This is a genomic window from Aeromonas schubertii (assembly GCF_000820105.1).
Classification (GTDB): Bacteria; Pseudomonadota; Gammaproteobacteria; order Enterobacterales; family Aeromonadaceae; genus Aeromonas; species Aeromonas schubertii.
Genome location: NZ_CDDB01000080.1, coordinates 1 through 56,101 on the forward strand (window position 1 = coordinate 1; position 56,101 = coordinate 56,101).

The 56,101-nt window shown below is 60.6% G+C and carries 53 protein-coding genes and 5 tRNA genes; 27 read left to right on the forward strand and 31 right to left on the reverse strand.

What is annotated here, in order from left to right:
- Positions 1-37: 37 nt before the first annotated feature.
- The 4 genes from BN1133_RS15965 to potA form a co-directional block, all read right to left on the reverse strand.
- Positions 38-1,105 carry an extracellular solute-binding protein gene (locus BN1133_RS15965; RefSeq protein WP_050667470.1) on the reverse strand — a complete coding sequence of 356 codons (1,068 nt, stop codon included), beginning with the start codon at positions 1,103-1,105 and terminating at the stop codon, positions 38-40.
- A gap of 71 nt (positions 1,106-1,176) precedes the next feature.
- The gene (gene potC / locus BN1133_RS15970) at positions 1,177-1,941 is read right to left on the reverse strand and encodes a spermidine/putrescine ABC transporter permease PotC (RefSeq protein WP_050667471.1); all 765 of its coding nucleotides are present in this window, start codon (positions 1,939-1,941) and stop codon (positions 1,177-1,179) included.
- On the reverse strand, positions 1,938-2,822 hold the full coding sequence (potB, locus tag BN1133_RS15975; RefSeq protein WP_050667472.1) for a spermidine/putrescine ABC transporter permease PotB: 885 nt from the start codon (positions 2,820-2,822) through the stop codon (positions 1,938-1,940). Before potB ends, potC begins: the two co-directional genes overlap by 4 nt.
- The gene (gene potA, locus BN1133_RS15980) at positions 2,809-3,909 is read right to left on the reverse strand and encodes a spermidine/putrescine ABC transporter ATP-binding protein PotA (RefSeq protein WP_050667473.1); all 1,101 of its coding nucleotides are present in this window, start codon (positions 3,907-3,909) and stop codon (positions 2,809-2,811) included. Before potA ends, potB begins: the two co-directional genes overlap by 14 nt.
- A gap of 214 nt (positions 3,910-4,123) precedes the next feature.
- On the opposite strand from potA, the gene BN1133_RS15985 reads away from it, so the two are divergent.
- Together BN1133_RS15985 and BN1133_RS15990 are read left to right on the forward strand one after the other, a co-directional pair.
- A complete protein-coding gene (locus tag BN1133_RS15985; RefSeq protein WP_050667545.1) occupies positions 4,124-4,861 on the forward strand; it encodes a DUF2189 domain-containing protein in 738 nt (245 codons plus the stop codon).
- A 9-nt stretch (positions 4,862-4,870) separates the two neighbouring features.
- The gene (locus tag BN1133_RS15990) at positions 4,871-5,512 is read left to right on the forward strand and encodes a DUF2987 domain-containing protein (protein WP_050667474.1); all 642 of its coding nucleotides are present in this window, start codon (positions 4,871-4,873) and stop codon (positions 5,510-5,512) included.
- 49 nt (positions 5,513-5,561) lie between these two features.
- Here the strand turns inward: BN1133_RS15990 and ttcA are convergent, their stop codons facing one another.
- The 11 genes from ttcA to ccoN all read right to left on the reverse strand — a co-directional run bounded on the left by ttcA (position 5,562) and on the right by ccoN (position 15,464).
- Positions 5,562-6,470 carry a tRNA 2-thiocytidine(32) synthetase TtcA gene (ttcA, locus tag BN1133_RS15995; RefSeq protein ID WP_050667475.1) on the reverse strand — a complete coding sequence of 303 codons (909 nt, stop codon included), beginning with the start codon at positions 6,468-6,470 and terminating at the stop codon, positions 5,562-5,564.
- 62 nt (positions 6,471-6,532) lie between these two features.
- Entirely contained in the window at positions 6,533-7,477 is a 945-nt protein-coding gene (gene uspE / locus BN1133_RS16000; RefSeq protein ID WP_050667476.1) for a universal stress protein UspE, read from the reverse strand.
- 130 nt (positions 7,478-7,607) lie between these two features.
- A complete protein-coding gene (locus BN1133_RS16005) occupies positions 7,608-8,363 on the reverse strand; it encodes an FNR family transcription factor (protein ID WP_050667477.1) in 756 nt (251 codons plus the stop codon).
- A 68-nt stretch (positions 8,364-8,431) separates the two neighbouring features.
- Positions 8,432-9,118: a sulfite exporter TauE/SafE family protein gene (locus BN1133_RS16010; protein ID WP_050667478.1), complete on the reverse strand. Its 687-nt coding sequence runs from the start codon at positions 9,116-9,118 to the stop codon at positions 8,432-8,434.
- On the reverse strand, positions 9,102-9,278 hold the full coding sequence (ccoS, locus tag BN1133_RS16015; RefSeq protein WP_050667479.1) for a cbb3-type cytochrome oxidase assembly protein CcoS: 177 nt from the start codon (positions 9,276-9,278) through the stop codon (positions 9,102-9,104). Before ccoS ends, BN1133_RS16010 begins: the two co-directional genes overlap by 17 nt.
- Positions 9,275-11,641, reverse strand: a complete 2,367-nt coding sequence (locus BN1133_RS16020; RefSeq protein WP_050667480.1) for a heavy metal translocating P-type ATPase — start codon at positions 11,639-11,641, stop codon at positions 9,275-9,277. The genes ccoS and BN1133_RS16020 overlap by 4 nt, the downstream gene beginning before the upstream one ends.
- Position 11,642: 1 nt before the next feature.
- A complete protein-coding gene (locus BN1133_RS16025; protein ID WP_050667481.1) occupies positions 11,643-12,128 on the reverse strand; it encodes a FixH family protein in 486 nt (161 codons plus the stop codon).
- A 117-nt stretch (positions 12,129-12,245) separates the two neighbouring features.
- Positions 12,246-13,220, reverse strand: coding sequence for a cytochrome-c oxidase, cbb3-type subunit III (gene ccoP / locus BN1133_RS16030; protein ID WP_050667482.1), 975 nt, complete (start codon positions 13,218-13,220; stop codon positions 12,246-12,248).
- Complete coding sequence (locus BN1133_RS16035; protein WP_050667483.1) at positions 13,220-13,396, reverse strand: CcoQ/FixQ family Cbb3-type cytochrome c oxidase assembly chaperone; 177 nt, start codon at positions 13,394-13,396, stop codon at positions 13,220-13,222. The genes ccoP and BN1133_RS16035 overlap by 1 nt, the downstream gene beginning before the upstream one ends.
- A gap of 12 nt (positions 13,397-13,408) precedes the next feature.
- Positions 13,409-14,023, reverse strand: coding sequence for a cytochrome-c oxidase, cbb3-type subunit II (gene ccoO, locus BN1133_RS16040; protein ID WP_050667484.1), 615 nt, complete (start codon positions 14,021-14,023; stop codon positions 13,409-13,411).
- 16 nt (positions 14,024-14,039) lie between these two features.
- The gene (gene ccoN / locus BN1133_RS16045; protein WP_050667485.1) at positions 14,040-15,464 is read right to left on the reverse strand and encodes a cytochrome-c oxidase, cbb3-type subunit I; all 1,425 of its coding nucleotides are present in this window, start codon (positions 15,462-15,464) and stop codon (positions 14,040-14,042) included.
- A gap of 479 nt (positions 15,465-15,943) precedes the next feature.
- Here ccoN and BN1133_RS16050 point away from each other — a divergent pair, with 479 nt between their 5' ends.
- The 5 genes from BN1133_RS16050 (at position 15,944) to BN1133_RS16070 (ending at position 20,646) form a co-directional block, all read left to right on the forward strand.
- Positions 15,944-16,216 (forward strand): hypothetical protein, encoded by a 273-nt coding sequence (locus BN1133_RS16050; protein ID WP_050667486.1) that lies wholly within the window; start codon positions 15,944-15,946, stop codon positions 16,214-16,216.
- Between the two features lie 72 nt (positions 16,217-16,288).
- Positions 16,289-16,765, forward strand: coding sequence for a GAF domain-containing protein (locus BN1133_RS16055; protein WP_050667487.1), 477 nt, complete (start codon positions 16,289-16,291; stop codon positions 16,763-16,765).
- Between the two features lie 91 nt (positions 16,766-16,856).
- On the forward strand, positions 16,857-17,414 hold the full coding sequence (proQ, locus tag BN1133_RS16060; protein ID WP_050667488.1) for an RNA chaperone ProQ: 558 nt from the start codon (positions 16,857-16,859) through the stop codon (positions 17,412-17,414).
- 10 nt (positions 17,415-17,424) lie between these two features.
- On the forward strand, positions 17,425-19,437 hold the full coding sequence (gene prc, locus BN1133_RS16065; RefSeq protein ID WP_050667489.1) for a carboxy terminal-processing peptidase: 2,013 nt from the start codon (positions 17,425-17,427) through the stop codon (positions 19,435-19,437).
- Between the two features lie 264 nt (positions 19,438-19,701).
- Positions 19,702-20,646, forward strand: coding sequence for a hypothetical protein (locus BN1133_RS16070; RefSeq protein ID WP_050667490.1), 945 nt, complete (start codon positions 19,702-19,704; stop codon positions 20,644-20,646).
- Between the two features lie 50 nt (positions 20,647-20,696).
- On the opposite strand, the gene yfaE is transcribed toward BN1133_RS16070, so the two are convergent.
- The 4 genes from yfaE to BN1133_RS16090 form a co-directional block, all read right to left on the reverse strand.
- A complete protein-coding gene (yfaE, locus tag BN1133_RS16075; RefSeq protein WP_082178037.1) occupies positions 20,697-20,987 on the reverse strand; it encodes a class I ribonucleotide reductase maintenance protein YfaE in 291 nt (96 codons plus the stop codon).
- A complete protein-coding gene (nrdB, locus tag BN1133_RS16080; protein ID WP_050667491.1) occupies positions 20,987-22,117 on the reverse strand; it encodes a class Ia ribonucleoside-diphosphate reductase subunit beta in 1,131 nt (376 codons plus the stop codon). The genes yfaE and nrdB overlap by 1 nt, the downstream gene beginning before the upstream one ends.
- A 92-nt stretch (positions 22,118-22,209) precedes the next feature.
- Positions 22,210-24,477 carry a class 1a ribonucleoside-diphosphate reductase subunit alpha gene (gene nrdA / locus BN1133_RS16085; RefSeq protein ID WP_050667492.1) on the reverse strand — a complete coding sequence of 756 codons (2,268 nt, stop codon included), beginning with the start codon at positions 24,475-24,477 and terminating at the stop codon, positions 22,210-22,212.
- 360 nt (positions 24,478-24,837) lie between these two features.
- Positions 24,838-25,428 carry a winged helix-turn-helix domain-containing protein gene (locus tag BN1133_RS16090; RefSeq protein WP_050667493.1) on the reverse strand — a complete coding sequence of 197 codons (591 nt, stop codon included), beginning with the start codon at positions 25,426-25,428 and terminating at the stop codon, positions 24,838-24,840.
- Between the two features lie 204 nt (positions 25,429-25,632).
- Between BN1133_RS16090 and BN1133_RS16095 the strand changes: the two genes are divergently transcribed.
- Entirely contained in the window at positions 25,633-26,358 is a 726-nt protein-coding gene (locus BN1133_RS16095; RefSeq protein ID WP_050667547.1) for a tRNA-uridine aminocarboxypropyltransferase, read from the forward strand.
- A gap of 97 nt (positions 26,359-26,455) precedes the next feature.
- Positions 26,456-27,229 (forward strand): TSUP family transporter, encoded by a 774-nt coding sequence (locus BN1133_RS16100; protein ID WP_050667494.1) that lies wholly within the window; start codon positions 26,456-26,458, stop codon positions 27,227-27,229.
- On the opposite strand, the gene BN1133_RS16105 is transcribed toward BN1133_RS16100, so the two are convergent.
- Both BN1133_RS16105 and BN1133_RS16110 read right to left on the reverse strand, forming a co-directional pair.
- A complete protein-coding gene (locus tag BN1133_RS16105; RefSeq protein ID WP_050667495.1) occupies positions 27,211-28,059 on the reverse strand; it encodes a LysR family transcriptional regulator in 849 nt (282 codons plus the stop codon). The genes BN1133_RS16100 and BN1133_RS16105 overlap by 19 nt on opposite strands.
- 41 nt (positions 28,060-28,100) lie before the next feature.
- Positions 28,101-28,982, reverse strand: coding sequence for a DMT family transporter (locus BN1133_RS16110; RefSeq protein ID WP_050667496.1), 882 nt, complete (start codon positions 28,980-28,982; stop codon positions 28,101-28,103).
- A gap of 163 nt (positions 28,983-29,145) precedes the next feature.
- Here BN1133_RS16110 and BN1133_RS16115 point away from each other — a divergent pair, with 163 nt between their 5' ends.
- The 3 genes from BN1133_RS16115 (at position 29,146) to BN1133_RS16125 (ending at position 32,662) form a co-directional block, all read left to right on the forward strand.
- Positions 29,146-30,033, forward strand: coding sequence for a helix-turn-helix domain-containing protein (locus BN1133_RS16115; protein ID WP_050667497.1), 888 nt, complete (start codon positions 29,146-29,148; stop codon positions 30,031-30,033).
- Positions 30,034-30,264: 231 nt separating this feature from the next.
- Positions 30,265-31,887, forward strand: coding sequence for a DUF2813 domain-containing protein (locus BN1133_RS16120; protein ID WP_050667498.1), 1,623 nt, complete (start codon positions 30,265-30,267; stop codon positions 31,885-31,887).
- A 61-nt stretch (positions 31,888-31,948) separates the two neighbouring features.
- Entirely contained in the window at positions 31,949-32,662 is a 714-nt protein-coding gene (locus BN1133_RS16125; RefSeq protein WP_050667499.1) for a hypothetical protein, read from the forward strand.
- A gap of 7 nt (positions 32,663-32,669) precedes the next feature.
- Here the strand turns inward: BN1133_RS16125 and glgX are convergent, their stop codons facing one another.
- Positions 32,670-34,739 (reverse strand): glycogen debranching protein GlgX, encoded by a 2,070-nt coding sequence (gene glgX / locus BN1133_RS16130; protein WP_050667500.1) that lies wholly within the window; start codon positions 34,737-34,739, stop codon positions 32,670-32,672.
- Between the two features lie 197 nt (positions 34,740-34,936).
- Between glgX and BN1133_RS16135 the strand changes: the two genes are divergently transcribed.
- The 7 genes from BN1133_RS16135 to yjjG all read left to right on the forward strand — a co-directional run bounded on the left by BN1133_RS16135 (position 34,937) and on the right by yjjG (position 37,853).
- A tRNA-Met gene (locus tag BN1133_RS16135) sits at positions 34,937-35,013 on the forward strand.
- A 58-nt stretch (positions 35,014-35,071) separates the two neighbouring features.
- Positions 35,072-35,148 (forward strand) — tRNA-Met (locus tag BN1133_RS16140).
- A gap of 58 nt (positions 35,149-35,206) precedes the next feature.
- Positions 35,207-35,283, forward strand: a tRNA-Met gene (locus BN1133_RS16145).
- A gap of 58 nt (positions 35,284-35,341) precedes the next feature.
- Positions 35,342-35,418 (forward strand) — tRNA-Met (locus tag BN1133_RS16150).
- A 58-nt stretch (positions 35,419-35,476) separates the two neighbouring features.
- Positions 35,477-35,553: transfer RNA gene (locus tag BN1133_RS16155), tRNA-Met, on the forward strand.
- 124 nt (positions 35,554-35,677) lie between these two features.
- Positions 35,678-37,168, forward strand: coding sequence for a M17 family metallopeptidase (locus BN1133_RS16160; RefSeq protein WP_050667501.1), 1,491 nt, complete (start codon positions 35,678-35,680; stop codon positions 37,166-37,168).
- Between the two features lies 1 nt (position 37,169).
- The gene (gene yjjG, locus BN1133_RS16165; protein ID WP_050667502.1) at positions 37,170-37,853 is read left to right on the forward strand and encodes a pyrimidine 5'-nucleotidase; all 684 of its coding nucleotides are present in this window, start codon (positions 37,170-37,172) and stop codon (positions 37,851-37,853) included.
- Between the two features lie 26 nt (positions 37,854-37,879).
- Here yjjG and BN1133_RS16170 read toward each other — a convergent pair whose 3' ends face one another.
- A complete protein-coding gene (locus BN1133_RS16170; RefSeq protein WP_050667503.1) occupies positions 37,880-39,133 on the reverse strand; it encodes an amidohydrolase in 1,254 nt (417 codons plus the stop codon).
- Positions 39,134-39,224: 91 nt separating this feature from the next.
- Between BN1133_RS16170 and BN1133_RS20180 the strand changes: the two genes are divergently transcribed.
- The 6 genes from BN1133_RS20180 to rplY all read left to right on the forward strand — a co-directional run bounded on the left by BN1133_RS20180 (position 39,225) and on the right by rplY (position 46,838).
- A complete protein-coding gene (locus tag BN1133_RS20180) occupies positions 39,225-39,569 on the forward strand; it encodes a hypothetical protein (protein WP_153006760.1) in 345 nt (114 codons plus the stop codon).
- A gap of 502 nt (positions 39,570-40,071) precedes the next feature.
- Positions 40,072-41,142, forward strand: coding sequence for a helix-turn-helix transcriptional regulator (locus BN1133_RS16175; protein ID WP_224160153.1), 1,071 nt, complete (start codon positions 40,072-40,074; stop codon positions 41,140-41,142).
- 58 nt (positions 41,143-41,200) lie between these two features.
- A complete protein-coding gene (locus tag BN1133_RS16180; protein WP_050667505.1) occupies positions 41,201-41,620 on the forward strand; it encodes a CBS domain-containing protein in 420 nt (139 codons plus the stop codon).
- Positions 41,621-41,787: 167 nt separating this feature from the next.
- A complete protein-coding gene (hrpA, locus tag BN1133_RS16185; protein ID WP_050667506.1) occupies positions 41,788-45,672 on the forward strand; it encodes an ATP-dependent RNA helicase HrpA in 3,885 nt (1,294 codons plus the stop codon).
- A 42-nt stretch (positions 45,673-45,714) separates the two neighbouring features.
- Positions 45,715-46,443 (forward strand): type IV pilus assembly protein FimV, encoded by a 729-nt coding sequence (locus BN1133_RS16190; protein ID WP_050667507.1) that lies wholly within the window; start codon positions 45,715-45,717, stop codon positions 46,441-46,443.
- Between the two features lie 107 nt (positions 46,444-46,550).
- A complete protein-coding gene (gene rplY, locus BN1133_RS16195; RefSeq protein ID WP_050667508.1) occupies positions 46,551-46,838 on the forward strand; it encodes a 50S ribosomal protein L25 in 288 nt (95 codons plus the stop codon).
- Between the two features lie 108 nt (positions 46,839-46,946).
- Here rplY and BN1133_RS16200 read toward each other — a convergent pair whose 3' ends face one another.
- The 4 genes from BN1133_RS16200 to BN1133_RS16215 all read right to left on the reverse strand — a co-directional run bounded on the left by BN1133_RS16200 (position 46,947) and on the right by BN1133_RS16215 (position 50,272).
- Positions 46,947-47,591: an MBL fold metallo-hydrolase gene (locus BN1133_RS16200; RefSeq protein WP_050667509.1), complete on the reverse strand. Its 645-nt coding sequence runs from the start codon at positions 47,589-47,591 to the stop codon at positions 46,947-46,949.
- An 11-nt stretch (positions 47,592-47,602) separates the two neighbouring features.
- On the reverse strand, positions 47,603-48,712 hold the full coding sequence (gene mnmH / locus BN1133_RS16205; RefSeq protein WP_050667510.1) for a tRNA 2-selenouridine(34) synthase MnmH: 1,110 nt from the start codon (positions 48,710-48,712) through the stop codon (positions 47,603-47,605).
- On the reverse strand, positions 48,702-49,742 hold the full coding sequence (gene selD / locus BN1133_RS16210; protein WP_050667511.1) for a selenide, water dikinase SelD: 1,041 nt from the start codon (positions 49,740-49,742) through the stop codon (positions 48,702-48,704). The genes mnmH and selD overlap by 11 nt, the downstream gene beginning before the upstream one ends.
- A gap of 155 nt (positions 49,743-49,897) precedes the next feature.
- Positions 49,898-50,272 (reverse strand): helix-turn-helix domain-containing protein, encoded by a 375-nt coding sequence (locus tag BN1133_RS16215; RefSeq protein ID WP_050667512.1) that lies wholly within the window; start codon positions 50,270-50,272, stop codon positions 49,898-49,900.
- 178 nt (positions 50,273-50,450) lie between these two features.
- On the opposite strand from BN1133_RS16215, the gene BN1133_RS16220 reads away from it, so the two are divergent.
- Both BN1133_RS16220 and BN1133_RS16225 read left to right on the forward strand, forming a co-directional pair.
- Positions 50,451-50,684, forward strand: coding sequence for a hypothetical protein (locus tag BN1133_RS16220; protein WP_050667513.1), 234 nt, complete (start codon positions 50,451-50,453; stop codon positions 50,682-50,684).
- Positions 50,685-50,752: 68 nt separating this feature from the next.
- Positions 50,753-51,001, forward strand: a complete 249-nt coding sequence (locus tag BN1133_RS16225; RefSeq protein WP_050667514.1) for a DinI-like family protein — start codon at positions 50,753-50,755, stop codon at positions 50,999-51,001.
- 86 nt (positions 51,002-51,087) lie between these two features.
- Here BN1133_RS16225 and BN1133_RS16230 read toward each other — a convergent pair whose 3' ends face one another.
- The 4 genes from BN1133_RS16230 to pabB form a co-directional block, all read right to left on the reverse strand.
- The gene (locus tag BN1133_RS16230; RefSeq protein ID WP_050667515.1) at positions 51,088-52,470 is read right to left on the reverse strand and encodes an L-serine ammonia-lyase; all 1,383 of its coding nucleotides are present in this window, start codon (positions 52,468-52,470) and stop codon (positions 51,088-51,090) included.
- A gap of 136 nt (positions 52,471-52,606) precedes the next feature.
- Entirely contained in the window at positions 52,607-53,905 is a 1,299-nt protein-coding gene (locus BN1133_RS16235; RefSeq protein WP_050667516.1) for a serine/threonine transporter, read from the reverse strand.
- A 187-nt stretch (positions 53,906-54,092) separates the two neighbouring features.
- Entirely contained in the window at positions 54,093-54,689 is a 597-nt protein-coding gene (locus BN1133_RS16240) for a CoA pyrophosphatase (RefSeq protein WP_050667517.1), read from the reverse strand.
- Positions 54,686-56,053: an aminodeoxychorismate synthase component I gene (gene pabB / locus BN1133_RS16245; RefSeq protein WP_082178039.1), complete on the reverse strand. Its 1,368-nt coding sequence runs from the start codon at positions 56,051-56,053 to the stop codon at positions 54,686-54,688. Before pabB ends, BN1133_RS16240 begins: the two co-directional genes overlap by 4 nt.
- Positions 56,054-56,101 lie beyond the last annotated feature (48 nt).

Here is a 56,101-nt window from a genome sequence, read left to right on the forward strand (position 1 = left end):
TTAACTGATCGGCATTACGCCGATGGCGCCCTTTTTGTTAACCCGCGTTGGCCACCATGGCCTTGAGCTGCTGGAAGTACTGCTCGTAGAGCACCGAGGCTTCGCCCACATCGGACTGGAAGTGCCCCTTCTGCTTGATCTCGTCGCCGGGGAAGATCATGGGGTTGTCCCTGAACTCGGGCTTGAGCAGGGGCAGGGCATCCTTGACCGGGGTGGGATAGCCGATCGCCTCGGCCACCTTGGCGGCCACATCCGGGCGCATCAGGAAGTTGATGAGCGCATGGGCCTCGCTTACGTGCTTGGCCTTGGCGGTGATGGCCAGGTTATCCATCCAGAGGATGGCGCCCTCGCTCGGCCAGGTATAGGTGATGCCGGGGTACTCCTTCTGGGCACCATAGGCAGAGCCGTTCCAGAGCATGCCGAGGTTCACCTCACCGGCGATGTAGGGATCGGCCGGGTTGTCGGAGTTGAATGCCTTGACGTTGGGCATCAGCTGCTTCAGGTAGTCGAAGGCCTCCTTGATCTGGGCCGGATCCCGGGTATTGGGATTGTGGCCAAGCTGCACCAGGGCGATGTGGAACACCTCGCGCGCATCGTCCATCAGCAGCAGGCTCTCCTTCCACTCGGGGGCCCACAACTGTTTCCAGCTGGTCACTGGCTTAAGGATAACGTCGCTGTTGCGACCGATACCGGTGGCGCCCCAGATGTAGGGGACCGAGTAGCGATTCTCGGGATCGTACTCATGGTTGAGCAGGGTCGGATCCAGGTGCTTGATATTGGGCAACAGCCCCTTGTCCAGAGGCTGGAGCATCCCCTCCTTGGCCATCTTGGCCACAAAGTAGGTGCTGGGCACCACCACATCATACCCTTGCGGGTGGGTCTTGAGCTTGGCGTAGAGGGTCTCGTTAGACTCATAGGTGGAGTAAATCACCTTGATCCCGGTCTCTTTCTGGAACTGCTCGAGCAGACCGTCGGGCACATACTCGGACCAGTTATAGAAGTAGACCACCTTCTCTTCGGCCAGCACCGGCTGGCTCACCAGGGTGGCCCCCAGTGCCAGGGTGGCGGCGAGGGTGGTCGCTTTTTTGAAAGCGCTGTGCGTCATCGCAAAACTCCTTGCGGGGTTTGGGGCCATGCAGGCCCGCTGTCAAAAAAGTCGCCCGTCCGGGCGACGGCTTATTTGCGGCGTAGCAGCCACTGGGCGAGCAGCACCAGGGCCAGGGAGAAACCGAGCATCAGGGTCGCCAGGGCGTTCACCTCGGGGGAGACCCCTACCTTGACCATGGAGTAGATCTTGAGGGGCAGGATCTCGTAGGCGGGTCCGGTGACAAAGGAGCTGATCACCACATCGTCGAGGGACAGGGTAAACGCCAACAGCCAGCCGGCGGCAATGGCGGGCATGGCCAGTGGCAGCAGAATGCGCCGAAAGATCACCCACTCGCCGGCGCCCAGATCCCGGGCCGCCTCGAGCATGCGTACATCGAACCCCACCAGACGTGCATAGACGGTCACCACCACAAACGGCAGGCTGAAGGTGATATGGGCGATGAGCAGGGTCCAGAAGCCGAGCTTGACCCCGAGCAGCACGAACAGGGTGAGCAGGGAGATGGCCATGACGATGTCGGGGGACATCATCACCACAAACAGCAGGCCGCCCACATAGGGCTTGCCGCGAAAGCGGTAGCGAAACAGGGCCACGGCGGTGAGGGTGCCGATGATCACTGCCGCGCTGGCCGAGAAGGCTGCGATGGCCATGGAGTGGCGGGCCGCCTGCATCAGGCTGGCGTTGGCGATCAGCTTCTCGTACCACTGCCAGGTGAAACCGCGCCAGTCGATCCCGTATTTGGAGAGGTTAAAGGAGTTGCCGATCAGCACCAGGATCGGAATATAGAGATAGGCAAAGATGAGGGTGAGGTAACCCCCCTTGAGCAGACGCATCATGCCAGCACCTCCTGTTTGCTAAGCAACTTGCCGGCTCGCCAGTAACACCAGAGCAGCAGCCCCATCAAGAGGGTGAGGGTGACGCTGGTGGCGGCGCCGAAGGGCCAGTCACGGGTGTTGAGAAACGCCGTCTTGATAACATTGCCGATCAGCAAATGCTTGGCACCGCCGAGTAGATCGGAGACATAGAACATCCCCATGGCGGGCAGGAATACCAGCAGGCAGCCGGCGACTATGCCGGGCAGGGTCAGGGGCAGCACCACGTGCCGGAAGCGCTGCCAGCCGTTGGCGCCCAGATCCCTGGCCGCCTCGAGCAGACGCAGATCCAGCTTCTCCATGGCCGAATAGAGAGGCAGGATCATGAAGGGGAGCAGCACATAGACCAGACCGACGATGACGGCGAACTCGGTGTACATCATCTGTATCGGTCGTTCGATGAGGCCCAGATCGAGCAGCACTCCGTTGATGAGTCCCCGGGTACCCATCAACACCTTGAGAGAATAAGTACGGATGAGGGAGTTGGTCCAAAACGGCACTACCACCAGAAACAGCAGCAGGGGCCGCCAGCGCGCCGGCAGACGCGACACTATCCAGGCAAACGGATAGCCCAGCAGCAGGCAACAGAGGGTGGCGACCATGGCCAACCAGAGGGAGTGAAGGATCACCTGCCAGTAGAGGGGATCGAGCAGCCGCAGGTAGTTGCCCAAGGTAAAGAGAGGGGCAATCATCTGACTCTCGTCCCGGGTAAGCAGGCTCACCGCCAGGATCATCAGGTTGGGAAAGAGCACGAACAGGGTAAGCCAGCCCAGGATGAGGGCGATCGCCACGTTACGAAAGCCGTGGTGGGCAAAGCTTCTGTGCGGGTGATCAGTGCGGCTCATAGGGCAGTACCACCTCCCAGCTATCGACCCAGTGGATGGCGACATCCTGGCCGAGGCGATAGTCAAAGTCGGGGTCATCCTCGTCGAAGAACTCAGAGACCAGTATGCGCTTGCCCGAGTCGAGCTCGACCACAGAGTCCAGGGTGGCTCCCTTGTAGTTGCGATCCAGGATCTTGCCGGGCAGGCCGTCGGCACGCTCGCCGGAGTCATCCATGCGCAGATCTTCCGGTCGCAGCAGTACCAGCACCCGCTGACCCGGTGTGAAGGGGAGGGCGGAGTGGATGCGGCATTCGCGTCCTTCGACCCGGGCCAGCCAGATATCCCCCTCCTGGTGGGCGATGAGCTCCCCCTCCATCACGTTGATCTCGCCGATAAAGCGGGCGACGAAGAGGTTGGCGGGGGTCTCGTAGATGTCGCGCGGGGTACCGCTCTGGACTATGCGTCCGCCGTCCATCACCACGATGCGATCGGACATGGAGAGGGCCTCCTCCTGATCGTGGGTCACGAAGACGAAGGTGATACCGAGGCGCCGCTGCAGCGCCTTGAGCTCGCTCTGCATCTGTTTGCGCAGCTTGTAGTCGAGGGCCGAGAGGGACTCGTCAAGCAGCAATACCCGCGGGCGGTTGACCACGGCCCGGGCAATGGCCACCCGCTGTTGCTGCCCGCCGGAGAGCTGATCCGGTTTGCGGTCGGCCAGGGCCTCGAGCTGAACCATGGTGAGGGCTTCGTGAACCCGGTGTTGCACCTCGCCCTTTTCAATCCCCTGCATCTGCAGGCCGAAGGCGACGTTGTCGAACACCGTCATGTGCGGGAAGAGTGCATAGCTCTGGAAGACGGTGTTGATGTGTCTATGCTCGGCCGGGATCTCCGTGATGTCATCATCACCCAGCAGGATGCGCCCTTCATCGACCGATTCGAGTCCGGCGAGCATCCTGAGCACTGTCGTTTTACCGCATCCGGAGGGACCGAGCAGCGTGAGAAACTCGCCGTCCATGATCGCCAGATCCAAGCCTTCAATGACGGGTTTTCCGCCATACCCCTTGCTGATCCCCGTCAGCGAAACGATAGTCCTGGTGTTGTTTGTCATCTACGCAGTCTCACCCCAGCCGGTGGCCATCAATGGAAAAGAAGCGCGCATTTTAGGGCCCCCCCCCTTGAAATTAAAGCCTTTTCCCCTACGGGGGGCATATTCTGCCACCGTTTAGCGGGGAAAAGGCTGACCCCGTCGACATTCAGGCTATAATGCGGCGCTTGAGCCATGTCGTCATGCAAGTCAGTTGGACCATCACGTGAGTAACAGAATTCGTATCGGGGGTGACATGGAGCGCTCCCTGACCCAGGGTTATCGCCTGGATATCAGAGGGATCCTGCAGGAGGGGTGGACCCAGACCCGGGTCCACGGCTTTGGGCTCCTGCTGGCCATCGCCGGCGTCGTCGCCATCTGGTTGTTGTTGACCCAGGTCATGGTGGCGCCCCACCTGGCAGGGGATGAGGAGCAGGACCTGACCCTGCTGCTGAGCCTGCTTATCACTGTGCTGATCTCCCCCATGACCTCCGCCCTCGACATGTTGGGTCTGCAGCAGTCTCTCGGGGTCCGCGCCCGGGCCGGACAGGTGTTTGATTTCTTCCGCCACTTTGTGCGCCTCGGCTCTCTCTCCCTGCTCTCGACCCTGTGTACCAGCCTGTTCGGCCCCCTCTTCGCCGTCCTGGGGTTACCCGTTACCCTGGCCCTGGTCCCCTCTGTTTTACTCGGCATGGGACTGATCTTCAGCGTTCCCCTGGTGCTGGAGCGGGGCGTATCGCCCCTGCAGGCCATCTTGCTCTCCCTGCGTCTCTTCATTCGCGGGTTGCCGACCCTGCTGCTGCTTCACGGGATCATGTTTGTGCTCTTCTTCCTGGCCCTGATCCCTATGGGTCTGGGGCTTATCTGGGTGGCACCGCTCTATTACAACATCAAGGGGATCCTCTATCGGGATCTCTGCGGGATTGGGGTCGAAGTGACCGAGAAACCCGCATCCCCGGACCATTTCAACGCATAAGGAGAGACGATGAAGGCACCATGGATGGGGTTATTGCTGCTGGCGGGCAGTGTCGGCGCCGTACCCCTGGAGCTTGGCTACAGCGAGTTTTATAGCCAGATGAAGACCTTTGCCAAGGGCGAGTTTGGTTTGGCGCGCCTGGGCTTCTATCTGACCGAGTCACAAAGTGGCCAACGCTGCCTCATTCGCAGCGCCAGCGTCGAGACCCTGGATCGGCATGAGCCGGCCACCGTCACCCCTGACGGGGAGCTGCGTCTTCCCTTCGATCCGGATCTTAATCTCGACAAGGCCAAGGTCGTGCTGGAGATGGAGAAAGAGGGCCAAGATTGCAGCATGTCGGTACAGGTGATGGCCGATCTGCCCCCCGGAGTGGTGACATTAGGCACGCTTGAGATCGCTCGCCTGGATATGCAGCGCCTGCTCGACAAGATGGCCGGCATGATAGGCAAGCACTTCCTGCCCCCCATGCGCGGGGTGCACCTGGAGATGGCAGAGCCCAGGGGTCAGGTCGCCCTCGACGGAAAAGAGGGAGAGCGTCTGCTCCTCTGGCAGCAGGGACGCCTGGCCATCGATGACGAGACCCTCAAGGGGGAGGGCCACCTCGCCTTCGCGACGCCCCCGATCAGGGTGACTCCCTGGCTTGGCCAGTGAGGTTGACGGATACGAAAAAGGAGCCATGGCGGCTCCTTTTTCATTGGACTTAACGCACCTCGATGACGTCCAGCATCTCCATCCCCTCGATGTCGAGCAGGGGAGAGGCGGGCAGCTCGGGCGGATCGAAGGCCTTGTCCCCCCCGTCTATGATACCGGAGTCACGGTTGATGCTCTTGAAATCAAACAGCTTGTGATCGAGCAGATGGCTCGGGATCACATCCTGAATGGCGGTGAACATGGTTTCGAGGCGACCCGGGAAGCGGCGATCCCACTCCTGCATCATCTGCTTGATGGCCTTGCGTTGCAGGTTCTCCTGGGAGCCGCACAGGTTGCAGGGAATGATGGGGAAGGCCTTGATCTCGGCGTAGCGAACCAGGTCCTTCTCCTTGCAGTAGGCCAGGGGGCGGATCACCACGTTCTTGCCATCATCGCTGACCAGCTTGGGCGGCATGGATTTGAGCTTGCCGCCGTAGAACATGTTGAGGAACAGGGTCTCGAGGATGTCGTCGCGGTGGTGGCCCAACGCGATTTTGGTGCAGCCGAGCTCCTGGGCGGTACGATAGAGGATACCGCGGCGCAGACGGGAGCAGAGGGAGCAGGTGGTCTTGCCCTCGGGGATCTTCTCCTTGACGATGGAGTAGGTGTCTTCCTGAACGATCTTGTACTCGATGCCGAGGGTATTGAGGTACTCGGGCAGCACATGCTCGGGGAAGCCGGGCTGCTTCTGATCCAGGTTGACTGCCACCAGATCGAAATGGATGGGGGCGCTTTGCTGCAGGTTCATCAGGATGTCGAGCATGCCGAAGCTGTCCTTACCACCGGAGAGGCACACCATGACCCGATCGCCCTCTTCAATCATGTTGAAGTCGGCGATGGCCTGGCCCACGTTGCGGCGCAGGCGTTTTTGCAGCTTGTTAAAGTTGTACTTCTCTTTGGCGTTAAGCTCTTCTTGCATGACATCGAAAACCCGGGACAAAAACAGGCGGGTATTATAGCCGTGTCCCGGGTCAGGGCAAGTTAACCCTTGCGCCGCGCATCCACCGGGCAGACATAGCCCTCGGGCTTGAGGATCAGCATGTCACAATCGAGTTGATCGACCACCTGCTCGGCCGTGTTGCCGAGCAGGGCCGCCGAGAGCCCGGTGCGTCCGACGCACCCCATGATCATCAGGGTGGCGTCGAGTCGGTTGGCCATCTCGGGCAGCACCTCTTCCGGCAGCCCCTCCTCGACCCGGGTCCAGGCCTCGTTGATGCCATAACGCTCGGCATGCTGGCGCAGCAGCTTCTCGTGATGCTGGCGAATGGCGTCGTTGTAGGCCTTGGGATCGAACTCGGGAAGCTCGATGGCGATATTGACCGGAGTGCCCGGATAGGTGTTGACCAGATAGAGGCTGGCATCGAGCAGCTCGGCGACCTCGAGGGCCTCAGCGGTGATGCGATCGTTGAGTTTTTGCTGATCCTGATCGTCACTCGAGCAGTTGATGGCGGCGATGATGTTGCCGCCTCGCACCCATTGCCCCTCCTTTACCAGCAGGATGGGGCAAGGGCATTTGCGTAGCAGATGCCAGTCGGTCGGGGTAAAGATAAAGGTCTGCAGAAAGCTGTGCCTGTGAGTGGCTTTGACCACCAGATCATGGGCGCCGGTCAACACCTCTTGCAGGATGCTCTCGAAGGGGCGGCTGTGCCAGACCACCTTGACCGCAATGTTGAGCCCTTCGGCGCGATAGGGCTCGAGCAGCTTGTCGAGCCAGTCACTGCGCTGGGCAATGACCCCCTCCTGCATCTCTTTGCGCTCATCGGCCGAGAGCATGGAGGTCATCTCGTAGGAAAAGTCGTAGATGGGAAGCAGCAGAGTCAGCTCGGCCTCTTTCTCGAGGCGGGCGACCCGCACGGCGCGCTCCAGGGCTACCTGCTGCTCCAGCTCCGGATTGATGACCACCAGGATCTTGCGGTACTTGTCCATTTTTCCTCCCCGGCCCATCCAGTTGGGGCCATAAGAATCATTACCTTGCTACCTACAAGGTTAGATCAGACGGGAGGGAAAGGCCGTGGGCCGGATCACCCTTTGGGATGCATTCCGGCCCAGGTTTTGATTAACCGCAGCTGGGTTTGGTGTTGCCGGCCATGACGGCGAGGGCCGCCTGATCCAGCACAGTGATGTACTTGCCTTTGACACTGATGAGGCCGGTCTTCTGGAAACGACCGAGCAGACGGCTGATGGTCTCGACGGTGAGACCGAGATAGTTGCCGATATCGCCCCGGGTCATGGAGAGACGGAACTCCTTGGCGGAGAAGCCGCGCTCGGAGAAACGCTCGGAGAGGCTATAGAGGAAGGCGGCGAGGCGCTCCTCGGCATTTTTCTTGGAGAGCAGCAGGATCATCTCTTGATCGCCCATGATCTCGGTGCTCATCAGACGCATGATCTGCTGGCGCAGCTTGGGCATCTTGCCGGAGAGCTCGTCGAGTACGTCGTAGGGGATCTCGCACACCATGGAGGTCTCCAGCGCCTGGGCGAAGGAGGGATGGTTCTGCCTGCTGATGGCGTCGAAGCCGACCAGATCACCGGCCAGATGGAAGGCGGTGATCTGCTCATCACCCTGTTCAGTGATGGTATAGGACTTGATGGTACCGGAGCGGATGGCGTAGAGAGACTTGAGTTCATCACCTGCCTTGAACAGCTCTTCGCCCTTCTGGATGGGCTTTTTGCGTTCGATGATGCTGTCGAGCAGATCCAGCTCACTCTCGTTGAGGGAGAAGGGGATACAGAGCTGACTGATGCTGCAATCCTGGCAGTGAATGGCACAACCGCCACTCTGTATGCGTCTACCCGTTTTCTTTTCCGGAATCATAAGGCGCTTCGAAAGAATTGATTTATGTCAAAGAGTTTACCATCAACTACCGCCAGTTGGATAGAGTCTCAAAGTAGCCTGATGGCGATCCAGAGGGTGTGAGTACCGAGCAGCAGCAGCAGTAACCCCCCCGCCAGACGCAGCTCCCGTCGGGTCAACCAGTAACGTAGGCGATCTGCCAATCCCCCCAGGGCAAACAGGGTTGGCAGGGTACCCAGGCCAAAGCTGAGCATCAGCAAGGCCCCGGCGCCGGCACTGCCGGAGGCGGCACTCCAGGTCAGCATGGAGTAGACCATGCCGCAGGGGAGCCAACCCCAGATCATGCCGAAGGGGAGGGCGGCCAGCGGTCGTTGCAGGGGGAGGCAGCGATTGGCGAGGGGACGGATATGGGGCCACAGCCGGGCACCCAACTGCTCGATGCGCAGCACCCCTTGCCACCAGCCTGCCAGATAGAGTCCGACCGCGATCATCATGAGGGCGGCAAACAGCTGCAGCCAGGCCAGGGCGTGTTTTCCCTGGCCGAGCCCCGCCACCGAGGCGAACAGTCCCCCCACCAGGGCACCGGCCAGCATGTAGCTGAGGATGCGACCCAGGTTGTAACAGATAAGGTAGGTGAGGCGGCCGAGGGGGCGTTGATGGGCGGGGGGAATGGCCATGGAGAGGGCGGCAGAGACGCCGCCACACATGGCAAAGCAGTGGCTGCTGCCCGCCAGGCCCATCAGCAGGGCTCCCAGCAGATCAAGGTTGGCGCTCATGTTCGCCCTTCTGATCCGGGGTCTGCTCGTCAAAGAGGATGCTGGAGCCCTGCCGGTCGAGATCCTCGAACTGCTCCGAGCGGATGGCCCAGAAGAAGACCAGGGCGGCGATGACGACAAACAGGATGGCGATCGGGATCAGGACGAAGACGATATTCATAGCTTGTTGAGCCTCATGGAGTTGCTCACCACGATGAGGGAGCTCAGTGACATGCCGGCTGCGGCCAGATAGGGGGGCAGCCAGCCACTGGCTGCCAGCGGCAGCACCAGCAGATTGTACCCCAGGGACCAGGCAAAGTTCTGCCTGATGATGCGCCGGGTATGGCGTGCCAGGCGACGAGCCTCCAGCAGCTTGCACAGGTCATCGCCAAGCAGGATGGCATCGGCGCTGTTTTTGGCCAGATCCGTGCCGCCGGCCATGGCAAAGGAGGCATGGGCACCGGCCAACACAGGGGCATCGTTGACCCCGTCACCGACCATGATGCTGACATCCCCTTTGCGCTCGCGTGCCTTGAGGTAGTCCAGCTTGCCATCCGGGGTGACCCCCTTGATCAGTTCATCGATGCCGAGCTCGGCCGCGACGCGCTCGGCCTGGACGGAGCTGTCGCCGGTCAGCATCGTAACGGCGAGGCCGGCCTGTTGCAGGGCGAGGATGAGAGCAGGGGCATCGGGACGCAGGGTATCTTCGAGCTCGAAGCGGGCCACCAGTAGTCCCTCCTCCTCGAGCCATATGCTCAGACCCTGCTCAAAGTCGGTGGGGGCCTTGAGCCATTGGGCGCTGCCGAGGCGATATGCTTTGCCATCTATGTTTCCTGCGACGCCACAACCTATCTCGAGGCGATAGTCGCTGACCGGGAGCAGCACCTCCCCGAGTCGGAAGGCCCGGGCGATGGGGTGTTCGGAGCGGGACTCCAGGGCGGCGGCGATCCGCTGCAGGTAGTGTCCATCTTGCCCCTCCATGGCCTGAATCCGCTTGAGGCGGATTTCCCCCGTGGTGAGGGTGCCTGTCTTGTCGAGTACCACCCGGTTGGCCTGGGTCAGCACATCGAGCACATGGCCGCGGCGCAACAAGATCCCGCTTCGGGTGAGCCGCGCCGTGGCGGTGGTGAGGGCGGTGGGGGTGGCCAGCGAGAGGGCGCAGGGGCAGGTGGCCACCAGCACCGAGAGGGTGACCCAGAAGGCCTTTTCGGGGGCATGGAAGTGCCAGAAGAGCCAAACGGCGGTGGCGATCAGCAGCAGCACCAGAATGAAGTAGCGGGAGATGACATCCGCCATCAGGGCCAGGGCGGGCTTTTCGTCCAGTGCGCTGTCTTGCAGGCGCATGATCTGGGCGATGCGCGACTCGCTCATCGGGTGGGAGACCCGAAGCAGCAATGGGCTGTCGCTGTTGATGGTCCCCGCGAAGACCTGATCGCCCACCTGGCGCACCTCGGGGAGGGGCTCACCGGTGAGCATGGATTCATCGATACTGGCGCGCCCTTCCAGAACGATGCCGTCGGCGGGGAGGGTGGCGCCGGCCAGAACCCGGATTTGATCGCCAACCTTCAGGGTCTTGGCGGCGACCAGCCGCTCTCCCTGCGCCTCAACCAGGGTGGCCATGACCGGGATCATGCGAGCTAGGTTGGAGCTCGACTCCGAGGCTTTGCGACGGGCCCGCAGCTCGAGCAACCGGCCCAGCAGCAGAAAGAAGACGAACATGGTGATGGAGTCGTAATAGACCTCACCCGTATTGAAGACGGTGGCCCAGATAGAGGCGATAAAGGCACCGATCAGCGCCAGTGAGACAGACACATCCATCGACAGATGACCCTGGCGCAGACTGCGCCAGGCGTTCACGTAGAAGGGCTGGGCCGAGTAGAGCATGATGGGAGTGGAGAGCAGCAGGCTGATCCACTGGAAGTAGACGATAAACTCCTGCTCCACACTCACAAAGAGATCCATGTAGAGGGCGACCGAGCACATCATCACCTGCATGGAGCCAAGACCGGCGAGCCCCATGCGGTAGAGATAGCTCTTCACCTCCTTGGCGTAGAGGGCCTCCTGGCTGTGGGTCTGGAAGGGGTAGGCCCGATAGCCGACGGCGGCAAAACCTTTGAGCAGATCGCTTAAGGAGAGTTGCTCGGGATCCCAACGCACCCTGGCTCTGTGGGTGGTGGTATTGACGTTGATGTAGCGCAGGCCGGGCAGGGTGAAGAGGTGGCGTTCGATGAGCCAGGCACAGGCGGCGCAGGTCAGCCCCTCGACCGTGAGCTGGATCTCCCGCTCGGCACCCTGTTCGGTGACAAACTCCTGTTGTACCTCGGCCAGATCGTAGTTGGCCATGGCCAGCAGCTCTTCCGGCACCAGATCCCCTTTGGCGCCGGGGGCGGTGCGATGCTCGTAATAACTGGCCAGACCGCTGCCGAGTATGGTCTCGGCCACAGCCTGACAGCCGGGGCAGCAGAAGGGTTGTTTGATCCCTTTTATTTCGAGGGCGTAATCGGCGGTGCCAACCGGCTCACCACAATGAAAGCAGTCACTCATATCAACGCCCCTTGGGGTCGAGCACCTGACCATGGGGCAGCGGTAGACGAATGGTCTCTTGCAGGCGCCACTCGTGGTTAAAGGCGTCGAGGCGCACCTGCCACTTGCCGGTAAGGGGTTGATCGAGCACCAGGCGATAGGTGCCGCTGGCATCGGCCGTCAGAAGATGCTCGCTGTCATGGCCCGGCAGGGTAGGGTGAAACAGAGAGAGAAAGAGGGCCTGGTTGGGGATATCTCCGGTCAGTTTACGCACCGTGAGGGTGTTGCCCTCGACTCGCAGATCGAAGGTGAGTCCCAGGGTTTCGGAGCGGTGAAACTTGCTGAGATCCTGGTTGATTTCCTTGCCCTGCTTGTAATAGTCCTCGGCCACCAGATTGACGCCACCACGACTGGCGATGATGGCCGTATAGACGCTGGCGACGACGGCGCAGAGGGGAAGGGTGATGAGAAACCAGGGCCAGAACTGACGATACCAGGGTTGGGACATGATGCTACTACCGTGAAACGAATGGTTAACTGAGCGGGTTAAAAATACCAACACAAGATAACAAAAAGCCTCGAAGAGTCGAGGCTTTTTGCTGATTACTCAAAGCGTTGTCACGCTTTACTGCTGATGGGAGAGGCTGTAGACGTAGGAGGCAAGCAGATGCACCTTGTCTTCACCCAGCACATCTTTCCATGCCGGCATCACACCCTGACGACCATGGGTAATGGTCTCCTCGACGGTCTGGCGAGAGCCACCGTAGAGCCAGGTGGTGTTGGTCAGATCGGGAGCCCCGAAGGCCTCACCGCCCTTGCCTTCGGCACCGTGACAGGCAGCACACATGGCGAAGCGGGCCTGTCCCTTGCGGGCCATGACCGGATCCACGGTACGGCCGGAGAGGCTCAGCACATAGGCAGTGACCTCCTTGACCCCATCCTTGCCCAGGGTCTCACCCCAGGCCGGCATGGCGGCATGGCGGCCGTTCATGATGGTGGTCTTGATCTGATCCGGCTTGCCGCCCCACTGCCACTCACCGTCGGTGAGGTTGGGGAAGCCCTTGCCGCCGCGCGCATCGGAGCCGTGGCACAGGGCGCAGTTTTGCAGGAACAGACGCTGGCCTACCTTGAGGGCCTCCGGATCCTTGGCGATCTCCTCAATGGCCTTGTAGGTCTTGCCATCGGCGCTGTAGGTCAGTTCGCGGAACTTGGCGCCGTAGAGCTCGTCAGCCTTGGCATGTTCACGGTCATACTGCACCACACGCCCCTGCTCCTGGGCCGAGGCGGTGGCCGCCTTGGAGTCCGCCAGGGAGCGGATGTCCTGGTTGGAGCTCTGCCAGCCCAGCAGACCCTTCCAGTTACCCAGGCCCGGGTAGGAGGCCAGATAGACCAGACCGAAGACGATCATGATGATGAAGAGATAGGTCCACCACTTGGGCAGCGGGTTGTTGATCTCTTCGATGCCGTCGAAGGCGTGGCCCATGGGCTGACCCTCTTCGACCCCCATCTTGTCCTTCAGACACCACCAGAGCAGGGCAAAGCAGCCCAGTATGGTCCCCAAGGTGATGACGGTGACAAAAATACTCAACAGAGTGCTCATTATTGCTTCGCTCCTGCGTTCTTGTTATCGGCACTGTTTTGCTCGTCGGCAAAGATCAGGTTGGCAGCCTCGTCAAAGGCGGCCTTGCGGCGCTTGCTGTAGGCCCAGACGGCGATACCGATCATGATGGCCAGCAGCAGCAGGGTATAGAGTCCGCGAAAGGTGCCGTAATCCATATCCATTGCTCCTTATTTGAGGGCGGTGCCGATAGACTGCAGATAGGCAACCAGCGCATCGAGCTCTGTCTTGCCCTTCACCGCATCCTTGGCGCCGGCGATGTCGGCATCCGTGTAGGGAACACCGAAGTGATCCCGGAACAGCGCCAGCTTCTTGCCGGTCAGATCGCCATCGATCTCGTTCTTGGCCAGCCAGGGGAAGGCGGGCATGTTGGACTCGGGCACCACATCGCGCGGGTTGATCAGGTGGGCACGGTGCCAGTCATCGGAGTAACGGCCACCGACCCGGGCCAGATCCGGGCCGGTACGCTTGGAGCCCCACAGGAAGGGGTGCTCCCAGACGCTCTCGCCGGCCACCGAATAGTGACCATAGCGCTCGGTCTCGGCTCGGAACGGACGGATCATCTGGCTGTGGCAGACGCTGCACCCTTCGCGAATGTAGATATCGCGGCCTTCCATCTGCAGGGCGGTGTAGGGCTTGAGGCCATCGACCGGCTCAGTGGTCTGCTTCTGGAAGAAGAGGGGGGTGATCTCGACCAGACCACCCAGGCTGATAGCGAAGACGATACCCAGCGCCAGCAGGGGAACGTTCTTTTCAAAAATTTCGTGACGGTTGTTGTTGCTCATGGGTTACCTCTTCAGATCAGGCCGGCTGGGCAATCGGCTCCAGGGAGCCCTTGGGCGCAGTGATGGTGCGATAGGCGTTGTACGCCATCAGCAACATGCCGAGCACAAAGAAGCAACCACCCAGGAAGCGGACGAAGTAGAAGGGGTAGGAGGCCTGCAAGGCTTCCACGAAGCTGTAGGTCAGGGTGCCGTCGTCGTTGACTGCACGCCACATCAGGCCCTGCATCACACCGGAAATCCACATGGAGACGATATAGAGCACGGTACCGACGGTCGCCAGCCAGAAGTGGGTGTTGATGAGGCTGACGCTGTACATGCGGCCCTGGCCAAACAGATTCGGGATCAGGTGATAAACGGAACCGATGGAGACCATGGCAACCCAGCCCAACGCACCGGAGTGAACGTGACCTACGGTCCAGTCGGTGTAGTGGGAGAGGGCGTTGACCGTCTTGATCGACATCATGGGGCCTTCGAAGGTGGACATACCGTAGAAGGAGAGGGAGACGATCAGGAAGCGCAGCACAGGGTCATAGCGCAGCTTGTGCCAGGCGCCCGACAGGGTCATGATGCCGTTGATCATGCCACCCCAGGAGGGCACGAACAGGATCAGGGACATCACCATGCCCAGCGACTGGGCCCAGTCCGGCAGCGCAGTGTAGTGCAGGTGGTGCGGACCGGCCCAGATGTAGAGGGAGATCAGCGCCCAGAAGTGCACGATGGAGAGACGGTAGGAGTAGACCGGGCGACCCGCCTGCTTGGGCACGAAGTAGTACATCATGCCGAGGAAGCCCGCGGTCAGCAGGAAACCTACCGCATTGTGGCCGTACCACCACTGCACCATGGCGTCCATGGCACCGGAGTACATGGAGTAGGACTTGGTCAGGGTCAGGGGGATCGACATGCTGTTGATGATGTGCAGCACGGCGACCGTGATGATGAAGGCACCGAAGAACCAGTTCGCCACATAGATGTGAGAGGTGGTGCGCTTGATCATGGTGCCGAAGAAGACGATCGCATAAGCCACCCAGACGATGGTAATCGCGATATCAATCGGCCACTCCAGCTCGGCATACTCCTTGCCACCGGTCATGCCCAGGGGCAGGGTGATGGCGGCCGAGAGGATGATGGCCTGCCAGCCCCAGAACACGAAGCTGGCGAGCGGGCCACCAAACAGGCGAGCCTGGCAGGTGCGTTGCACGACATAGAAGGAGGTGGCCATCAGGGCACTGACGCCGAATGCAAAGATCACCGCGTTGGTGTGCAGGGGGCGCAGGCGGCTGTAGGTCAACCAGGGAGTATCGAAGTTGAGGGCAGGCCAGATCAGCTGGGCTGCAATCAGTACCCCTACTGTCATCCCGACAATTCCCCAGATGATGGTCATCACGGTGAACTGACGGACAACGGTGTAGTTGTACTCAGGGTGGGTAGTAGTATGGCTCATCGTTGTTTTCCGCTTCCGATGCTGTTGTTCTAGATATGTGGTCCGAAGACCGCTAGCAACCTTGGAGAAGTGGCCTCATTTGCCGCCTTGAATCGAGTTTTGTTAACGCTTGTTAGCAAAACGAAATCCAAAAGGGTGGTAAATGAAAACTCGGTGATGATGATAATGAAGTGACAGGTAAAATAACAGTATAAACTGTGATATATTTGAGCCCCGCCACAAGGTGTGGCAGAGCCAAAAGACCATGTTTTCGATCAAGAAAAGTACATCTATTCGACATCTTTGGGGCGTTTTTTACGATGCAGGGCAAATTAACCCGGGCCAAGCTGATTCAAATTGTGATCGTGCTGGCAATTTTAATGGCAGCCTTCACTTATCGGACCCTGTGGCAGGCTTCTGACGCCGGAATATCGCCGTCGACGGATATTCAAATCTGTGATCTGTCGCACGCCGCTTGCCGACTGATCCAGGGAGACAAGGTGCTCACCGCCACCGCCTCACCCCGGCCGATCAAGGCAGAGAGTCCTTTCGTGATCAGGCTCGATGGTCTCGGGAAGGCGCCCGCCAAAGCCTGGGTCGAAGGGCGGGATATGTTTATGGGGCGCATTCCCCTCGAGCCCCGACAAGAGGCGGGTGTCTGGGTCGTTGATGCCATGGTCGGTGCCTGCACCGAGCCCGCCATGGTGTGGCAGCTGGTGGTGGAGACTGAGGGTGAGAGACCGCTGAAGATCCCCTTCACCGTGACCCGTTAATGCCCCGTCGGGCGGCTGATGATGCACCCGACATGATTGTTTTGTTGGTTAACTGATGAGGAGTATGCCCCTGTGGTAGCAAGTGACAAATCCCGCTTCTATGAGCGCCTGTGCCAGCAGGTGAAGGCCCTGATCGAGGGGGAGCCGGACATGATAGCCAACATGGCCAATGTCTCGGCCCTGTTGAACCTGGAGCTCGAAGAGATCAACTGGGTGGGCTTCTATCTGCTCAAAGGCGAGACCCTGGTGCTCGGCCCCTTCCAGGGCAAGCCGGCCTGTCTGCGCATTCCGGTCGGTCGCGGTGTCTGTGGCAGTGCCGTGGCCGAGAACGCGAGCCAGCTGGTTCGCGATGTGCATCAGTTCGCCGGTCATATTGCCTGTGATGCGGCCAGTAATGCCGAGGTGGTGATCCCGGTTCGTGCCCGGGGCGAGGTGGTGGCCGTGCTCGATGTTGACAGTCCCCGCATCGCTCGTTTCGACGAGCAGGACCAGGAAGGACTGGAAAAAATCGTCTCGTTACTCGAGGCCGAACTCTTCAAGGTTGCATGAGAGTTCGCAAACGCTCCCAACCTCTCTATAATGGGGCCCTTGTCGTCTCTGCGGGCTCGAGCCCCTGCTAATTAATAAATCAAGGTTATACATGGAAAACACTGAAAAGCTGAAGAACAGTAAAGAGGTCATTGCCTATCTGATCGAGAAGTTTCCCGCCTGCTTCATCGCAGAAGGGGAGGCCAAGCCGCTCAAGATCGGTATCTTCCAGGACCTGGCTGCCCGCCTGGCCGATGACCCCAAGGTCTCCAAGACCCTGCTGCGTTCAGCTCTGCGTCAGTACACCTCCAGTTGGCGTTATCTGCATGGCCTCAAGGCGGGGATCGCCCGTGTCGATCTCGATGGCAATCCGGGTGAGCTGCTGACCGAGGAGCATGTCGAGCACGCCAAACAGGCGCTCAAGGAGAGCAAGGATCGCGTCTTTGCCAGCCGTCGTGTCACCAACAAGAGCGACAAGCCCAAGAAGCCCCGTCGTCCGCAACCGCGCAAGGTCTCAGCCGACGAGCTCAAGCTCGAGCAGGGGGTCAAGGTTGTGCTGGGTAAGTCTCCGGTTGCCGCTACCATCAAGGAAATCACCAAGGATGACGTGCAGGTTCAGCTGCAGACCGGCATGATGATGCGCGTCAAGTTCGAACACTTGGTCCTCTAAGGAGGCTTTTTTGAAGCAAGGTGTCATTCGTTATTCTCTCATCGCCTGGAGCCTGGCCATCGCCGGGCTCGCCCAGGCCGTCGAGCCGGTACTGAAAGAGAGTGAGCTCCCGGTTCTTAGCCAAGAGAGCCAGCACGCCACGGCGAGCAAGCGGATCACTAATCTGTTCACCCGTTCCCACTACAAGCAATTCAAGCTGGATGCGGCCTTCTCAGCCGAGATCTTTGACAAGTATTTAGAGGCGCTCGATTACAGCCGCAATCTGTTTCTGGCCTCCGACATCCAGCGTTTTGAGAAGTACCGCAAGGGGTTTGACAAGGATCTGGAGCGTGGTCGTCTCGACCCTGCCTATGACATGTTCAACCTGAGTCAGCAGCGGCGCTATGAGCGATACGAATATGCCCTGACACTGCTCGATACTCCCTTCGATTTCACCCAGAAGGATGAGTATCTCTTCGACAGGGAAGGCGCCTCCTGGCCAAAGAGTGAGGGTGAACTCAACGAGTTGTGGCGCCAGCGGGTCAAGTACGATGCCCTGAGTCTCAAGCTCTCCGGCAAGGAGTGGCCCGAGATCAAGGAGTTGCTCGCCAAGCGTTACAACAATGCCATCAAGCGTATGTCCCAGACCGAGAGCGAGGATGTCTTTCAGCTCTTCATGAACTCCTTTGCTCGCGCCATCGAACCTCACACCAGTTATCTCTCGCCCCGCAATGCCGATCGTTTCAACTCCGAGATGAACCTCTCCCTCGAGGGGATAGGTGCCGTGCTGCAGGCCGAAGATGATTTCACCGTGATCCGCTCCCTGGTGCCCGGTGGTCCCGCCGCCAATTCCAACCAGCTCAAGCCCGATGACAAGATCACCGGTGTGGGCCAGGCCGACGGCAAGATTGTCGATGTGATCGGCTGGCGTCTCGATGAGGTGGTCGACCTTATCAAGGGCCCCAAGGGCAGCAAGGTGCGCCTCGAGATCCAGCGTGGCAAGGGTGCCACCGCCAAGACAGAGGTGATCGAGCTGGTGCGCGACAAGGTTCGTCTCGAGGATCGCGCCGCCAAATCCAAGGTGGTGATGGCCGAGGGCAAGAAGATCGGGGTGCTCGAAATCCCGAGTTTCTATGTCAATCTGCACGAGGATGTGATCAAGGAGCTGGCCAGTCTCAACAAGAAGAAGATCGACGGCCTGGTGGTCGATCTGCGTGGTAACGGGGGCGGAGCCCTGACGGAAGCCTCTGCCCTGACCGGGCTCTTCATCACCGCAGGTCCTGTGGTTCAAATCCGCGATCACATGGGGCGGGTCACCGTCAACGGCGACGACGACGGTCAGGTCTATTACGGGGGCCCCATGACGGTATTGATCGACCGTTACAGTGCCTCTGCCTCCGAGATCTTTGCCGCTGCCATGCAAGACTACGGCCGGGCCCTCATCATAGGAGAAAACTCCTTCGGCAAAGGAACTGTGCAGCAGCACCGCAGTCTGGCCAAGGTGTATGACTTCTACGACGAGCCTCTGGGGCATGTGCAGTACACCATTGCCAAGTTCTACCGCATTGATGGTGGCAGCACCCAGAACAAGGGCGTCGTGCCCGATATCGCCTTCCCGACCGCCATTCCTCATGAGGAGACGGGGGAGAGCCAGGAGCCCAACGCCCTGCCGTGGGACAAGATTGCCTCGGCCAGCTACCAACGGGTCGGCAACTTCACGGCGCAGTTGCCCACCCTCAAGCAGGCCTATGAGAAACGGGTTGCCAGCGATCCCGAGTTTGCCTATGTCGAGCAGGATATTGCCGAATACAAGCGCGAGAAGGACAAAAAATCCGTCTCCCTCAATGAGGCTGAGCGTCGTGCCGAGCAAGAGAAGCAGGATGCGTTGGCGCTGGTGCGCACCAACGAGCGTCTCAAGCGCATGGGTAAGCCTCAGGTGAAATCTCTCGATGAACTGCCGAGTGATTATGAGGCGCCGGATGAGTTTCTCAAGGAGGCGGCCAACATCACCGCCGATCTGGGCAAGCTCACGACCAAATCCTGATTTTTCCAGCGAGAGTAAAACGGCCAACCTGTGTTGGCCGTTTTTTTATCTGAAAAAGTGCATAACTATTTTAGCCCGGATAAAGATGCTGGCCCGGTGAAGGAATTGCGTCATTTGTCGTTTCTTTATACTGAGAACTAGATTTCATCTGGAGTATTTATTTGTATTTGTTGTTGAAATGAGTTGTAACAACTGATGAGTGTGTTTTTTATCAGTTGATTGATATCCTCTTGCCGCTCATAAAACAACAAAGAGATAACAACGATGAAGTTCAGGTTTACTATTTTGGCCAGCACCCTGGCCCTGCTCTCTGCGTGTGGCGGCGGCGGCTCTGAGGGCGGCTCCCCGGCTCCCCAACCCAAGCCCCAGCCCATGGCCATGCCCGAGGCTGGTATCTATACCCCCTATCTGCTCGATGGCGCCAACAAGGCGCTGGCGTTGGATCCTGAGTTTTCAGTCTCCATCGTCTATCCGGCCGGTGAGAAGGCGCAGCCCTGGACCAGCCTGATCGCGCTGGAGAGTGCCGATAAGAGCAAGGCTACGTTGTTGCAACTGACTGGCAGTGCTGGTCGGGTCAGTCCCTATGCAAATAGGGTTGAATCTTTGATTGAGCTTATGGAGCAAGATAAGCAATCAGAAATGTGTAGTAGTAGCAATATCGACAACGCAGTTTTGAAACCAATGAGTCAGGGTAATGTCAATTTGGCTGACACTGGTGAGCGACTCTGGATCGTGGATCAGCTACCTGGTAGCTGCAAGAGCATGATATCCGGCTGGAGCGGCAAGGTTGCCCTGAAACCCTACCCGACCCAGGCACTGGATTCGCGTCACTGGACTTATGAGGGGGGAGATAATGCCTCTCTGCTCAGCAGTGCAGAGACGACCGTCAATGGCGGTGAATTGCACCTGGCTCTGGTGTTGCCCCATGCCGGTTGCCGTCTGGAAGGGAGCGGGCAGGCGGGGAACGGGTTAAATCGTATTGTGCTCAGTGGCCTGCAGCAGTGCCGCTTCGACTATTACGACAATACCTCGCTGGTTGAGACCAACCTGGAGCGGTTGTGGCTGCTTGCCTTGCGCGATCTGGCAAAGACACAGAATACCCTGACGGTCTATGCCTTTGGCATTCGTGATGACGACAACAAGCCCATGTTGGGGATCGGTGTCCCGGACGTGAAGGGACTGGTACTGGATCTCGATTCGACCCAGTAACGGCATAAGCAAAAAGAGAGGGAGGCCTGCGCCTCCCTCTCTTTTTTTGCTTACTGGCGCTCCCCGAGCGCCAGTCGAATGGTGCCCTCGGCACGGCAGCAGCAGGGGAGACACTCACCGGCACCGACAAAGGCCAGAGGCGTCAGCAGGTAGCGGACGGTGCCGGCCAGCAGGGGAGTGCGGCAGGCGCCGCAATAGCCACTGCGACACTGGTACTCCACCTCGACCCCGTGGCGCTCCAGGGTATCGAGCAGGGTCTCTGCTCCCTTCACCACCAGCCGGGTCGAGTCGGTTTCGATGACGGCCTGCACATCGAGACTCGGGAGGGCGCCACTACTCATCAGAGCTCGAAGTCGCCCAGGTCTTCGTGGCTCACCTCGCTGTCGATCTGGCCGACCAGGTAGGAGCTCACTTCCACCTCTTGCGGAGCGACTTGCACATTGTCAGAGGAGAGCCAGGTGTTGATCCAGGGGATGGGGTTCTGCTTGGCGGCAAACGCCGGCTGCAGACCCACGGCGCTCATGCGCAGATTGGTAATGTACTCCACGTATTGGCAGAGGATGTCTTTGTTCAGGCCGATCATGGAGCCATCACGGAACAGGTACTCGGCCCACTCCTTCTCCTGAATGGCGGCTTCCTTGAAGAGATCGAAGCAGGCCTGCTCGCATTCGCGGGCGATCTCGGCCATCTCGGGGTCATCCTGACCGCTGCGCATCAGGTTCAGCATGTGCTGGGTCCCGGTCAGATGCAGTGCCTCGTCGCGGGCGATCATCTTGATGATCTTGGCGTTACCCTCCATCAGTTCGCGCTCGGCAAAGGCAAAGGAGCAGGCGAAGCTGACGTAGAAACGGATGGCTTCCAGGGCGTTGACGCTCATCAGGCACAGATAGAGCTTCTTCTTGAGATCCCGCAACGTCAGGGTGACGCTCTTGCCATTGAGGGTGTGAGTGCCTTCCCCGTGCAGGTGATAGACGGAGGTGGCTTCAATCAGATCGTCGTAGAAGTGGCTGATAGACTCGGCGCGCTTGAGGATCTGCTCGTTGGTGACGATGTCGTCGAACACCAGGGCCGGATCGTTGACGATGTTGCGAATGATATGAGTGTAAGAGCGAGAGTGGATGGTCTCGGAGAAGGACCAGGTCTCGATCCAGGTCTCCAGCTCGGGGATGGAGACCAGGGGCAGCAGCGCCACGTTGGGGCTACGCCCCTGAATGGAGTCGAGCAGGGTCTGATACTTCAGGTTGGAGATGAAGATGTGTTGCTCGTGGGGCGGCAGGGCCTGGTAGTCGATGCGATCCCGCGAGACATCCACCTCTTCCGGTCGCCAGAAGAAGGAGAGCTGTTTCTCGATGAGTCGCTCGAAGACATCGTGCTTCTGCTGATCGTAGCGGGCTACGTTGACGGGTTGACCAAAGAACATGGGCTCTTTGAGCTGGTCATTCTTGATTTGGCTGAAAGTGGTGTAGGCCATGGATGTTCGGCTCTTGTCTGTGTGAACACTGTTGTTGGGGTTATCCGGGGGCAAAAGCAGCCGGGCGGGAGTCTTGCTCCCGCCCTCGTTGGTTAGATTTTGCACGCCCCGCTGGCACAACCGTCATCTTGCAGATCGGTCTGGGTGTCGTCGGCACCGTCCCGGGTGTTGTGGTAGTAGAGGGTCTTGACCCCGTACTTGTAGGCGGTCAGCAAGTCCTTGAGCAGTTGCTTCATGGGGACCTTGCTACCCTCGAAGCGGGCCGGATCATAGTTGGTGTTGGCGGAGATGGCCTGATCCACAAACTTTTGCATGATACCGACCAACTGCAGGTAGCCATCCACACTCGGCTGTTGCCACAGGAGCTCGTACTGATCCTTGAGGCGGCTGTACTCGGGGACCACCTGCTTGAGGATACCGTCCTTGGACGCCTTGACCGAGACCAGGCCGCGCGGCGGCTCGATGCCGTTGGTGGCGTTGGAGATCTGGCTGGAGGTCTCACTCGGCATCAGGGCGGTCAGGGTGGAGTTGCGCAGACCCACGGTGCGGATCTCTTCGCGCAGGGCTTCCCAGTCGTAGTGCAGGGGCTCGTTGCACAGGGTGTCCAGATCGGCCTTGTAGGTGTCGATGGGCAGGATCCCCTGGGCATAGGTGGTCTCGTTGAAGGCCGGGCAGGGGCCAAACTCACGGGCCAGCCCAACGGATGCCTTCAGCAGATAGTACTGGATCGCCTCGAAGGTACGATGGGTCAGGGCCAGGCCGGAGCCGTCGGAGTAGCGGGCACCGTTCTTGGCCAGGTAGTAGGCATAGTTGATGACGCCAATCCCCAGGGTGCGGCGGTTCATGCTGCCCTTCCTGGCGGCGGCAATCGGGTAGTCCTGATAGTCGAGCAGGGCATCGAGGGCTCGCACCGCCAGATCGGCCATCTCTTCCAGATCGTCGAGCTTCTCGATGGCGCCGAGGTTGAAGGCAGAGAGGGTGCACAGGGCGATCTCGCCGCTCTCGTCGTCGATGTTGTTAAGCGGCTTGGTGGGCAGTGCAATCTCGAGGCAGAGGTTGGACTGACGTACCGGGGCGACGCTCGGATCGAACGGGCTGTGGGTGTTGCAGTGGTCCACGTTCTGGATGTAGATGCGACCGGTACCGGCACGCTCCTGCATCATCAGGGAGAAGAGATCGACCGCCTTGAGGGTCTTCTTGCGGATGCTCGGATCCTGCTCGTACTTGACGTAGAGCGCTTCGAACTTCTCCTGATCGGCAAAGAAGGCGTCATACAGGCCAGGTGCATCAGACGGGGAGAAGAGGGTGATGTCACCGCCCTTGATAAGGCGCTGGTACATCAGCTTGTTGAGCTGCACCCCGTAGTCCATGTGACGGACCCGGTTCTCTTCCACGCCGCGGTTGTTCTTCAGTACCAGCAGGCTCTCCACCTCGATGTGCCACAGGGGGTAGAAGAGGGTGGCCGCACCGCCACGCACACCGCCCTGGGAGCAGCACTTCACGGCCGTCTGGAAGTACTTGTAGAAGGGGATACAGCCGGTGTGGAAGGCTTCGCCGCCACGGATGGGGCTGCCCAGACCACGAATACGGCCGGCGTTGATACCGATACCGGCACGCTGGGAGACATAGCGTACGATGGCACTGGCGGTGGCGTTGATAGAGTCCAGGCTGTCGTCGCACTCGATCAGCACGCAGGAGCTGAACTGGCGGGTCGGGGTACGCACACCGCTCATGATCGGAGTCGGCAGGGAGATCTTGAAGGTCGAGACCGCGTCGTAGAAGCGCTTGATGTAGTCAAGACGGGTATCTTTCGGATACTTGGAGAAGAGGCAGGCAGCCACCAGGATGTAGAGGAACTGCGGGCTCTCGTAGATCTCGCCGGTGACGCGGTTCTGGACCAGATACTTGCCTTCCAGCTGCTTGACGGCGGCGTAGGAGAAGGTCATGTCACGCCAGTGGTCGAGGTGAGCATTGAGCTCCTCGAATTCGGCCTGGGTGTAGTCTTCCAGCAGGTGCTTGTCATATTTGCCCATGTCGACCAGTTTGGCGACGTGGCTGTAGAGGTGGGGCGGCTCAAACTGGCCATAGGCCTTCTTGCGCAGATGGAAGATGGCCAGACGGGCAGCCATAAACTGATAGTCCGGGCTCTCCTGGGAGATAAGATCGGCTGCCGCCTTGATGATGGTCTCGTGAATGTCGGAGGTGCGGATGCCATCATAGAACTGGATGTGTGACTTGAGTTCGACCTGAGAGACGGAGACGTTGTCGAGTCCTTCCGCGGCCCAATCCAGCACGCGATGGATCTTGTCCAGATCGATGGGCTCTTTGTTGCCGTCCCGTTTCGTCACAAGCAAGTTCATGAGAGATGACCTTCTATTGTTAGTTTCCCGAAAATCCACACCCCATATTGGGAACAACATGGGGTGAGGCACAAGATGTAGATGTTTTTTGTTGGCTGAAGCACAAGATAGTGAGGCAAACACGCCTTTGCAATCCATCTATACTGCACTTCCTGTGGATAAATTGTGGGTCTCTGCGCCCTGTTAGTGGCTGCTCACAGCGAGTGGTTTGCCCTCCCTTTCATGGCGTTGTCGTGTTGGCAGGATCCTCCCCCGACAAAAAAAACCAAATTATTTGGCTTGACGACAGGTGGCTTCGCCACAAGGGGAAGAGGGTTGTCGCAGATTTCATCAGCTCACTCCCGACGCTCGACCATGTGGTCAATGTTTGCCCAACTTGTGCTCCAGCGCCTCCAGGGTGAGCTGGCTGATCCCGCGAGCCAGCACAGAGAGATCCGGCTGGGGGTTAAAGAGCTCGGCGATGGTGTCGCAATAGCGCTGATAATCCTCCGGCTCCCCCTCCTCGATGATGATGGTCAGGGCCTCATGTAAACCGGCCAGGGCGGCCAGGTGATCCGCGTAGTGCTGATCCGGCAGTTGTCTGACCCGCTCCATCAGGCGGCTGACATGTTGACGCAGTTGGGGAGGGAGCTGCTCGGGCAGCGGGAGCTCCCCGTCGTGTACGAACCCTTCGATACGGTAGCCAAATTTGGGCAGGGTGATGAGTTGCAGCGGTGGCGGCAGGCTGCGCCTGAGGTTGGCGATAGCCACATTAAGAGAATTGGGGCCGACAACCTTGCCGGGCCAGCCATGCTCGAGCAGAGCCTGACGGCTGACGGGGTCGCCATTGGCCTCGACCAGAGCCGTCAGGAGTCGGGTCTCGGCACCGCCGAGCCGGATAAGACACTCATCATCCTGGGTGATTTCGCCGCTGATGAGATCGATAGCGTATGGGGCAATGTGGATTTTCATGCTCTGTGTGTAATTTGTTGTTGTAATGTATTGCTCACTGTTGAGTGGCATGCAGTTTGGCATGCAGGTTCGGGGTCGGACAATTATCCCGTGGGCCCATTTTGAGATTTAATGAGTTTTTTAGCTTTTTAGGAGGGACTGTTCCCCCTTCACCACAGGGCCGCTAGAATGCGCCCCTCGCTCATCTTCTGGATTGAACTCTCCATGACCCAGGCCCCGGATCACTCAGTCAACCGCCTGCGCACCGTCCGTCTTGCCCGCTCAACCCGACCCTTTCTTGCCCGTGGCGGCAGCGTCAAGCGTTGCCCTGGCTGTCTGTTGCAGCCAGGGCTGTGTGCCTGCCATTTACGGCCCGTGATGCACTCTCGCGCCGCTTTCTGCCTGATCATGTTTGATAGCGAGCCCCTCAAACCGAGCAATACCGGGCGCCTCATCGCCGATGTGCTGCCCGACTCGACCCATGCCTTCCTCTGGTCCCGCACCGAGCCGGATCCGGCGCTGCTGGCCCTGCTCGCCCATCCCGACTACCAGCCTTTCCTGGTCTTTCCCGATTGCGAGAAGGCTCCCGAGCGGGTTCTTCACACGCCTGTGCTTGAAGAGGGCAAACGCCCTCTCTTTATTCTCCTCGATGGCACCTGGCGTGAGGCGCGGCGCATGGCCAACAAGAGCCCCTATCTCGACGCCTTCCCGGTGCTCTCGGTGCGTCCGGAGCAGCTCTCGACGTATGGCATGCGGGTTGCCGCCCACGACGAGCACCTGTGCACCGCCGAGGTCGCCGCCTGTGTGCTCGAGAGTGCGGGCTTCGGCCGCGAGGGGGCGGCCCTGCAGCAGTGGTTCAACCTCTTTAGCTGTCGTTATCTGGCCGGAAAATTGCGCCGTTCCCCCGACGATGCGCTCCTGTGCCAGGCCCTGGAGGCATGGCAGGGTTAATTGATTCCTGATGGGAATAGGTTGCCTGCCGTCGTTTCGCTGTGCCGGGGGAGGGAAGGGGAGTAACATCGCGCCATTGCTGATGATGAGGTGACCAATGGAAATGGAATTAATGACCCTGGTGATGCTGTTTGGCGTCGCCCTGCTGGCGGGATTTATCGACTCGATCGCCGGCGGCGGGGGACTGCTCACCGTGCCGGCACTGCTGGCCACCGGTATGCCGCCGGCTCTGGTGCTCGGCACCAACAAGTTGCAGAGCAGTTTTGGCTCCTTCTCTGCCACCCTCTTCTTTGCCCGTCGTGGCATGCTCGAGTGGCACACCATTTGGCCTGCGGTGATCGCGACCTTTGTGGGGGCCGCAGGAGGCTCGCTGGCGGTGCAGACCATCGATGCCGCCGTGCTGGAGAAGATCCTGCCTTTCCTGTTGATGATCTTCGCCCTCTACTTCATGTTTTCACCCCGGGTGAGCGATGCCGAGAGTCAGCGCCGCCTCTCCCCCTTGCCCTTTGCGTTGTTGGCCGGCGGTGGGGTCGGGTTTTACGATGGCTTTTTCGGGCCCGGGACCGGCTCCTTCTTTGCCATCGCCTTTATCGCCCTGGGGGGTTACGGCATGGCCCGTGCCACGGCCCATACCAAGTTGCTCAACTTCACCTCCAACATCGCCTCACTGCTCTTTTTCGCCCTGGGGGGTAAGGTGGTGTGGAGTGTAGGGCTGGTGATGGCGGTCGGTCAGTTTCTGGGGGCCAGACTCGGCTCCCGGTTGGTCATCAGCAAGGGGGTAAAGCTGATTCGTCCTCTGCTGGTCTCCGTCTCCCTGGTGATGTCGGTCAAGCTGCTGCTGGCACACTACCCTCAGCTGCTCACCATCTGACGGGAGGTGAAGTGGGCGCCGATGGCCTCCATCAGCCGTACCAGTCGATCTCGCTTGAGGGCGTTGGGGCGGTAGATGAGGTGCAAGGGGCGTGTCAGCCCCGCAAGGGGGCGCCGTGGCTGCGCCTCATCCCCCAGTTTGTCGAGCAGCCCGGCCGGTAACAGCACGGGGGCCACGCCGGCGCGGGCCAGCTCGATCAGGGCCAGGTAGGAGTCCAGCTGCATGCGCGGGCGCAGTCCCTGCTCCTCCAGGGTCGCAGCCAGATAGGTATTGGAGGGGTTCTCCAGCTCCATGGTGAGGATCCCCTCCCTGAGGGCCTGCTCCTCATCTCCGACCAGGTAGAAGGGCTCGTCCATCAGCCGGGTGGCCAACAGGCCGTGGCCATTGGGAAGGCGTCCGGCACAGATCCCGAGCAGGGCATCGCCGGAGCGCACTCTCTCGATGATGACAGGGGTGTGGTGGGTGGAGAGCACCAGAGCCTTGTCCTGCTGGCGGATATACGCGGCGAAGAAGGGAGCCAGATAGCCTGCCAGCAGCGTCTCGGAGCAGGCGAGCGGCAACGGGGTGTGATCGCTCATGGCCCGGTTGTCCGAGATCTCCCCTTTAAGCTCCTCAAGCAGCGGATTGACGCGAGCCAACAGATCGCGGGCATCGGCGGTGAGACGGATGTTGCGGCCATCCGGCTCCACCAGACGCTTGCCAAGGCGTCCCTCCAGGTTGGCGATGCGCTTGCTGACCGCCGATTGGCTGATATAGAGGCGACTTCCCACCTTGCCCATGGTTCCCTCGCGGGCCAGCAGATAGAGGGTTTCCAGTCCTTCCAGCAGCATGATGACTCCCCAGTATGACGTGCTGCCGACACGTTAGGGCGTCAGGCCCGCCACGGCAAGCGCCGCGGGGCAAACAAAATGAGATTGCCCAGCACAGAGCAGGTGACTCCGACCCAGGCTGTCGTTGTCCAGTGATACCCTTCAAACCAGGTTGACAGGCTTAGGGCCACCAGAGGAAAGAGCACGGTGGCATAGGAGGCGTTGGCGGCGCCGATGCGTCCGACCAAAGTGAGGTAGGCACAAAATGCCACGACCGATCCGAACAGCGCCAGATAGATGAGCCCGGCCAGATAGCGCCCGCCGTGGGGGATAGTCAGTGTCTCACCCCTGACGAGGACCCAGAGAAACAGCAGCCCCACGCCGTAGAGCATGCCCCAGGGAACCAGTTGCAGCACAGTGAAGCCGGCCCGCTGGCCACGGGCCGAGACCAGGTTGCCAAGGCAGAAGCAGAGGGTACCCGCGCAGGCGAGCAGCAGGCCGAGCCGGGGCGTCTGGCCATCGCCTTGGCGCAGCTCGGGCCAAAACAGCAGCAGGGTGCCGCTCACACCGAGCAGGGCGCCGAGGGCCCAGCGCCCAGAGGGGCGCCTCTGCTCGAGCAGCCACAGCAGCAGGCCACTCACTATGCTGGCACTGGCAAATACCACGGCCGAGAGGCCACTGGGGATGAAGCGGGTGGCATGGTAGAAGCACAAGAAGTTGGTGGAAAAGAGCAGCACCCCAAGACCCAGTGCATAGGTGTGGCCGGCAAGCGGCAGGTGCAGGGGACGACGGGCCGCGGCCAGAATGGCAAACAGGGCCAGTGCCGCCAGTGCAAAGCGGTAAAGCACCGACACCTCGATGGGCACCTCACCGAGTTGCCAGCTGATGGCAATCCAGGTCGAGCCCCAGATAAGGGTGGTGGAGAGATAGAGGGCAAGGTTCATGGAAAACTCCTGACGAGGGTAAGAGACGCCACAGTGGCGCGTCATACCGGGCTCTGTCTTGCAGCAGAGTGCGCCTTTTGCAGATTCTTGCGCTTTTGTTCACGCCCTCTCTCGCCCCGCAGGCCGGTATGGTTAGAATGGGCCTCAACGGAGAGGGGGCAGCATGGGGCAGGATGGCGTCTATCAGGCATTGCAACGGAGCGGGGCTCGGCTCGAGGCCGAGTGCTGGCTGGAGCCCGGGCTTGGCGCGGTCCGCTGGCGTAATCGCTTCGATCAGACGCGCTACGACAAGCCGGGCCACCACACCCTGAGCGTCTATCTCGAGGGTGGGGAGCAGACCGAGCGCCTCGATGGCCCGCGCGGGCGCGGGGGGGCCGGCAAGATCTGCATCATGCCGGATCAGCATCAGTCGGAGTGGCTGGTACGCGACGAGTTTGCCTTTTTCCACCTCTACTTCACCCCGGCCCATCTGGTGCGTATTGCCGAACAGGCGTGCGATCGGGAGGGGCGGCACCTCGAGCTCGAAGACAAGACCTTTATCGAAGATCCCTTGTTGGCAAGTCTGGTGCAGGGGCCTCTGCTCGCCCTCGACTGGTCCTCGCCACTGGATAGACTCTCCCTCTCCCATTGTGCCTGGATGCTGATGCTGCAGCTCTATCGCTGCCACACCCGGGCGGCGCCCCGTTTACCCCGGATCCGGGGAGGCTTGGCCCCGGTGATGGTGCGCCGGGTGTGCGACTATATAGAGCAGCACCTGGGCGAGCCCGTCACGCTAGCCGAGCTGGCCGGCCTGGTGCAACTGAGCGAATACCACTTCGCCCGGATGTTTGCCACCAGTGTCGGACTACCTCCCCATCGCTATCTCGCCACTCGCCGGCTGACCCGGGCCGTGGAGCTGCTCAAGGGGAGGCTGCCACTGGCAGAGATCGCCCTGCGCTGCGGTTTTTCCTCCCAGGCTCACTTCGGCAATCGCTTCAAGGCAGCCTTCGGACAGACGCCGGGGCAGTGGCGAGCCCAATGGTCATCTTGTTGTCATATGCAGCAAAGATAGTGGTGGCTGCAACCCAAGGAGAGAGTCATGGGACATAAAAAACGTCAGCTGCGTCATCGTCAACTCTGGTTCAGCCACTGGAACGGGCCTGTGTGGCATACCGCCCCCAGCGAAACGGCACAAAATCGCCAAACGCCTCACAGTTCCCGGTAATAAGCACGCTCAACACATAGGTTTTTGGGCCCGGCTTTGTCACTATTGGATGAAAATGACCAGCCGGACTCCCCCTGAATGTATCTGGAACGCATCGATATCCGCAGTTTTCGCGGGATAAACCGCCTCTCGATGGGGCTGGATCAGACCACAGTACTGATAGGGGAGAACGCCTGGGGAAAGAGCAGCCTGCTGCGGGCGCTCTGGTGCCTGTTGGGGCAAGAGGCCGAGCCCTATGAGTTTACCGCCGATGACTTCTACCGCCCCGAAGACCCCGGTCTGCCCCTGGCCGATCATGCCCATATTGTCCTCACCTTCTGCGAGTTCCGTCCCGATATCGCCCTGCACTCCAGCCGCCTGGCGCGACTCGCCCCGGCCTGGGTAAAACACAAAGACAAGTTCAACCGGATCCACTATCGGGCCATGGCGGTGCGCCTCGAGAGTGGCGAGATAGAGACGCGCCACGATTTTCTCGATAGCGCCGGCAAGGCACTGACCTTGAATGAAGTCGGGCTGGTGGAGCAGCTGATCACCATGAACCCGGTGTTTCGGCTGCGCGACGCCCGCGCCGCCAGGGCGACCGAGCCTGCGCTCAACGGTCAGTGGGAGCAGTCATTGAGCGATCTGAGCGAGCGGATGCAAGACGATCCTCAGGGGATCACGGAAGGGGAGCTCAAAGGGGCGCTGCAGGCGGTGCGTCACCTGATGGAGCACTATTTTCGGGCCCTCTCGCCGCTCAAACACAAGCCTCGTACCCAGCGCGAGATCATCAACAAGCCCATGACCCTGCGTCACCCGGCCAATCTGCACGATATGCTGGCCAGCTCCGACAGCCGGGCCTTGCAACTGGCCATGGCCGGCGTGGCGGGCGCCCTGTTGCAGGCACGCGGTAACCGTGAGCTGGAGGAGGGGGCGCGCCCCATCCTGATCCTCGAAGATCCCGAGAGTCGGTTGCACCCCACCATGCTGGCCCTGGCCTGGGGGCTGCTCGAGCAGCTCCCCGGGCAGAAGTTGCTCACCACCAACTCGGGGGACCTGCTCTCCTCGCTTCCGCTCTCCGAGGTGCGCCGTCTGGTGCGTCGGGACGGGGATATCCAGTGTCACCAGCTTGGTGGCGAGCGCTATAGCAGCGACGATCTGCGCAAGATAGCCTTTCATGTGCGCATCAACCGCCCCATGTCCCTGTTTGCCCGCTGCTGGCTGCTGGTGGAAGGGGAGACCGAGATCTGGCTGCTCTCGGAGCTGGCCCAGATCTGCGGTTACAGCCTGAGGGCGGAGGGGGTGCGCATCATCGAGTTTGCCCAGTGCGGGCAGACACCCCTTATCAAGATTGCCCGTGACTTTGGTATCGAGTGGCATCTCCTGGCCGATGGCGATGAGGCCGGCGTCAAGTATGCCAACTCGGTGCGCGGGCAGCTTAAGGGAGAGCGCGAGCGAGATCGTCTCACCCTGTTGCCGGCGGCGGATATCGAACACTACCTCTATCAGCATGGCTTCGAGAGTGTCTATCGGCGCGAGGCCGGGGTCGGCGACAAGACGCCGCTGAGCACAGGGCGCATTATCGACAAGGCTATCCATCATCGCAGCAAGCCGGGGATGGCCCTGGCCGTGGTGGAGGAGGCGGAGCGGCTGGGTGAGATCCCCCCCGTGCTCAGGCAGATGTTTGCGAAAGTGGTCGCCATGGCGCGTGGTCAGAGTTGATGGATTGGGCTGCCGGGGTGAATTGGGTATACTGCGCGGCTCTTGTCTCAGGAGTCTTGCCATGTTTGCTCAACTCACCCTCTGGCTCTACCCTCTGCTCGGCCTGATGGCCTGTGGCGCCTTGTTTTTACTGGGGGTCGTGCTGTGGAAAGGGGATCTCTGCCCCGGTCAGCGCGCCCGGATTTCGACCCAGATCTTCTCGGTGTGGGTGATGACGGCCCTGTCGGTGTTGCTGGCTCTCTCTGCCGGCGCCCCTCTGTGGCTGATCGCCCCGGCAGGGGGGGCAGTGATCGCCGGTTTTGCTCTCGCCATCTTTCAGTCGCGCCTCGAGGCCAAGCGCTCCATTCCCTCTGGCTGGTTTGCCGTGCCGGCACTGCCGCTCGCCCTCTATGGTCTCTTGCTGGTGGCCCGTGAGGGCGGGGCGGCACTGTCCCAACTCATCGTGCTGGGCTGCGCCTTCGCCCACCTGATGCTGCTTCGTGCTCGTCATCGGCTGCAGGCGTTCAACCTGCTGTTGCCTCTGGGGGGCCTCGTCGGCGCCCTGGCGGGGCTGGTATGGCTTGGCGTCGTGACTCTGATGCAGCAAGATGCGGCCCTGCTCGATACCCTGATCCCCTGGGTGCTGGGCTATAGCCTCCTGATGATCATGGGGCTCGGGATCTGGTTCTTCCCCCTTCTCAGCCGCCGTGACAACGCCCCTGTGGTGCTCTCCACCACCCTCTTTATCCTGCTCCTCTCCCAGTGTGCCGGGGCCCGTCTCTTCGCCCTCATCTAAGGCTTGCTCAGGCGGGGCAGAATCCGGCTGCCCCGCTGACCAGCAGGCAGCAGCTGCGCTCTGCCAGCCGATAGTGCCCCTTGATCATGGCCAATTCACTGCCAAAGGAGACGATGTCCTGGGGAGTGGGCAGGGCCGTATCGAGGATGCGATGCCACTCTCCACCGACCCCGCGTGGGGGGGCCGGCAGTTTGAACTCCAGAGGCTCCCAGAAACTGTTAAAGACCAGATAAAAGGCGAGCCGCTCCTCCTTGGAGAGGGCTGACATGGCGATGGCATGAGAGTGGCCGCCCCAGTCCGGTTGATAGCACTCCACCCCATGCCAGCAGATCTCGCTGTGGCGCAGGATCTCGGCCAGGGAGTGGGGCATGCCATCTTGCTCGGGGCGAGCCAGCAGCTGCTTGCGATAGAGGATCAGCTCCCGCATGAAGCGCAACATATTCTGGGCGCGGCTATCCCACTTCCACTGCATCCAGCTCAAGGGAGTGTCCTGACAATAGGCGTTGTTATTGCCTTCCTGGCTGTGGAGCACCTCATCGCCCATGAGAATCATGGGAGAGCCCACCGAGAGCAGGGTGGCCACCATCATATTCTTGGCCTGTCGCAGGCGCAGGGTATTGATCTGCGGATCTCCCGTTACGCCTTCATGGCCATGATTCCAGCTGAAATTCTCATTGCAGCCATCGCGATTGTGTTCACCGTTCGCCTCGTTGTGCTTCTCGTTGTAACTGGCCCAGTCCCACAGGGTAAAGCCATCGTGACAGGTGACGAAGTTGATGCTCTTCTCGGGATCCGCATGGTGGTAGTGGTAGATGTCCGGACTGCCACACAGTCGCTCGGCAAAGGCCCGGACGCTGTTGTCATCGCCACGAATAAAGCGACGGACATCATCGCGAAACTGACCGTTCCACTCACGCCAGCGGGCCCCCGCTATGCTCCCCACCTGATAGAGACCGCCGGCATCCCAGGCTTCGGCGATAAGCTTGGTATCGGTGATCAGAGGATCGGTATCTATTGTGCGCAGGGTCGGGGAGTTGGTGACCGGCATGCCGCTCTCGTCGCGGGAGAGTATTGAGGCCAGATCGAACCGGAACCCGTCCACATGCATCTCCTGACGCCAGAAGCGCAGACTGTCCATGATCATGCGAAGGGCCACCGGGTGGGCGCCGTTAAAGGTGTTGCCGCAGCCCGAGTAGTTGGTGTGGTGCATCTGATCGTTCAGGATGTAGTAAGCCTCATTGTCGATGCCGCGATAGCAAAAGGTGGGGCCATCGTCTCCCCCCTCGGCGGTGTGGTTGTAGACCACATCCAGAATGACCTCGATCCCGGCCCGGTGCAGCGCCTTGACCATGTCGCGAAACTCGGTGACCGGATTGCTGGTGGCGGCATATTGCGCGTGTGGCGCAAAGAAAGAGATAGGGCTGTAACCCCAGTAGTTGGCAAGGCCTGCAGGAGCATCCTGGGGATCAAACTGAAAAATGGGGAGCAGCTCGACGGCGGTGATCCCCAACTGTTGCAGATAAGGAATCTTGTCGATGAGACCCAGGTAGGTGCCGCGGCGCTTTGCGGGGATCCCTGAGCCGGGATCACGGGTAAAACCGGCCAGGTGCAACTCATAGATGACAGAGCGCGAGAGGGAGTGGGCGGGCAGTTCATCCCCTTCCCAGTCGTAGTGGCCCAGATCGACCACCCGGCTCTTGGCGCAGCAGTGCAGATTACTGCCCGGTCTGGCTGCCGCCAGACGATCGTAATTGGGGGGAAGCTCGACAGCCCGGCTATAAGGGTCGAGCAGCACCTTGTCTCGATCGAAACGGGTCCCGTTATAGGGACGCCAGGGGCCGTGGATGCGAAAACCATAGCATTGGCCGGCCCCAATCCCGGCCACATGGATGTGCCAATAGTAGGCGGTGCGATTGAGGCGGGGAGAGAGAGGGATCACGGCCGGATTGGTGTCGGTCTCATGAGCAAAGAGCAGCAGCTCGACATGGCTGGCGAGGCGTGCCCAGATGGCAAAGTTTACCCCATCTCCCTCGAGGTGTGCCCCCAGCCGGGTGCAGTGGCCGCGTGAAATCCTCATAAGACAGCTCCTTTGACGCCAGTGCCTCACAGTCTAGTCAGGGATAAGTGTGGCTGCCTCTGACGCCTTATTACCCAAGGGTTGTGCGAGAGTTGCTCATCTTGCCGCTCAAACAGGCAGTCAGTTAGTTTCATCAAATATTTTTATGAATATTCCTTGCAATATGAAGCGCGCGCCCTATTATTGGCGACCTCGGACGCGGGGTGGAGCAGCTCGGTAGCTCGTCGGGCTCATAACCCGAAGGTCGTCGGTTCAAATCCGGCCCCCGCAACCAACTTAAGCCGCAAGGCACAGGCTTCGATGTTCTGCTCACATCGAGGTGACAATTCGGACGCGGGGTGGAGCAGCTCGGTAGCTCGTCGGGCTCATAACCCGAAGGTCGTCGGTTCAAATCCGGCCCCCGCAACCAATTTAAGCCGCAAGGCACAGGCTTCGATGTTCTGCTCACATCGAGGTGACAATTCGGACGCGGGGTGGAGCAGCTCGGTAGCTCGTCGGGCTCATAACCCGAAGGTCGTCGGTTCAAATCCGGCCCCCGCAACCAACTTGAGCCGCAAGGCAAAGGCTTCGATGTTCTGCTCACATCGGGGTGACAATTTGGACGCGGGGTGGAGCAGCTCGGTAGCTCGTCGGGCTCATAACCCGAAGGTCGTCGGTTCAAATCCGGCCCCCGCAACCAATTTGAGCCGCAAGGCAAAGGCTTCGATGTTCTGCTCACATCGGGGTGACAATTCGGACGCGGGGTGGAGCAGCTCGGTAGCTCGTCGGGCTCATAACCCGAAGGTCGTCGGTTCAAATCCGGCCCCCGCAACCACTATTCTGATCCTCTCTTTTGATTTTTCTTCCTTATTACTCATCCCCTTAGCATCTGTTAGCGTGGCTTGTCCCTCGCTTGCTGGTTATCATAATGGTCTGTCGTCAAGGATCAGGCCTCATCTATGTTGGAATTTAGCTACACCCCTCCCTCTATTCATCTGCTCGAACAGTCTCTGGATGCGCTTCCCCAATCCGACGCCGCTGTGGCACTCATTCTGGTTGCCGAAGATCGCAAGGGTTTCTTCCTTGGTGAGGTTCAGAGTCCCGAGTTGCAACTGCAAGAGCAGTTGAATCAGGGCAGTGTCATACACAGGGTCGAGGGTGGTCAGTGGCAGTGGATCGGTTTCCTGCCCGCGGCCCTGGAGTCGGAGGCGCAGCTCTATAAGAAGCTGCGGACTATGGTGAGCCAGATCGGGCCGCTTCGGGCCGAACACGTGGCCATCCATCTCTACGGCTTCGAGCCCGAGGCCGGAGCTCTGATTGCCGACGCCGCGCTCGGGGTACTGCTCAGCCAGCGCGTCACGTTGCCGAGCTACAAGTCTGCACCGAAAGAGCAGTGGCCCTTGAGCCGGGTCTCTCTCTCCCCCGCATTGGCCATCGACACGGCGCGTATTACGGCCGAGGTGGAGGGAAATGCCCTGGCCCGTTATCTCTCGGCCCTGCCTTCGAGCGAGCTGACGGCCCGTGAATATCGCCGCTTTGTCCGTCAGTTGGCCCAACAGGAGGGGTGGGAGTGCCACGATTACGATCAGGTGCAACTGGCCGAGCGCGGCGCCGGTGCTTTTCTGGCGGTGGCCAGGGGGGCCGATGACGATCAGGGGGCTATCGTACGGCTGCGCCACCGGGTCAGTGACAAGCGTGGCCGGTTGGCGCTGGTGGGCAAGGGGATCTGCCATGACTCGGGAGGCTACAACCTCAAGGTCGGCGGCTCCATGTATGGCATGCATCTGGACATGGGCGGCAGCGCCGTGGCCCTGGGCGCCCTGCTGGCCATCACCCGTGCCGGACTGCCCTATGGGGTGGACTGTTGGTTGGCCATCGCCGAAAACCATATCGGTCCGCGGGCCTATCGTCCCGGGGATATTGTCACCGCCATCAATGGCAAGACCATAGAGGTGGTCGATACCGATGCGGAGGGACGCATGGTGCTGGCCGATACCCTCACCATGGCGGCGGAAAATACCCCGGATCTGTTGATCGACTACGCAACGCTCACCGGGGCTTGCAAGCGGGCCCTGGGGAGCCGTTATAGTGGCGTCTTTACCAATCGCGAGGCCTGGCTGGTCCCCTTGATCGAGGTGGGTCGACGCTGTGGGGAGCGGATCTGGCCCTTCCCCCTGGATGAAGACTATGACGAGACTCTGGAGAGCGAGTGGGCTGACCTGTTGCAGTGCGCCCCCGGTGCCTCATGCGATCATATCGACGCAGCCCGTTTCCTGAGCCATTTCGTGCCGGCCCAGACCCCCTGGCTACATCTCGATCTCTCGGGATTCCGGCATAAGGGAGGGCAGGGGATTGTGACCGGTGAGATCACCGGATTTGGTGTTCGCTTGACCCTGGCCCTGCTGGCCGACGGCCGTTTTCTTCCCAAGACACGCAAGCAGGGACGTTGAGATGAGCCGTTACGCCTATGACTGGATCCTGTTCGATCTGGATGAGACCCTTTTTGACTTCCCTGGCCACGAGGCCCTGTTGGCCATGTTGACCCAGGTGGGACTGGAGCCCCATGCCACAGTGCTGGCGGAGTATAAACAGACGAATCACACCCTGTGGGAGCGCTTCAATGCCGGGCAGATCGATGCCCATCACCTGCAGCATGAACGTTTTGTCGGCATCGGCCAGCTGACCGGTCACCATCCCCTGGAGCTCAATCGCCTCTATCTTGAGGCGATCATCGCCTTGAGCCGTCCTCTGGATGGTGTCATGGAGACGCTGGGCAGGTTGCGTGGCCGGATTGGCATGGGGATCATCACCAACGGGTTTAGTCTGCCCCAGCGCGGCCGGTTGCAGCGCCATCAGCTGGATACCTGGTTTAACCCTGTGCTGGTCTCGGATGAGGTGGGGCTCTCCAAGCCTCACGGAGGGATCTTTGAACTGGCCCTGTCACAGTTAGCGGTGAGCGAGCCCCGACGCGTATTGATGGTCGGAGACAATCCCCTGGCGGACATTGCCGGTGCGGCCGAGGCGGGTCTGTCGACCTGTTGGTACGATCCCGGTTTTAGCGATACTGTCTGTCACCCGACCCACCATATCCACCATATCTCCCAACTGCTGGACGTGATCGGCATCGATGAGTAGGGGGCCATGCCGGCCCCCTTGGTGTATCAACGGGCCCGGGTGAGGGCCCATCGCTCCAGCAGGTTGACCGCTTGCACCAGGACGCCCTCATCGAAGTCGAAGGCGTTGTGGTGGTGCGGGGCTGCGAGTGTGGCACCCAGCACCAGATAGGCCGCCTGCCCCCCTGCGCGCTGCACCCGCTCCATCAGAAAGCCGGCATCCTCGCTGGCACCGAAGCGCCGGGTCGGCACCACCTCCAGCCCCTCATCCCGGGCCAATGGCGCCAACTCGCTCAGCAGCTCGGGGGAGTTGGCCAGGCCCTGTGCCTCTCCCTGCTTGATGATGCGATAGGTCACTCCGTAAGCGAGTGCCGTACCCTCCACGATCCGCTGCACCTGCCCGAACATATAGTCGTTGAGGTGAGGGGCGGCGCCACGGGTCTCCCCGCACAGGAGGGCATGTTCGGCAATCACGTTACGCCCGCTTCCCCCCTGCAGGGTGCCTATGTTGATCCGGGTCATGCCATCCCGATGGCGGGGAATGCCGAACAGTGCCGTGGTGGCGCTGCAGGCGGCCGCCAGCGCGTTGGTGCCGGCGTTGGGCTCCAGGCCTGCGTGGGCGGGCGTGCCGAAGAAGTGGACATCGAACTTGGTGGAGCAGAGAAAATCGGTGGGATTGAGGACTAGCTCGCCACTGTCGGCATGGATCCCGAGGTGCAGGCAGAGCAGTGCGTCTACATCATCGAGGGCCCCGCCCGATGCCATCGCCTTGCCACCACGGCACCCCTCTTCGGCAGGCTGGAACAGCAGCTTGATACGGCCGCAAAGCTGCGCCTTGTGTTGCATCAGCCTGGTTGCCAGTGCAACACCGATGGCGGTGTGGCCATCATGGCCGCAGGCGTGCATCCATCCCGGATTCTGTGAGCAGAACCCGTCTCGCACCGGCGGGTGATGGGGATCATCGCTCTCGCTCACCTCGACGGCATCGATGTCGAAACGAAAGGCCAGGGTGGGGCCCGGGCGACCGGTCTCCAACAGGCCCATGACACCGGTCAGATCCCCCATGCGCTCGAGCCAGGCGGGATCGCCCCCTTGATGCAAGGCTCTGGCCTTCTCGGCCGCCACATCGACCTCACGACCCATCACAAAGGGGGCCGCCAGCAGACTCTCCCCAAGGAGCAGGGAGTATCCCGATGCCTCCAGGTGACGGGCTATCAGGCTGGTAGTGCGAAACTCTTTCCAGGCGGCTTCGGGGTAGCGGTGCAGATCCCGTCGCCACGTGACCAGCTCATCGACGTGCATCTTTTTCTCCTCGTCAGCGATACGCAGGCTATTGTGCTCCCTTGGGCCTGGCAGGCAAGGGGGTTGATCTTCTGGTAGGAGCAGTAAATGTGTGACCGGATGGTTTTTTCAGGCACAAAAAAGGGGCGATAAATGCCTGCAACAAGCATTTATCGCCCCGCTTTTGGAGACGTCTGTCTCTTTAACTCTCAGCGCCAGCGCCGGTTTGACTCACATCTGGGCCAAAGAGGGAACGGATGTGGCAATCAGGGCAAAAAAGACGGTAAAAACTGCAGTAACGATAAATTCTTTCATCTCCGCTCTCCTCGATGTGGTTGATTATGAAGCAATCATACCATTCAGAGACATTAGTTCAATAGAAAACATGAAAAAATGTAGCCGTATCTATGGTTGTCTGGTTTTAACCTTGTTTTCTCCATCTTTCTTTTGTGAGTAATTTGGGCGGGGGAGGTGTGGTTTTTTTGTGTCTTTTGTTTTGGTAAGTAATTGTTTTTATGGTTGTTTAAGTTCTTGCTAGAGAGCGGGTGAGATGGTTGCAAGAAAGGCTGAGCAAGCCACCTTGCAGATTTCTTTCATGCGGCAGCCCTCTGAAGGCTTCTTTTTTTGTAAGAAATGGTCGATTTGTATGATGTGGTGGGTGAAGTGCCACTTCCTGTCGTGCTTTTGTGTGAAAAACAACCTTGGGATTTGATGGGCTCCATCATGGGCGGCTCGCGGCCAAGACGCCAACGGGGTCACTTTCCGATAGCCGCGCGGGTATGACCCCCGCGGGTTACGCTCACCACACAGGGGGGGTCGATGCCATCTGGATAAAGAACTTGACAGTAATGGTGGTGAGCATCGTTGGCCAATGAAGATGGGAGTGCTTATCTTTTACTTCTCACAGAATTCACATCCGGTTAGTATCGCTTGGCAAAATAATAAAAAGGAGTTCAGGGGTGTTGAGGACAGCGCAAGAAAGATTGCCGCACTATTTAGCGCAACTCTATGAGTGCGGTATAAATGATTCCGATATCAATTTGGTGCTGGAAGAGGTGCGCAGAGATTCTGGGAGTGCATTATCTCTGCTGCTGCTCAGAGATGAAGAGAGAAATGGCAGGATTACGCTTTTTTCCAGTGGTCTGAGCGAGGCTCAGCATCACTATTACATTCAGCATCATCGCCAGGATATTTGGTTCAACCACTATCTCGAGAAGGGGTGCAAAGGGGTCGTCAAGGCCAATACCCTCAGCAACAAGGCGGGCCTGCTGGCCGGTTTTGGCGCTCACTTTGCCATCGGGGGCGTGTGTCGTGTCAGCGGTTATGGTCTGGCGAGCGTCAGCTCATATCGGGATCAGCAGCAGACAGACTTCGGTGATAAGGAAATTGATGTTTGGGATGGCCTCTATTTTGGATTGGCCTCCTGGAGTCGTCACTATTGGAATCTGGTTGGGCTCGAATTGCAAAATCATCAATTGCAGCAGCTCATCAAACATCAGAATAAAGCGGTAGCCATCGTTGACGAGAAGGGTGGGGTGCAATATTCCAACGCGGAATTTAACCGTATTGCAGATGATAATCATGAATTACGAATGCAACATGGTGTGTTGTCGGTCAACAACAAGGATCAGCAACGTCAATTTCGCGAATTGCTCGCCGGTTTTACCTATTCGACGCCGGGCTCTCCCCGCTATCTGTCGGTGACCCGAGGGGGAGGATTACGACCCCTGTTGCTGCAGGCCAGCCTGATGAGCGGACTGCGCAATGCCGAGCGTTATATCGAGCTGGTGATCCGCGATCCGGACCACGCCTTCTCACCGGATATCGCCGCCATGGGCAATCTCTATCCCTTGACCAGCGGCGAGCGGGAACTGCTGTTGTTGCTGAGCAAGGGTTACAGCAGTAGTGATATTGCCGAGCTGCGCGGAGTCAAGGTCGAAACGGTTCGCTCGACTCTCAAGAGTGTCTTCAAGAAGACCGATTGTCACAGTCAGAGCGAGCTCTTGCTCTTGCTGCAATCCATTTCATGAGGCGTGTCTACACTCAAGGTGTCGCTGCCTGAGCAGTCGCAACGCGTTGGGGGAAGATATGCACTCATTGAAAGTAAAGGATTATATGTTGGTGCGCCCGGTGACCCTGTCGCCCGATACCACGATACCTGCTGCCGTGGAGAAGTTTTTGCACAGCAACCAGATGGGGGGACCCGTGGTGGACAAGCAGGGACACCTGCTGGGTTGGATCTCGGAACAAGATTGTATCGCCACCATGATAAAGGAGACCTATCACTGCGAGCGGGTAGCCCTGGTGGGGGATGTGATGCGCAAAGAGGTACTCAGTGTCGGGCCCGAGAGCTCGGTGCTGGAGCTGGCCAGCATGATGACGGAGCACAAACCCAAGATGTACCCGGTGCTTGAAGACGGGCGCCTGGTGGGGGTCATCAACCGTCATCTGGTGTTAAAGGCCATCAACGAGCAACTGCAGGACTGCTTTATCAATCATCCGGCTTGAGGATGCATCGACGACGAGGGACGGGGTAACCCGTCCCTTTCTCCTGGTCATTGCCGACCGCCTTTTTCTTGCGCCAGTCCGAGGGGATCTTTAGGATCGTGCCATTGCGTTAATCGGTCATTCCCCTGTGAGGGTGACCCCATCGATGGCTATCAGGAATCTCTCTCTTGTCTCTTACTCTTCCTGCCCTGCGGGCACGACTCGCCCACTGCATGAACCTCGACGCCCGCCAGTTGGCCAAGCGTCTGTACGGTGTCGCCAAGGTGCCGGCGGCCAAACAGGAGGCGGTGCTCGCCACCATCGACGCCGATCTGCGTCAGGCCGAGCAGCGCTACCAGACTCGTCTGGCGGGTGTTCCCAGGGTCAATTATCCCGAGAATCTCCCCGTCAGCCAGAAGGCGGATGAAATTGCCACCGCTATTCGCGATCATCAGGTGGTGATCATCGCCGGCGAAACCGGCTCGGGCAAGACCACCCAGATCCCCAAGATCTGCCTCTCTCTGGGGCGCGGGGTGAAGGGCTACATCGGCCACACCCAGCCGCGGCGTCTCGCGGCCCGCACCGTGGCGGCGCGCATTGCCGAGGAGATGCACTCCGAACTCGGCCAATACGTGGGTTACAAGGTGCGCTTTACCGATCAGGTGAGCGAGCAGACCCACATCAAGCTGATGACAGACGGTATCCTGCTGGCCGAAATTCAGCATGACCGGCTGCTCACCCAGTACGACACCATCATCATCGACGAGGCCCACGAGCGCAGCCTCAACATCGACTTCATCCTGGGTTATCTCAAGGAGTTGCTGCCGCGCCGGCCCGATCTCAAGGTGATCATCACCTCGGCCACCATCGATCCGGAGCGCTTCTCCCGCCACTTCGGCAAGGCGCCCATCATAGAGGTATCGGGCCGCACCTACCCGGTAGAGGTGCGCTATCGCCCGTTGACCGACGGGGCGGATGACAGGGACGAGCTGCAGGGGATCTTCGATGCGGTCGAGGAGCTCAGCCATGAGGGGCTCGGCGATATCCTCGTCTTCATGAACGGAGAGCGGGAAATTCGCGATACCGCCGATGGTCTGCGCAAGCTCAACCTGCGCGACACCGAGGTGTTACCGCTCTATGCGCGCCTCTCCAATGCCGAGCAGAACAAGGTGTTCCAGCCCCATGCGGGGCGGCGTATCGTGCTCGCCACCAACGTGGCCGAGACCTCCCTCACTGTGCCGGGCATTCGCTACGTGATCGATCCCGGTACGGCGCGGATCAGCCGTTACTCCTGGCGAACCAAGGTGCAGCGCCTGCCCATCGAGCCGGTCTCCCAGGCCAGTGCCAACCAGCGCAAGGGGCGTTGCGGCCGGGTGGCGGACGGGATCTGTATCCGCCTCTACTCGGAGGAGGATTTCAACGGCCGCCCCGCCTTCACGGATCCCGAGATCCTGCGCACCAACCTGGCCTCGGTCATCTTGCAGATGCTCTCCCTGGGCCTTGGGGACATGGAGGCCTTCCCCTTCGTCGAGCCGCCCGAGTCGCGCCACATCAAAGATGGTCTCTCCCTGCTCAAAGAGCTGGGGGCGGTTGAGGAGCGGCGTGGCCGCGACGGCCGTGAGGCACTCAGCCTCACCGAGACCGGTCGCCAGCTCGCGCGCATTCCCCTCGATCCCCGTCTGGCCAAGATGGTGATCACCGGGGCTGCCACCGGCTGCCTTAAAGAGATGATGGTGATCACCTCGGCCCTGAGCATCCAGGATCCGCGCGAGCGCCCGATGGAAAAAAAACAGGCCGCCGACGAGCAGCACCGCCGCTTTGACGACAAAGACTCGGATTTTCTCGCCTTCCTCAACCTGTGGAACTACCTGCAGGAGCAGCAGGAGGCGCTCTCGAGCAATGCCTTCCGTCGCCAGTGCCAGAAGGAGTTTCTCTCCTACCTGCGGGTGCGTGAGTGGCAGGATATTCACTTCCAGCTGCGCCAGACCGTCAAGGAGCTGGGCTTTAAGAACAACAGCGAGCAGGGGGATTACAAGAGCATTCACTGCGCCATCCTCACCGGCCTGCTCAGTCACATCGGCAACAAGGATCTGGAGAAGAGCGAGTTTCTCGGGGCGCGCAATGCCCGCTTCCATCTCTTCCCGGCCTCGGGTCTGTTCAGGAAGCCGCCCAAGTGGGTGATGGCCGCCGAGCTGGTGGAGACCTCGCGCCTCTATGCCCGCATCAACGCCCGCATCGAGCCCGAGTGGGTAGAGCCGCTGGCCGGCCATCTCATCAAGTTGCACCACAGCGAGCCCCACTGGTCGAAGAAGCAGGGCGCCGTCATGGCGAGCGAGAAGGTGACCCTGTTTGGCCTCACCCTGGTCGCCGAGCGGCCCATCAACTACAGCCGTCTCGATCCGGCACTGTGCCGCGAGCTTTTCATCCGCCATGCCCTGGTGGAGGGGGATTTCGAGACCCGCCACCGCTTCTTTGGCGAGAACCGCAAGCTCCTGGCCGAGGTCGAGGCCCTCGAGCACAAGTCGCGCCGGCGCGACATCCTGGTGGACGACGAGGACCTGTTCCGTTTCTACGAGGCGCGCATTCCCGAGGAGGTGGTCTCGGCACGCCACTTCGACAAGTGGTGGAAGGGGGCGCAGCAGCGCGATCCTGAACTGCTTAACTTCGAGCGCGAGATGCTGATGAAGGGGGATGCCGCCCACGTGAGTGAGCTCGACTACCCCAACAGCTGGCATCAGGGGCGTCTGAAGCTCAAGCTCAGCTACCAGTTTGAGCCGGGGGAGGCCGCCGACGGCGTCACCTTGCACATCCCGCTGCCGCTGCTCAACCAGGTGGAGCCGGTGGGCTTCGAGTGGCAGATCCCGGGGCTGCGGCAAGAGCTCCTGGTGGCCCTCATCAAGTCCCTGCCCAAGCCGGTGCGCAAGAACTTTGTGCCGGCCCCCAACTATGCGGAGGCGCTGATGGCCTCCATCAGCCCCGAGCAGGGGCCGCTGCTCGATGCCATGGAGCGCCACCTCAAGCGCATGACCGGTGTCAGCGTGGATCGCGAGGCCTGGGACTGGAGCGGGGTGCCCGATCACCTGAAGCTCACCTTCCGGGTGGTGGACGAGCGCCAGCGCAAGGTGGCCGAGAGCAAGGATCTGCTCGCCCTCAAGGAGTCCCTGCGTGGCAAGGTGCAAGAGACCCTCTCCAGGGTGGCGGATGACGACATCGAGCAGTCGGGTCTGACCCTGTGGAGTTTTGGTGAGTTGCCCAGGGAGTACAGCCAAAAACGCAGCGGCTTCGAGGTGAAAGCCTATCCGGCGCTGGTGGATGAGAAGGACTCGGTGGCCATTACCCTGGTCGAGAGCCCGGTGGTGCAGCAGCAGCTGATGTGGGCCGGCCAGCGTCGCCTCATCCTCCTGAACGTGCCGTCGCCTATCAAGTACCTGCAGGAGAAGCTCCCCAACAAGTCCAAGCTGGGGCTCTACTTCAACCCCTTTGGCAAGGTGAGCGATCTTATCGATGACTGCATCGCCTGCGGCTGTGACAAGCTGATTGAACAGCATGGTGGCGTGGCCTGGGACGGCGAGAAGTTCGAGACGCTCAAGGAGTTTGTGCGCGCCGAGCTGAACGATGTGGTGGTGGAGGTCGCCAGCCAGGTGGAGGCGGTGCTGACCCTGGCCCACGACATCAGAAAACGGCTCAAGGGCAAGATGCAGCTCGACACCGCCTTTGCCATGTCGGATGTGCAGGCCCAGCTGGAGCGGATGATCCACAAGGGGTTCGTCAGCGAGACCGGTTGGAAGCGCCTGCCCGATTTGCTTCGTTACCTGCGCGCCATCGAGCGCCGGCTCGAGAAGTTGGCGGTCGATGCCAACCGGGATCGGGTCTACATGCTCAAGGTGCAGAGTGTCGAGCAGGCCTATCAGGCCCTGCAGGCCAAGGTGCCCAAGGGGCAGCCCATGGCCCCCGAGGTGGCCGAGATCCGCTGGATGATCGAGGAGCTGCGCGTCTCCTTCTTCGCCCAGAATCTCGGCACCCCCTATCCGGTTTCGGACAAGCGGGTATTGAACGCCATCGAGGCATGCTAAGCTCAAGCAACTGATAACAAAGCGATAAATGGAGGCAAGGGAATGCTGCTTGGCTGGCTTGCACTGGTCTCGGTGAATGTCAGCGGCTATATGCCGCTGGCAGAGCAGACCTGGGTGTCACTCGATCCCGCCTGGTATCCCACCTCGCGTCCCTTGCCACAGATCTTCGCGGCCTGGCACGGCAATCAGTTTCCCGTGCTGGAGACAGAGCAGCGTCACGGCCGCTGGCAACTGCTCTTCCCCGCCCGCCTCAAGCCTCCCTTTACCCTGTTTGAAGGTGCCCCCCAGCTATCTCGCGTCTATCAGATGCGTCTGCGCCGCATCGACGAGATGGCCTATGGGGTCAGCGTGCGGCCTGGAGTGACTCCCGCCCCTGCCTCGCAGATCGAGATGCTACCTGCCCAGCGAGTGCCTCTGATCCGGGAGTGGGCCGGTTGGCAGGAGCCCTGGCATCCCAAAACGGCGCACACCCTCCGGGAGGTCGAGCAGGCCCCGGCGATTGACCCTTCCCCCCTGCCACAGGGGGTATGCCACCGGGTAGGGGCGGGGGAGACCCTCTGGCGCATTGCCGATAACCTGGCCCGGGAGCGGGGCAGTGATACCTACACCCTGGTGTTGGCCCTGCACGCCGAAAACCGTGCCCGTCTGGGCCCTCGGGGTCAGGTGCGTTCGGGAAGCGAGCTGCGCTGCCCCGGGCCCGATCACCTGCAGCGCTATCAGGCGATGACGGCGGCCCAGCGTCAGGCGGCGGTGATCGCCTTGCAGCGATGATGCGGCTTGCCTGCCAAGAGGGGCCGTGCTAGTATTCGCGCTCGTTTTGCGAGGTGTTGACCGGTCGCAGTCATCACCATTCATTCATCCAGATAAGAGATATTGCTATGTCTTTCGTATACCAAGCTGAAGTCCGTACTGACATGGGGAAAGGTGCGAGCCGCCGCCTGCGTCATGCTGACCTGGTTCCGGCCATCGTTTACGGTGCTGCCAAAGAAGCCGTTTCCGTTACCCTGGACCACAAAAAGCTGATCATCGACCAAGAGAAGCCGGAGTTCTACAGCGAAGTGCTGACCCTGGTTATCAACGGCGAAGAAGTAAAGGTTAAGGTCAAGGACATCCAGCGTCACCCGGTTAAGCCGAAGCTGGTTCACCTGGACTTCGTTCGCGCCTAATCGCCGACGACCTTCAGAAAAAGGCCACCTCAGGGTGGCCTTTTTGCATTTGCGCGTCAGGCAACGAGATGGCCAGACAGAGCAGAGCCGCCCTGGGGCGGCTCTCTGTTACCAGATGGGTTGGGTTAGGTAGGGGTTGCTGACCCGCTCGCGCCCGAAGGTGGAGCTGGGCCCGTGGCCCGGGATGAAGACAATCTCGTCGCCAAGGGGCAGCAGGGTTTCGTTGATGGAGCGGATCAGGGTGGCATGATCCCCGCGCGGGAAGTCGGTGCGCCCTATGCTGCCGGCGAAGAGGACGTCACCCACCCAGGCGACCTGCAGCTCCCGTGAGAGCAGCACCAGATGACCCGGGGTGTGGCCGGGGCAGTGAAAGACCTCGAGGCGCTGCTGCCCCAGGGTGATCACTTCCCCCGCATCGAGCCAGCGGTCGGGGACGAAGGCCGGGGTGTGGGGAAAGCCAAACATCTGGGACTGCTTGGGCAGCATCTCGAGCCAGAAGGCGTCCTCTTTATGGGGGCCGACGATGGGGGCGCCGAGGTCGCTGCGCAGGATATCGGCGGCGCCCACATGATCGAGATGGCCGTGGGTGAGAATGATGTGGCGCAGGGTCAGACCATGACGGCTCAGGGCCTCTTTCAGCTTCTCCGGCTCGCCACCCGGATCGATCAGGGCCGCATCATGGGTCTCGTCACACCAGACGAGGGAGCAGTTCTGGGCAAAGGGGGTGACCGGGATCACCTCGAACTTTAGCATGGGATTTCCTGTCAGAGGGCCGGATCGGCCAGTTGGTTGAGGTAGTCGAGGCAGGCGGCCCGATCGCCGCGAAAGACGATGCGATCCTGCTTCTTCTCCAGCTGATAGAGGTACATGGGATCGTAATAGCGCTCCAGCAACAGGGTTATCCAGGCCAGATGCCCTTCGCTGTGACCGCTGCGCGCCTGCTCCTCGAGGGCACTGCGCATCAGGGCGTCGAGTTCGCGCCAGCCCAGATCCCCAAGGCGCTTCTTGAGGCGCGCCAGGCTCTCCAGCAGTGCCTCGCAAAAGAGTACCCAGCCCGCTTCGGCACCGTGACGAGTCCGGTAGCGCTTTGCCAGATCGACCACATAGTCCTGGCGGATCTGCTCTGCCCGTTCATCCCGGGTGACCTCGACCACCACCACAGGGGCGCGCCCCATGCGCTCGAACAGGGGGAGGGGGATGGCGCAGCGGCCGATAAGATGGCTCTCATCTTCCACCGCAAAGTGATGCTCACCCCGGTGACGACGCTTGAGGATCTCGATGGCCAGGGCGTTATCGAAGTTGATGGGAGTGGGTTGCCCCTCGGGCAGCCGCCCGAAGGAGGAGCCGCGGTGGTGGGCGTGTCCTTCGAGATCGATAGCGCGGGCCACCCGGTTGAGCAGGTGGGTCTTGCCCGAGCCGGTCATGCCGGTGAGCACGGTCCAGGCATCGTCACGGGCGCTCTGCTCCACCGTCTGGATCAGCAACTGGCGCAGGGCCTTGTAGCCCCCCGCAACCCGGGGGCGCTCCAGGCCCGCTTCGGCCAGCCACTGCTGTACCGTCTGGGAGCGCAGCCCCCCGCGAAAGCAGTAGAGCACGGCGTTCGGGTGGGCGGCCAGATGGGCTTGCCAGGCGGCCATCCGCTCGGCTTTTACCTCGCCACACACCAGGGAGTGGCCAAGCTCGATGGCGGCGGCCTGGCCATGCTGTTTGAAACAGGTGCCGACCAGGGCCCGCTCCTCGTTGCTCATCAACGGCAGGTTGATGGCGTGGGGAAAGGCCCCCTCCTCGAACTCGATGGGGGCGCGCAGGTCGACAAGGGGCACATCCTCGAGAAACAAGGGGGCCAGATCGGTCACAAGTTGGTTATACGCCACGGTTGACCTCGACCCACTGTTGCTGTCGCTCCTTCAGGCGCCCGATGGGGCGAAGGTGCACGCCCGCCTCGGCGGCGATGGCAATCACTTCGGCCTCGCTCTCGCCGCTCACGGCTACCAGCAGGCCACCACTGGTCTGGGGATCGCAGAGGATGTTGCGAGTCCGCTCATCCATGGCGGGCAGCTTGTGCCCATACGAGTCGTGATTGCGCAGGGTACCGCCCGGCACACATCCTTCGGCCAGGTAGTGGTCCACCTCGGGCAACAGGGGGAGGGCATCGAAGTCGAGCTCGGCGGTGAGCTGAGAGCCCTCGCACATCTCGAGCAGGTGGCCGGCCAGACCAAAGCCGGTGACGTCAGTCATGGCATGCACGCCGGGCAGGGCGGCGAAGCGCTCGCCCAGGGTGTTGAGGGTGCACATGGCATCGGGGGCGAGTTGCTCGTGCTCGGCCTTGAGCTTGCCCTTCTTCTGGGCGGTGGTGAGGATGCCAATACCCAGCGGTTTGGTCAGGTAGAGGCGATCGCCGCTACGGCCCGTGTCGTTCTGTTTGAGGCGCTCGAGGGGGACGATACCGGTGACCGCGAGCCCGAAGATGGGCTCGGGGGCGTCGATGCTGTGCCCCCCGGCCAGGGAGATACCGGCGTCATGGCAGGCCTGGCGGCCACCGTCGACCACCTGCTGGGCTATCTCGGGGGCGAGCAGATTGACCGGCCAGCCCAGGATGGCGATGGCGACGATGGGCCTTCCCCCCATGGCATAGATATCGCTAATGGCGTTGGTCGCCGCGATACGGCCGAAGGTGAAGGGGTCATCGACGATGGGCATGAAGAAGTCGGTGGTCGAGACGATGCCCTGACCGTTGCCGATATCGACGACGGCGGCGTCATCCTTGCTGCTGTTGCCGACGATCAGGGTCGGGTCGGTGAAGCCGGGGATGTTGCTCTTGAGGATGGTGTCGAGCACCTTGGGAGAAATCTTGCAACCACAGCCGGCACCGTGGCTGTATTGGGTCAGGCGAACGGAAGACATGTTGACCTCGCAAAAGGGCGGCCAGGGGCCGCAAATTCGGTGTGGCGCAGAGGAAGTGGCAAATGCCCTTCGGGCCACAGGACGCGACATTATGCCACATATTGGCGGCGCCTCGAATCGGTGGCTTGAAATTCCACACCCTGGCTTGGTGCAGATCAAGGTTGGAACAGTTTTCGCGCCTGATGGTAGAGGCCAAGCAGCCAGTAGAGGTGCTCGGGGGGGAGGGTGTGCAGCTGGCGCAGGGCCGGATCCAGTCTGCCTCCCTCATGGGGCCAAGGCTCGGGAGGGAAGAGCTCGGCGAGGGGGAGTCGCAGCAGTCGGCTGAGCACGGCTGCGTCGGCCAGAGTCATAAATTCCTCCCGCTCGGGGGAGAGCCAGCGGCTGATGGTGGAGGCGGGAATATGGGAGAGGGCCGCGAGGTGTTTGGCATTCCAGCCCCGCTCGAGCAGTAGCTGACTCAGGTACAGCTTGGCCGCCCTCACATAGTCGAGGTCGGCCGGGCTCAGATAGGCTTTGCGGATCTTTCTCATGGGGCAACTCCCTTCAGCGGTTGCCCGTGCTCATGGTGATGGCCTTGTCAGATCTGACAGGTATTTCATCTTTGAAACAGCATAGGCAAAGGGCTATATCTTTGCCCGCTCCGGCCACCTACCTTGGGACCCTCCTTTGATACATGAGTCAATAAGCTGGCAGGAGGTGTCATTATCCATGCAGTGGGAACTCTATCTCTACCTTGGCAAGATCTGCTGTGGACCCTTTCCCCTTACCCTCGAGGAGGGCGAGGGGGTGGCGCCACGGGTCGCGGGTCTTATCGCCGAACTCTCCCTGCCCGAGCGCACCTGTTGGGTGCTGGTGGAGCCTGGTCAGGCTCCGCACTGGCCCGAGGGGAGTGAGCCGAGCTGTTATTTCCGTCCCGCTTTCCCCTTGCCCCCCTCGCGATGATCCTTTACAAAACAAATGCACTGTATAAAAATACAGGTGTTTCGTGAGGCGTGATGAGGCGCACAAGGATGAAAGTAGAGATCATTATCGACCGTAAGCATCAGATCACCCAGGTAGTGATGGATGCCCTCTATCAGGCGCTGCAAGCGCGACTGCAGGAGATCTATCCCGATATCCTGATCCGGGTGGCCCATGGCAGCGCCATGGCCATGAACATCACCCGGGTCAGCAAGGAGGAGCGCGAGGAGCTTGAGGCGCTGGTGCAGTCGGTGTGGGAAGAGGCCGACAGCTGGATGCCGGAGGTGGCCTCCTCCTAGCCGTACCCGTGTCATGGAAGAAGCCAGCCACCGGGGCTGGCTTCTTTTTTGATGGGGACAACGATGCCCGCGCACCATGGGATAGCTCAACACTCGGTGATATTGACCGCCAGCCCCCCGCGCGCCGTCTCCTTGTACTTGGTCTTCATGTCGAGCCCGGTCTCACGCATGGTCTTGATCACCTTGTCCAGCGATACCTTGTGCTCCCCGGTACCGCGCAAGGCCAACTTGGCGGCGTTGATCGCCTTGACCGCCCCCATGGCGTTACGCTCGATACAGGGCACCTGCACCTGGCCGCCCACCGGATCGCAGGTGAGCCCCAGATTGTGCTCCATGCCGATTTCGGCGGCGTTTTCCACGTTGTCCGGACTTCCCCCCAGCAGCTCGGCCAGGGCGCCGGCAGCCATGGAGCAGGCGACGCCTACCTCTCCCTGACATCCCACCTCGGCCCCCGACAGGGAGGCGTTCTTCTTGTAGAGGATGCCGATGGCGGCGGCGGTGAGGAAGAATCGCACCAGGTGATCGTCATCGACCGGGTGCACGAAGCGATCGTAGTAGTGCAGTACCGCCGGGATAATGCCGGAGGCGCCGTTGGTCGGTGCGGTCACCACTCGCCCCCCCGCGGCGTTCTCCTCGTTGACGGCCAGGGCGAAGAGATCCACCCACTCCATCACCATCAGGGGATCCTTGTTAAACCCTGCCTCGCTGGTGAGCTGACGAAACAGGGCCGGCGCCCGGCGCTTGACCTTGAGTCCACCGGGGAGGATCCCTTCACTCTTGCAGCCACGGGTGACGCAGGCACGCATGGTCTCCCAGATCCGGCGCAGCCGCGCCTTGATCTCTTCCTCGCGGCGAAACACCTTCTCGTTGGCCAGCATCACGGCGGCGATGGAGAGGCCGCTCTCCCTGCAGTGGGCGAGCAGCTCTGCACCGCTGTCGAAGGGGTAGGGGATGGGGTGCTGGCGTGCCTCTTCATTGGCCTCTTCCCGTGCCGAGGCAAACTGGCTCTCTTCGATGATAAAACCGCCCCCGATGGAGTAGTAGGTCTGTTCGCACAGCAGCGTATCGCCGTCAAAGGCTCTGAACGTCATGCCGTTGGCATGCAGGGGTAGACTCTTGCGGCGATTAAAGATAATGGCCCCGAGGCGCGGGAAGTGGCTGGGCTGTTGCCCGCCCAGCGCCAGGGTTTCGCTCTGCTCGACGGCGCCGAGAAAGGACGGGATGAGATCGATATCGACTGTGTCGGGTTCAAAACCCGCCAGTCCCAGGATGATCGCCTTACCGGTGCCGTGCCCCTTGCCAGTCTGGCCGAGGGAGCCATAACACTCGGTCTCGACCCGTGTGGTGCGTGACAGGCTCTGTTGTTGCGCCAGGAATTGGATGAAGGCATGGGCGGCACGCATGGGGCCGACGGTGTGGGAAGAGGAGGGGCCGATCCCGATAGAGAAGAGGTCAAACACGCTGATCATGGGCCGAGGCTCCATTATGAATTTTGTCTAAATATTGTCACTTTTTTGAGCCTCATGGAAAGGTGGTGGCGTGAGCCAGGGCCCAGAAATGAAAAGGGGCTGCAAAAGCAGCCCCTTGGATCGGCGATCTTGGCTCTTAGCCAACCAGTTGGAACAGGATGGCGGAGATGGCAGTCAGACCCATCACGGTCACGAAGACGTTGCTGATGGCGCCCTGATACTTGGCCATGGCCGGTACCTTCTTGATGGCGTACATGGGCATGATGAACAGGATGGTCGCGATGATGGGGCCGCCCAGGGACTCGATCATGCCGAGGATGGAGGGGTTGGCCACCGCAGTCCCCCACAGGGTCAGGATGAAGAAGGCGATGATGAACACCTCGATCTTCTTCATGTTCGGCTGTTTGCCACTGCTGCGCATCTGCTGAACGATGATCCCCTTGAGGCCTTCACGGGCACCCAGATAGTGGCCGAAGAAGGAGGAGACGATGGCCACAAAGGCGACCAGCGGACCAAAGTAGGAGATGATCGGGCTGGCGTGCTGGTTGGCCAGGTAGGAGAGCACGGCGATGTTCTGGGCCTTGGCTTCGGCCAGCTGGGCAGGGGTCAGGCTCATCACGCAGGAGAAGACGAAGAACATGACGAAGCCGAGCAGGACCATGCTGGTGCGCTTGAGGATCGCATCGGACTTGGCCACGGCGTTGTCGCCGTTGTCGCGGCGCTGGGCCAGGGCAAAGCTGGAGATGGCCGGGCTGTGGTTAAAGGCAAACACCAGCACCGGAATGGTCAGCCACAGGGTGGTGGCGAAATCCTTGGCACTCGGTACCTGGGACAGGGCAGCGCCGCTCCAGTCCGGAATGAGGTAGAGGGAGAGGCCGGCCAGGATGGCGATGAGCGGGTAGACCAACAGCTCGGTGACCTTCAGCATCAGCTTCTCACCGGCCAGCATCACCGACATCATGCCCATGATCAGCACGATGGAGAGGATCCAGCGCGGTGGCGCCGTCATCTGCAGCTGGTTGACCATGAAGCTCTCGACCGTGTTGGTGATACCGACACCGTAGATGAGCACGATCGGATAGATGGCGAAGAAGTAGAGGAGGGTAATGAGCTTGCCGGCGCCCATGCCGAAATGCTCTTCCACGACCTGGGTGATGTCCGCATTCTTCTGCTTGGAGGAGAGCACGAAGCGAGCCAGACCGCGGTGGGCAAAATAGGTCATGGGACCGACCAGCAGGGCCATGACCACCAAGGGCCAAAAGCCGCCCATACCGGCATTGATGGGCAGGAACAGAATACCGGCGCCGACGGCGGTACCGAACAGGCTGATCACCCAGGTTGTGTCTTGTTTCGTCCAACCGCAGGACGTGGCGGAGCTGATTCCTTGCTCCTGACGGCTAGCAATTCCTTGCGCGCTTGTGACGTTGTCAGACATGTAAACACCCCATATGTGTGTGGTTCTTATGATGCGGCGCAAGAATACAGGGTTTGTAGTGAAAAATGTTGATCAAATTCCACTTTTCACGGGGTTCATATCAACAAATGTATAGAATCGTGATCTTATCGATAATTTTTAAACTTTTTTGAAAAGGTTTAAACGTAAATTGAATGTTAATGGGTCCCTATTGGGGCTCTTTTGTGTTTCGGAAATGTTGTGGGGCCAGCTGACTGGCCAGTTGTCGGATGATGGCGGCCGTGGCTCCCCAGATGAGTTCCTCTTGCCAGGGGATAAACCAGATGGTGTGACGCTCACCGCGCCGCTCGACCGCCCATCCCTGATGGTGGGCGGGGGTCAACAGAAAGGCGAGGGGCACCTCGAAGGCGCGCTCCACCTCGTGAGGATTGGGGGTGGCCACATAGTCGGGGCTCAGCAGGGCGACCACGGGTTGTACCCAGAAGCGCGACACCGTTGGCATCGGGGGCAGGTGGCCGAGCACCGTCAGGTGTGAGGGGGGGATGCCGAGCTCTTCCCGGGTTTCGCGAAGGGCCGTGGCGATGAGGCTCGCATCTTCCGGATCGCGCCGCCCGCCGGGAAAACTCACCTGGCCCGCGTGGTGGCGCAGGTGGCGGGCGCGGCGGGTAAGCAGCAGCTGCCATCCGCTCTCGCGCAGCACCAGGGGCAGCAGGACGGCGGCCTGATCCAGATCGGCCCGGTGGGCGGCGCCAGGCGCCGCAGGCCGGGTGAGCAGATAGCGGACGAGCAGCTCGTCGCGGGTCATGGTGACTCCAGCAGGGGAAGGATGCGCGAGAGTTTGTCGAAGGTCTCCTGATATTCGCTATGGACCTGGGAGTCGGCCACTATGCCGCCGCCGGCCCAGCAATAGAGGTGACCGGCTTCGGCGATCAGGGTGCGGATCGTGATGCTGGTATCCATCTGGCCATGCTGGCTGATATAGCCGATGCTGCCGCAGTAAGCGTAGCGGCGCACCGGCTCGAGCTCCTCGATGATCCCCATGGCGCGGATCTTGGGGGCGCCGGTGATGGAGCCGCCCGGGAAGCAGGCACGCAGCAGATCCACCGCCGTGTAGCCTGCGGCCAGCTCACCGCGCACCGTGGAGACCAGGTGATGGACCGCCGGAAAGCTCTCGATGGCAAACAGATGGGGGACGTTCACCGTGCCCGGCGTGCAGACCCGGCCGATGTCGTTGCGCAGCAAGTCCACGATCATCAGGTTCTCGGCCCTGTCCTTGGGGGCCTGGGAGAGCTCGATGGCGGCAGCGGCGTCGCGCTCGGGATCCGGATGGCGTGCCCGGGTTCCCTTGATGGGCTTGGTCTCGACTGTTCGCCCTGCAAGGCGCAAGAAGCGCTCCGGCGACAGGCTCAAGATGGCGGCGCCGGGCAGCCTGATAAAGGCAGAGAAGGGAGCCCGGTTCCCCTGACACAGGCGCAGATAGGCTTGCCACTCATCCCCCCGATAGCCGGCACAGAAGCGCTGGGTCAGGTTGATCTGATAGCAGTCCCCGGCGCTCAGATAGGCCTGGATGGCGTCAAATTTTTCACCGTACTCCTGGCGGCTCATGTTGCTGGCCCAGGGCGAGGTCAGGGCGAAGGGGGCGGGGGGCGGTTCGTGGTGGCCCAGCAGCCAGTCGTGGCGGGCCTGCCATTGCGCCTTGTCGCCTTGTACCACGAGTTGGGTGATGCCAATCTCATGGTCACGGATGAGGGCCCAGTCGTAGATCCCCACCGCCATATCGGGCAGGCGCAGATCGGCCTTGGCCTGGTTTGGCAGACGCTCGAAGCGGCGCCCCAGGTCGTAGCCAAACAGCCCCAGGGCTCCGCCGGTAAACGGCAGAGGTATCGTCTCTACCTGTTGGGGGCCGAGCAGTTGCGCCTGCCACTGGGCCAGCAGGGCGAGGGGATCATCGGTGCTGTGATGGGTCTCTCCACCCTGGCGGATATGAGTGGAGGCTCCCCGGGTCTCCAGAGTGGCCAGCGGATCGGCCACCAGGATGTCAAAGCGGTTGTCCTCGCCGGGCTCTCCGGCCGAGTCGAGCAGCATGGCCCAAGGCTCACCGGCGAGGCGGCTGAAGAAGGTGCGCAGGTTGGCGGCAGGGAAGGGGGCTATGTATCGATGCGTCGTCATGTTTTTTAAGGCGTTAAACCGGCAAACGGCAGTTTTGCGACCTGATCC

What these genes read in the sequence shown, in the direction of transcription:
- BN1133_RS15965 (WP_050667470.1), bottom strand. Translation starts at nt 1,105, where the DNA reads ATGACGCACAGCGCTTTCAAAAAAGCGACCACCCTCGCCGCCACCCTG.
- potC (WP_050667471.1), bottom strand. Translation starts at nt 1,941, where the DNA reads ATGATGCGTCTGCTCAAGGGGGGTTACCTCACCCTCATCTTTGCCTAT.
- potB (WP_050667472.1), bottom strand. Translation starts at nt 2,822, where the DNA reads ATGAGCCGCACTGATCACCCGCACAGAAGCTTTGCCCACCACGGCTTT.
- potA (WP_050667473.1), bottom strand. Translation starts at nt 3,909, where the DNA reads ATGACAAACAACACCAGGACTATCGTTTCGCTGACGGGGATCAGCAAG.
- BN1133_RS15990 (WP_050667474.1), top strand. Translation starts at nt 4,871, where the DNA reads ATGAAGGCACCATGGATGGGGTTATTGCTGCTGGCGGGCAGTGTCGGC.
- ttcA (WP_050667475.1), bottom strand. Translation starts at nt 6,470, where the DNA reads ATGCAAGAAGAGCTTAACGCCAAAGAGAAGTACAACTTTAACAAGCTG.
- uspE (WP_050667476.1), bottom strand. Translation starts at nt 7,477, where the DNA reads ATGGACAAGTACCGCAAGATCCTGGTGGTCATCAATCCGGAGCTGGAG.
- BN1133_RS16005 (WP_050667477.1), bottom strand. Translation starts at nt 8,363, where the DNA reads ATGATTCCGGAAAAGAAAACGGGTAGACGCATACAGAGTGGCGGTTGT.
- BN1133_RS16010 (WP_050667478.1), bottom strand. Translation starts at nt 9,118, where the DNA reads ATGAGCGCCAACCTTGATCTGCTGGGAGCCCTGCTGATGGGCCTGGCG.
- ccoS (WP_050667479.1), bottom strand. Translation starts at nt 9,278, where the DNA reads ATGAATATCGTCTTCGTCCTGATCCCGATCGCCATCCTGTTTGTCGTC.
- BN1133_RS16020 (WP_050667480.1), bottom strand. Translation starts at nt 11,641, where the DNA reads ATGAGTGACTGCTTTCATTGTGGTGAGCCGGTTGGCACCGCCGATTAC.
- BN1133_RS16025 (WP_050667481.1), bottom strand. Translation starts at nt 12,128, where the DNA reads ATGTCCCAACCCTGGTATCGTCAGTTCTGGCCCTGGTTTCTCATCACC.
- ccoP (WP_050667482.1), bottom strand. Translation starts at nt 13,220, where the DNA reads ATGAGCACTCTGTTGAGTATTTTTGTCACCGTCATCACCTTGGGGACC.
- BN1133_RS16035 (WP_050667483.1), bottom strand. Translation starts at nt 13,396, where the DNA reads ATGGATTACGGCACCTTTCGCGGACTCTATACCCTGCTGCTGCTGGCC.
- ccoO (WP_050667484.1), bottom strand. Translation starts at nt 14,023, where the DNA reads ATGAGCAACAACAACCGTCACGAAATTTTTGAAAAGAACGTTCCCCTG.
- ccoN (WP_050667485.1), bottom strand. Translation starts at nt 15,464, where the DNA reads ATGAGCCATACTACTACCCACCCTGAGTACAACTACACCGTTGTCCGT.
- proQ (WP_050667488.1), top strand. Translation starts at nt 16,857, where the DNA reads ATGGAAAACACTGAAAAGCTGAAGAACAGTAAAGAGGTCATTGCCTAT.
- BN1133_RS16070 (WP_050667490.1), top strand. Translation starts at nt 19,702, where the DNA reads ATGAAGTTCAGGTTTACTATTTTGGCCAGCACCCTGGCCCTGCTCTCT.
- yfaE (WP_082178037.1), bottom strand. Translation starts at nt 20,987, where the DNA reads ATGAGTAGTGGCGCCCTCCCGAGTCTCGATGTGCAGGCCGTCATCGAA.
- nrdB (WP_050667491.1), bottom strand. Translation starts at nt 22,117, where the DNA reads ATGGCCTACACCACTTTCAGCCAAATCAAGAATGACCAGCTCAAAGAG.
- nrdA (WP_050667492.1), bottom strand. Translation starts at nt 24,477, where the DNA reads ATGAACTTGCTTGTGACGAAACGGGACGGCAACAAAGAGCCCATCGAT.
- BN1133_RS16090 (WP_050667493.1), bottom strand. Translation starts at nt 25,428, where the DNA reads ATGAAAATCCACATTGCCCCATACGCTATCGATCTCATCAGCGGCGAA.
- BN1133_RS16095 (WP_050667547.1), top strand. Translation starts at nt 25,633, where the DNA reads ATGACCCAGGCCCCGGATCACTCAGTCAACCGCCTGCGCACCGTCCGT.
- BN1133_RS16100 (WP_050667494.1), top strand. Translation starts at nt 26,456, where the DNA reads ATGGAAATGGAATTAATGACCCTGGTGATGCTGTTTGGCGTCGCCCTG.
- BN1133_RS16105 (WP_050667495.1), bottom strand. Translation starts at nt 28,059, where the DNA reads ATGCTGCTGGAAGGACTGGAAACCCTCTATCTGCTGGCCCGCGAGGGA.
- BN1133_RS16110 (WP_050667496.1), bottom strand. Translation starts at nt 28,982, where the DNA reads ATGAACCTTGCCCTCTATCTCTCCACCACCCTTATCTGGGGCTCGACC.
- BN1133_RS16115 (WP_050667497.1), top strand. Translation starts at nt 29,146, where the DNA reads ATGGGGCAGGATGGCGTCTATCAGGCATTGCAACGGAGCGGGGCTCGG.
- BN1133_RS16120 (WP_050667498.1), top strand. Translation starts at nt 30,265, where the DNA reads ATGTATCTGGAACGCATCGATATCCGCAGTTTTCGCGGGATAAACCGC.
- BN1133_RS16125 (WP_050667499.1), top strand. Translation starts at nt 31,949, where the DNA reads ATGTTTGCTCAACTCACCCTCTGGCTCTACCCTCTGCTCGGCCTGATG.
- glgX (WP_050667500.1), bottom strand. Translation starts at nt 34,739, where the DNA reads ATGAGGATTTCACGCGGCCACTGCACCCGGCTGGGGGCACACCTCGAG.
- BN1133_RS16160 (WP_050667501.1), top strand. Translation starts at nt 35,678, where the DNA reads ATGTTGGAATTTAGCTACACCCCTCCCTCTATTCATCTGCTCGAACAG.
- yjjG (WP_050667502.1), top strand. Translation starts at nt 37,170, where the DNA reads ATGAGCCGTTACGCCTATGACTGGATCCTGTTCGATCTGGATGAGACC.
- BN1133_RS16170 (WP_050667503.1), bottom strand. Translation starts at nt 39,133, where the DNA reads ATGCACGTCGATGAGCTGGTCACGTGGCGACGGGATCTGCACCGCTAC.
- BN1133_RS16180 (WP_050667505.1), top strand. Translation starts at nt 41,201, where the DNA reads ATGCACTCATTGAAAGTAAAGGATTATATGTTGGTGCGCCCGGTGACC.
- BN1133_RS16190 (WP_050667507.1), top strand. Translation starts at nt 45,715, where the DNA reads ATGCTGCTTGGCTGGCTTGCACTGGTCTCGGTGAATGTCAGCGGCTAT.
- rplY (WP_050667508.1), top strand. Translation starts at nt 46,551, where the DNA reads ATGTCTTTCGTATACCAAGCTGAAGTCCGTACTGACATGGGGAAAGGT.
- BN1133_RS16200 (WP_050667509.1), bottom strand. Translation starts at nt 47,591, where the DNA reads ATGCTAAAGTTCGAGGTGATCCCGGTCACCCCCTTTGCCCAGAACTGC.
- selD (WP_050667511.1), bottom strand. Translation starts at nt 49,742, where the DNA reads ATGTCTTCCGTTCGCCTGACCCAATACAGCCACGGTGCCGGCTGTGGT.
- BN1133_RS16215 (WP_050667512.1), bottom strand. Translation starts at nt 50,272, where the DNA reads ATGAGAAAGATCCGCAAAGCCTATCTGAGCCCGGCCGACCTCGACTAT.
- BN1133_RS16220 (WP_050667513.1), top strand. Translation starts at nt 50,451, where the DNA reads ATGCAGTGGGAACTCTATCTCTACCTTGGCAAGATCTGCTGTGGACCC.
- BN1133_RS16225 (WP_050667514.1), top strand. Translation starts at nt 50,753, where the DNA reads ATGAAAGTAGAGATCATTATCGACCGTAAGCATCAGATCACCCAGGTA.
- BN1133_RS16230 (WP_050667515.1), bottom strand. Translation starts at nt 52,470, where the DNA reads ATGATCAGCGTGTTTGACCTCTTCTCTATCGGGATCGGCCCCTCCTCT.
- BN1133_RS16235 (WP_050667516.1), bottom strand. Translation starts at nt 53,905, where the DNA reads ATGTCTGACAACGTCACAAGCGCGCAAGGAATTGCTAGCCGTCAGGAG.
- BN1133_RS16240 (WP_050667517.1), bottom strand. Translation starts at nt 54,689, where the DNA reads ATGACCCGCGACGAGCTGCTCGTCCGCTATCTGCTCACCCGGCCTGCG.
- pabB (WP_082178039.1), bottom strand. Translation starts at nt 56,053, where the DNA reads ATGACGACGCATCGATACATAGCCCCCTTCCCTGCCGCCAACCTGCGC.